Annotated in this window: 46 protein-coding genes (1 of these 46 running past the window's edge); 36 read left to right on the forward strand and 10 right to left on the reverse strand. The window is 35.5% G+C overall.

Going from position 1 to position 57,671, the window contains the following annotated elements; genetic code table 11:
• Positions 1 to 181: 181 nt before the first annotated feature.
• Both gdhA and WAX74_RS07740 read left to right on the forward strand, forming a co-directional pair.
• Positions 182 to 1,564, forward strand: a complete 1,383-nt coding sequence (gene gdhA / locus WAX74_RS07735; RefSeq protein WP_336497085.1) for an NADP-specific glutamate dehydrogenase — start codon at positions 182 to 184, stop codon at positions 1,562 to 1,564.
• Between the two features lie 549 nt (positions 1,565 to 2,113).
• Positions 2,114 to 2,599 carry a C40 family peptidase gene (locus tag WAX74_RS07740; RefSeq protein ID WP_336497086.1) on the forward strand — a complete coding sequence of 162 codons (486 nt, stop codon included), beginning with the start codon at positions 2,114 to 2,116 and terminating at the stop codon, positions 2,597 to 2,599.
• Between the two features lie 51 nt (positions 2,600 to 2,650).
• On the opposite strand, the gene WAX74_RS07745 is transcribed toward WAX74_RS07740, so the two are convergent.
• Positions 2,651 to 3,742 carry a CdaR family transcriptional regulator gene (locus WAX74_RS07745; RefSeq protein WP_336497088.1) on the reverse strand — a complete coding sequence of 364 codons (1,092 nt, stop codon included), beginning with the start codon at positions 3,740 to 3,742 and terminating at the stop codon, positions 2,651 to 2,653.
• A gap of 127 nt (positions 3,743 to 3,869) precedes the next feature.
• On the opposite strand from WAX74_RS07745, the gene WAX74_RS07750 reads away from it, so the two are divergent.
• From WAX74_RS07750 to WAX74_RS07765, 4 genes are all read left to right on the forward strand, one after another.
• Positions 3,870 to 5,000: a glycerate kinase gene (locus tag WAX74_RS07750; protein WP_336497089.1), complete on the forward strand. Its 1,131-nt coding sequence runs from the start codon at positions 3,870 to 3,872 to the stop codon at positions 4,998 to 5,000.
• 15 nt (positions 5,001 to 5,015) lie between these two features.
• Positions 5,016 to 6,359: a GntP family permease gene (locus WAX74_RS07755; protein WP_336497090.1), complete on the forward strand. Its 1,344-nt coding sequence runs from the start codon at positions 5,016 to 5,018 to the stop codon at positions 6,357 to 6,359.
• 670 nt (positions 6,360 to 7,029) lie between these two features.
• On the forward strand, positions 7,030 to 8,106 hold the full coding sequence (locus WAX74_RS07760; protein WP_336497091.1) for a branched-chain amino acid aminotransferase: 1,077 nt from the start codon (positions 7,030 to 7,032) through the stop codon (positions 8,104 to 8,106).
• Positions 8,107 to 8,149: 43 nt separating this feature from the next.
• Entirely contained in the window at positions 8,150 to 8,944 is a 795-nt protein-coding gene (locus WAX74_RS07765) for a gamma-glutamyl-gamma-aminobutyrate hydrolase family protein (RefSeq protein WP_336497092.1), read from the forward strand.
• Positions 8,945 to 8,958: 14 nt separating this feature from the next.
• On the opposite strand, the gene WAX74_RS07770 is transcribed toward WAX74_RS07765, so the two are convergent.
• On the reverse strand, positions 8,959 to 9,627 hold the full coding sequence (locus WAX74_RS07770) for a transposase (RefSeq protein WP_336497093.1): 669 nt from the start codon (positions 9,625 to 9,627) through the stop codon (positions 8,959 to 8,961).
• Positions 9,628 to 9,830: 203 nt separating this feature from the next.
• Here WAX74_RS07770 and WAX74_RS07775 point away from each other — a divergent pair, with 203 nt between their 5' ends.
• Genes WAX74_RS07775 through WAX74_RS07785 form a run of 3 tightly spaced genes read left to right on the forward strand, consistent with a single transcriptional unit; the run spans position 9,831 to position 13,136 of the window.
• Positions 9,831 to 10,595 carry a response regulator transcription factor gene (locus WAX74_RS07775; protein WP_413788935.1) on the forward strand — a complete coding sequence of 255 codons (765 nt, stop codon included), beginning with the start codon at positions 9,831 to 9,833 and terminating at the stop codon, positions 10,593 to 10,595.
• Positions 10,585 to 11,946 (forward strand): sensor histidine kinase, encoded by a 1,362-nt coding sequence (locus tag WAX74_RS07780; RefSeq protein ID WP_336497095.1) that lies wholly within the window; start codon positions 10,585 to 10,587, stop codon positions 11,944 to 11,946. Before WAX74_RS07775 ends, WAX74_RS07780 begins: the two co-directional genes overlap by 11 nt.
• 38 nt (positions 11,947 to 11,984) lie before the next feature.
• Positions 11,985 to 13,136, forward strand: a complete 1,152-nt coding sequence (locus WAX74_RS07785; RefSeq protein ID WP_336497096.1) for a hypothetical protein — start codon at positions 11,985 to 11,987, stop codon at positions 13,134 to 13,136.
• A 420-nt stretch (positions 13,137 to 13,556) separates the two neighbouring features.
• Here WAX74_RS07785 and WAX74_RS07790 read toward each other — a convergent pair whose 3' ends face one another.
• Positions 13,557 to 14,537: a proline dehydrogenase family protein gene (locus WAX74_RS07790; RefSeq protein WP_413788936.1), complete on the reverse strand. Its 981-nt coding sequence runs from the start codon at positions 14,535 to 14,537 to the stop codon at positions 13,557 to 13,559.
• Between the two features lie 281 nt (positions 14,538 to 14,818).
• Between WAX74_RS07790 and WAX74_RS07795 the strand changes: the two genes are divergently transcribed.
• Both WAX74_RS07795 and WAX74_RS07800 read left to right on the forward strand, forming a co-directional pair.
• Complete coding sequence (locus WAX74_RS07795) at positions 14,819 to 17,134, forward strand: 5'-nucleotidase C-terminal domain-containing protein (protein WP_336497097.1); 2,316 nt, start codon at positions 14,819 to 14,821, stop codon at positions 17,132 to 17,134.
• Positions 17,135 to 17,304: 170 nt separating this feature from the next.
• Complete coding sequence (locus tag WAX74_RS07800) at positions 17,305 to 18,093, forward strand: hypothetical protein (protein WP_336497098.1); 789 nt, start codon at positions 17,305 to 17,307, stop codon at positions 18,091 to 18,093.
• A 44-nt stretch (positions 18,094 to 18,137) separates the two neighbouring features.
• On the opposite strand, the gene menC is transcribed toward WAX74_RS07800, so the two are convergent.
• The 3 genes from menC to WAX74_RS07815 all read right to left on the reverse strand — a co-directional run bounded on the left by menC (position 18,138) and on the right by WAX74_RS07815 (position 20,721).
• Positions 18,138 to 19,247 (reverse strand): o-succinylbenzoate synthase, encoded by a 1,110-nt coding sequence (menC, locus tag WAX74_RS07805; protein WP_336497099.1) that lies wholly within the window; start codon positions 19,245 to 19,247, stop codon positions 18,138 to 18,140.
• Between the two features lie 95 nt (positions 19,248 to 19,342).
• The gene (locus WAX74_RS07810; RefSeq protein ID WP_336497100.1) at positions 19,343 to 20,473 is read right to left on the reverse strand and encodes a M20 peptidase aminoacylase family protein; all 1,131 of its coding nucleotides are present in this window, start codon (positions 20,471 to 20,473) and stop codon (positions 19,343 to 19,345) included.
• A gap of 110 nt (positions 20,474 to 20,583) precedes the next feature.
• Entirely contained in the window at positions 20,584 to 20,721 is a 138-nt protein-coding gene (locus tag WAX74_RS07815) for a hypothetical protein (protein WP_336497101.1), read from the reverse strand.
• Positions 20,722 to 20,950: 229 nt separating this feature from the next.
• Here WAX74_RS07815 and WAX74_RS07820 point away from each other — a divergent pair, with 229 nt between their 5' ends.
• Positions 20,951 to 21,187, forward strand: a complete 237-nt coding sequence (locus WAX74_RS07820; RefSeq protein ID WP_336497102.1) for a hypothetical protein — start codon at positions 20,951 to 20,953, stop codon at positions 21,185 to 21,187.
• Between the two features lie 248 nt (positions 21,188 to 21,435).
• Here the strand turns inward: WAX74_RS07820 and WAX74_RS07825 are convergent, their stop codons facing one another.
• Positions 21,436 to 23,430 (reverse strand): thioredoxin domain-containing protein, encoded by a 1,995-nt coding sequence (locus WAX74_RS07825; RefSeq protein ID WP_336497103.1) that lies wholly within the window; start codon positions 23,428 to 23,430, stop codon positions 21,436 to 21,438.
• A 217-nt stretch (positions 23,431 to 23,647) separates the two neighbouring features.
• On the opposite strand from WAX74_RS07825, the gene guaC reads away from it, so the two are divergent.
• Positions 23,648 to 24,631: a GMP reductase gene (guaC, locus tag WAX74_RS07830; protein ID WP_336497104.1), complete on the forward strand. Its 984-nt coding sequence runs from the start codon at positions 23,648 to 23,650 to the stop codon at positions 24,629 to 24,631.
• 115 nt (positions 24,632 to 24,746) lie between these two features.
• Positions 24,747 to 25,175, forward strand: coding sequence for a VOC family protein (locus WAX74_RS07835; RefSeq protein ID WP_336497105.1), 429 nt, complete (start codon positions 24,747 to 24,749; stop codon positions 25,173 to 25,175).
• Positions 25,176 to 25,224: 49 nt separating this feature from the next.
• On the opposite strand, the gene WAX74_RS07840 is transcribed toward WAX74_RS07835, so the two are convergent.
• The gene (locus WAX74_RS07840) at positions 25,225 to 26,580 is read right to left on the reverse strand and encodes an FAD-binding oxidoreductase (protein ID WP_336497106.1); all 1,356 of its coding nucleotides are present in this window, start codon (positions 26,578 to 26,580) and stop codon (positions 25,225 to 25,227) included.
• A gap of 104 nt (positions 26,581 to 26,684) precedes the next feature.
• On the opposite strand from WAX74_RS07840, the gene WAX74_RS07845 reads away from it, so the two are divergent.
• Genes WAX74_RS07845 through WAX74_RS07865 form a run of 5 tightly spaced genes read left to right on the forward strand, consistent with a single transcriptional unit; the run spans position 26,685 to position 31,364 of the window.
• A complete protein-coding gene (locus WAX74_RS07845) occupies positions 26,685 to 27,353 on the forward strand; it encodes a GntR family transcriptional regulator (protein WP_336497107.1) in 669 nt (222 codons plus the stop codon).
• Positions 27,350 to 28,375: a DctP family TRAP transporter solute-binding subunit gene (locus tag WAX74_RS07850; protein WP_336497108.1), complete on the forward strand. Its 1,026-nt coding sequence runs from the start codon at positions 27,350 to 27,352 to the stop codon at positions 28,373 to 28,375. The genes WAX74_RS07845 and WAX74_RS07850 overlap by 4 nt, the downstream gene beginning before the upstream one ends.
• A 26-nt stretch (positions 28,376 to 28,401) precedes the next feature.
• The gene (locus tag WAX74_RS07855) at positions 28,402 to 28,896 is read left to right on the forward strand and encodes a TRAP transporter small permease (RefSeq protein ID WP_336497109.1); all 495 of its coding nucleotides are present in this window, start codon (positions 28,402 to 28,404) and stop codon (positions 28,894 to 28,896) included.
• Positions 28,893 to 30,176 carry a TRAP transporter large permease gene (locus WAX74_RS07860; protein WP_336497110.1) on the forward strand — a complete coding sequence of 428 codons (1,284 nt, stop codon included), beginning with the start codon at positions 28,893 to 28,895 and terminating at the stop codon, positions 30,174 to 30,176. The genes WAX74_RS07855 and WAX74_RS07860 overlap by 4 nt, the downstream gene beginning before the upstream one ends.
• Before the next feature lie 27 nt (positions 30,177 to 30,203).
• Complete coding sequence (locus WAX74_RS07865) at positions 30,204 to 31,364, forward strand: aminotransferase class I/II-fold pyridoxal phosphate-dependent enzyme (RefSeq protein WP_336497111.1); 1,161 nt, start codon at positions 30,204 to 30,206, stop codon at positions 31,362 to 31,364.
• 504 nt (positions 31,365 to 31,868) lie between these two features.
• On the opposite strand, the gene WAX74_RS07870 is transcribed toward WAX74_RS07865, so the two are convergent.
• Both WAX74_RS07870 and secA read right to left on the reverse strand, forming a co-directional pair.
• Positions 31,869 to 32,777, reverse strand: a complete 909-nt coding sequence (locus WAX74_RS07870) for an LCP family glycopolymer transferase (protein ID WP_336497112.1) — start codon at positions 32,775 to 32,777, stop codon at positions 31,869 to 31,871.
• A gap of 631 nt (positions 32,778 to 33,408) precedes the next feature.
• Positions 33,409 to 35,778, reverse strand: coding sequence for a preprotein translocase subunit SecA (secA, locus tag WAX74_RS07875; RefSeq protein ID WP_336497113.1), 2,370 nt, complete (start codon positions 35,776 to 35,778; stop codon positions 33,409 to 33,411).
• Positions 35,779 to 35,942: 164 nt separating this feature from the next.
• Between secA and WAX74_RS07880 the strand changes: the two genes are divergently transcribed.
• The 17 genes from WAX74_RS07880 to WAX74_RS07960 form a co-directional block, all read left to right on the forward strand.
• Positions 35,943 to 38,270 (forward strand): hypothetical protein, encoded by a 2,328-nt coding sequence (locus WAX74_RS07880; RefSeq protein WP_336497114.1) that lies wholly within the window; start codon positions 35,943 to 35,945, stop codon positions 38,268 to 38,270.
• A 16-nt stretch (positions 38,271 to 38,286) separates the two neighbouring features.
• Positions 38,287 to 40,788 carry a phosphodiester glycosidase family protein gene (locus WAX74_RS07885; protein ID WP_336497115.1) on the forward strand — a complete coding sequence of 834 codons (2,502 nt, stop codon included), beginning with the start codon at positions 38,287 to 38,289 and terminating at the stop codon, positions 40,786 to 40,788.
• A gap of 116 nt (positions 40,789 to 40,904) precedes the next feature.
• Positions 40,905 to 41,318: a hypothetical protein gene (locus tag WAX74_RS07890; protein ID WP_336497116.1), complete on the forward strand. Its 414-nt coding sequence runs from the start codon at positions 40,905 to 40,907 to the stop codon at positions 41,316 to 41,318.
• A 261-nt stretch (positions 41,319 to 41,579) separates the two neighbouring features.
• Positions 41,580 to 42,644, forward strand: a complete 1,065-nt coding sequence (locus WAX74_RS07895) for a glycosyltransferase family 4 protein (RefSeq protein ID WP_336497117.1) — start codon at positions 41,580 to 41,582, stop codon at positions 42,642 to 42,644.
• A 213-nt stretch (positions 42,645 to 42,857) separates the two neighbouring features.
• Positions 42,858 to 43,970: a DegT/DnrJ/EryC1/StrS family aminotransferase gene (locus tag WAX74_RS07900; RefSeq protein WP_336497118.1), complete on the forward strand. Its 1,113-nt coding sequence runs from the start codon at positions 42,858 to 42,860 to the stop codon at positions 43,968 to 43,970.
• Positions 43,971 to 44,054: 84 nt separating this feature from the next.
• Complete coding sequence (locus tag WAX74_RS07905) at positions 44,055 to 44,792, forward strand: hypothetical protein (RefSeq protein WP_336497119.1); 738 nt, start codon at positions 44,055 to 44,057, stop codon at positions 44,790 to 44,792.
• The gene (locus WAX74_RS07910) at positions 44,789 to 45,802 is read left to right on the forward strand and encodes a Gfo/Idh/MocA family protein (protein WP_336497120.1); all 1,014 of its coding nucleotides are present in this window, start codon (positions 44,789 to 44,791) and stop codon (positions 45,800 to 45,802) included. Before WAX74_RS07905 ends, WAX74_RS07910 begins: the two co-directional genes overlap by 4 nt.
• A 513-nt stretch (positions 45,803 to 46,315) precedes the next feature.
• Positions 46,316 to 47,632: a nucleotide sugar dehydrogenase gene (locus WAX74_RS07915; protein WP_336497121.1), complete on the forward strand. Its 1,317-nt coding sequence runs from the start codon at positions 46,316 to 46,318 to the stop codon at positions 47,630 to 47,632.
• 12 nt (positions 47,633 to 47,644) lie between these two features.
• Entirely contained in the window at positions 47,645 to 48,376 is a 732-nt protein-coding gene (locus WAX74_RS07920) for an acyltransferase (protein WP_336497122.1), read from the forward strand.
• Entirely contained in the window at positions 48,377 to 49,792 is a 1,416-nt protein-coding gene (locus tag WAX74_RS07925) for a lipopolysaccharide biosynthesis protein (RefSeq protein ID WP_336497123.1), read from the forward strand. It abuts the gene before it with no gap.
• Positions 49,793 to 49,805: 13 nt separating this feature from the next.
• Entirely contained in the window at positions 49,806 to 51,404 is a 1,599-nt protein-coding gene (locus WAX74_RS07930; protein ID WP_336497124.1) for an asparagine synthase C-terminal domain-containing protein, read from the forward strand.
• On the forward strand, positions 51,401 to 52,465 hold the full coding sequence (gene wecB / locus WAX74_RS07935) for a non-hydrolyzing UDP-N-acetylglucosamine 2-epimerase (protein WP_336497125.1): 1,065 nt from the start codon (positions 51,401 to 51,403) through the stop codon (positions 52,463 to 52,465). Before WAX74_RS07930 ends, wecB begins: the two co-directional genes overlap by 4 nt.
• A 224-nt stretch (positions 52,466 to 52,689) precedes the next feature.
• Positions 52,690 to 53,985: an oligosaccharide repeat unit polymerase gene (locus WAX74_RS07940; RefSeq protein WP_336497126.1), complete on the forward strand. Its 1,296-nt coding sequence runs from the start codon at positions 52,690 to 52,692 to the stop codon at positions 53,983 to 53,985.
• Positions 53,982 to 55,097 carry a glycosyltransferase gene (locus WAX74_RS07945; RefSeq protein ID WP_336497127.1) on the forward strand — a complete coding sequence of 372 codons (1,116 nt, stop codon included), beginning with the start codon at positions 53,982 to 53,984 and terminating at the stop codon, positions 55,095 to 55,097. Before WAX74_RS07940 ends, WAX74_RS07945 begins: the two co-directional genes overlap by 4 nt.
• Complete coding sequence (locus WAX74_RS07950) at positions 55,094 to 56,158, forward strand: glycosyltransferase (protein ID WP_336497128.1); 1,065 nt, start codon at positions 55,094 to 55,096, stop codon at positions 56,156 to 56,158. Before WAX74_RS07945 ends, WAX74_RS07950 begins: the two co-directional genes overlap by 4 nt.
• Positions 56,159 to 56,205: 47 nt before the next feature.
• Positions 56,206 to 57,069 (forward strand): UTP--glucose-1-phosphate uridylyltransferase GalU, encoded by an 864-nt coding sequence (galU, locus tag WAX74_RS07955; RefSeq protein WP_336497129.1) that lies wholly within the window; start codon positions 56,206 to 56,208, stop codon positions 57,067 to 57,069.
• Positions 57,070 to 57,082: 13 nt separating this feature from the next.
• Positions 57,083 to 57,671, forward strand: the beginning of a protein-coding gene (locus tag WAX74_RS07960) for a glycosyltransferase family 4 protein (protein WP_336497130.1). Its footprint extends 629 nt past the window's final position; 589 of the gene's 1,218 nt are visible here — the first part of the coding sequence; it begins with the start codon at positions 57,083 to 57,085; its stop codon lies off the right edge, out of view.

A 57,671-nucleotide genomic window follows, 5' to 3' on the forward strand; every position in this document is an offset into this window, starting at 1 on the left:
GTTAGTGGGGCCAGGCACCAGTAACAACCCTGTAACATACTGGAAACTAAAACCTGGAATATACTGTAGTGGAGTAAAATGGGATGTATATTTATAATATTTTATTTATAATTACATTGAAAATATCTTAATTTTTCGAGATAATAGAAATATGTAAATGAATGACGGGAGTAGATGAGCTATGGAGATTGCTAGAGATGTAAAGGGTGAATTAAAAAGTAGAGCTAACGATTATGTGCACGAGGTATATGAATTAGTGAAGAAACGTAACCCAGATGAAAAAGAATTTTTACAGGCAGCAAGAGAAGTTTTTGATTCGCTTCGTCCTGTATTTTCGAAGCATCCGGAGTTTATATATAATGGCATTTTGGAACGAATAACAGAGCCAGATCGAGTTATTACATTCCGTGTTGCTTGGGAAGATGACACTGGGAAGGTTCAAGTAAATAGAGGTTTTCGCGTACAGTTTAACAATAGTCTTGGGCCATATAAAGGTGGAATTCGTTTTCATCCGACTGTTAATAGTAGTATCATGAAGTTTCTTGCTTTTGAGCAGACGTTTAAAAATGCATTGACAGGTCAACCTATTGGTGGAGGTAAAGGTGGTTCTGACTTTGATCCGAAGGGGAAATCCAACCGTGAGATTATGCGGTTTACCCAAAGCTTTATAACAGAGCTTAGTAAATATATTGGTGCCGATATGGATGTTCCAGCAGGGGATATTGGTGTTGGAAAAAGAGAAATTGGCTATATGTTCGGGCAATATAATCGTTTAAAAGGCGGTTACGAAGCTGGGGTTTTCACTGGTAAAGATCCAAATCATGGTGGTAGCCTTGGTAGAAAAGAAGCAACAGGATACGGCTGTGTTTATTTTGTAGAAGAAATGTTGAAAGAAAAAAGCAATAGTTTTAAAGGGAAAACCGTTATCGTCTCTGGTTCTGGAAACGTTGCTATATACGCGATGGAAAAAGCAATCGAGCTAGGTTCGAAAGTTTTAGCTTGTAGCGATTCTAACGGATATATCTATGATCCAAACGGCATTGATGTTGAAACAGTAAAACAGTTAAAAGAATTTGATAATAAAAGAATTCAAGAATATATAAAATTTCATAAGGGGGCAACTTATTCTGAAGGATGCACAGATATTTGGAAAGTTCCTTGTGATATTGCATTACCTTGTGCAACCCAAAATGAATTGGAAGAAAAAGACGCTGCCATTCTTATTGGAAATGGTGTAATAGCTGTTGGAGAAGGTGCAAATATGCCTTGTACAGAAGAAGCTGTTCTATTATTCCAAGCCAATGGTGTTTTATTTGGACCAGCCAAAGCGGCAAATGCTGGTGGCGTGGCTGTTTCTGCAATGGAAATGTCCCAAAACAGTATGAGATTGTCTTGGACAGTTGAAGAAGTGGATGAAAAGCTAAAGTTGGTAATGAGAAATATTTACGAAAGCTGTCATAATGCTGCTAACAATTTTGGTCATCCCGGTAACCTAGTGGTTGGAGCAAATATTGCAGGATTCTTGAAAGTAGCAGATGCTATGGTAGCACATGGTGTTCACTAATTAATTTAACGTTCCAGGTGATATTGACCTGGAACGTTTTTTTTATCAATATTAAAGTCTCCTCTGCTTCTAGGTAATTCCTTTCAATGTGTATGAGCTATAGAAAAAGCTTTATAGATATTATGCAGGCATGGAAATTTAAATGATTATGTGACTATTAATTTTAAAAAAAGATAAACAGATTGTTACAAAAGTATTACGGGTGCCTGGCACCAGAAATAGACCTGAAATAGTCGTGAAAGAAAACTTGAATGAACTCTGGTTATGATTTAAGGGGTGGATTGTCGGAAAAAGGTGTCTTTAGATGTGAGTATATTAAATACTTCCGCGATTTACAAATTAAAAAAGCGAAAAATAGTACTTTATATATAATTTTATCTATTTTGGAATAGATAAAGTTTAGGAGTTTCCAACTAATCTTGTAATAGATTTGTTACACAACTGTAAACTCGCAAATGTTTAGTTCGTGTTAATATGGGTATAGAGAAATTTTCAGGAAGTTTTTGTTAGAATTTTTTTCGAGTTTACATCTTTTGGAGGAACATAATTTTGACTTCTTTGTTTAAAAAAATCATCACTATCTTTAGTTTAACTGTAGTTTTAGCCGCGGGAACATTTGCAGGAAATACAGAAGCAGCAAGCTCTGTAGCATCGACACAAATCGTATCAAGTGCGAAAAGTCTAATAGGAATTAAATATCGTTATGGTGGAACAACGAAGGCAGGATTTGATTGCTCTGGTTTCATTGGTTACGTGTACAAACAACAAGGTGTTAAATTACCTAGAACAGCAGCAGGTATGTATAGTACAGGTAAAGCAGTAAAGAAAGCTAATCTTGCAGTGGGAGATTTAGTATTCTTTAACACAACGGGAAAAGGTGTCTCTCATGCGGGGATATACATAGGTAGTGGAAAATTTATTCACGCTTCTTCTTCTAAAGGTGTTAGAATCGACAAATTAAATGACCCATATTATTGGGGTAATAAATACGTTGGAGCTAAAAAAGTTGCAAACGTTTCAGTAGCGAAAAAATAATCATATAAATAGAACCGTTTCGGCGAATTATCGCTGAAACGGTTTTTTTGTCTATTTTTTTACATCAGGAGCTAAACACCACAAAGCAATTTGGAGGATGATTGCGTCTTGAAATACAGTCGGATTAAAACCAGTTAGTTTGCCTATTTTTTTGAGGCGGTATGTTAATGTGTGCCGGTGAATGGCCAAAGTATCCGCGCAAATTCCGAGTTGTTGGTTGCAATTAAAGTATTCTTGTAATGTTAGGAGTAAATTTTCGTTTAGACCACTTAATATTCGATTAGTAAATTGCTTTGCTTCTCGGGAGTCATGTTTTTTAAATAAGGAAAACACTTCAACATCCTCAAAATAGCTGACGTTTTTATTCGGGAGCCCATACGTTAGTGCAGTTTTGGCCGTTTGATAAGCAATATGAACTTCTTCGATGGAGTGTGCAACTTGTCCAACTCCTATTGGTAATACCTCATACTTTTTTAGATTAGATGCAAGTGCATCTAATTTCTTTTTTATTAATTTTTCATCCAGACCAGATATAAGAATAAAATGTTCATTTAATTGATAATGTCCGACCAAGAGAGAATCTCTTTGAAAGAAGTACTCAATTCCTTGCAATATGGTTTGATAGGATTTAGATTCGGGATTAATTTCTAACATCAAGGCGTAAAAAGGGGGTTTATTTACAAAGCCTATTTTGTTTATTCGTTCATAAATTACATTTTGAAGCGGCTGACCACTCATCAATTCTTCAAAAACCATTTCTTGCATTTTTCGTTTATATTCACGTTCCGACACGATTAATGCTTGATGAACCATCATTTCCGTCGTAAGCTGGACAAGGGTTGCAATCTCTTCGATTTCACTGGGTTCTCCAGTAATCCCTATAACCCCAACTAATTCATTTTGAAAAAATATTGGCAAATTTATTCCTGGCTTGGTTTTTGGGAATAAGTGTTTATTTTCTTCCGTAATCCACAATACCTTCTTCGTTGCCGCAACTGCTACCGCACCCTCATGAATGCTGTCTACGCGGAATTGATCGCCAGAAGCAAGAATAATTCCATTTGTTTGCATGACATTAATATTTCTATGTAGTCGCAGCATCGTTTGTTCAACAATCTGATTGGCTAGCTGTTTAGTAATCATAGAACCTCCATAAAGTATAAAAATTTCCTTGTTGTAGTACAGTATTTTTGTACTTCAAGTATAATGTAAATTTCGAAATCTGACACTATAATTTTATGTAAGCGCTTAATTAGAAGGAGTTGTTTACGTGAAAGTGGTCATAAGTCCTGATTCTTTCAAAGGTTCATTAACAGCAACGCAAGCTGCTTTTGAAATAGCTGAAGGAATTAAAGAAATTGATTCGTCCATTGAAACTGTATTACTACCTGTTGCAGATGGTGGTGAAGGTACATTGGAGCCGCTGATTATTTCTACAAATGGTAAAACCATTCATGTAGAAGTACATGATCCAATAGGTCGACTTATTCAAGTGGAGTACGGGGTTTTGGGAGACGGAGAAACTTGTGTTATTGAAATGGCAAAAGCATCCGGTTTAACGCTTTTACAAGAAAATGAAAAAAATCCGCTCATTGCTTCCACATTTGGAACAGGAGAGTTAATCCTACAAGCTTTAGATCATGGATATCGGAAATTTGTTGTAGGCCTAGGTGGAAGTGCAACAAATGATGGTGGTACTGGTATGCTTCAAGCACTAGGAATGAAGTTTCTAAATAAAGATGGATTAGAAATTAAGCCAGGAGCCGAGGGGCTTAAAGATTTAGTTGAAATTGATTTATCTGATTTTGATATAAGAATACAAGAATCTCATTTCATACTAGCTTGCGATGTCGATAATCCGTTTGTTGGCACTAATGGTGCTACCGCTATTTTTGGTCCACAAAAAGGCGTAACACCTGATTTAGTGGATAAGCTTGATCAGAATTTATTAAATCTAGCAAATAGAATTGAAGATTTAACAGGAATCTCTCTACATAGCCAACCTGGATCGGGTGCAGCTGGAGGATTGGGAGGTGCTTTTTTAGCATTTTTCCCATCTGAATTAAAACCAGGAATTGAAGTTGTCATGAATGCAATTGATTTTCTTCAACAGATCGAGGGAGCAGATATCATCATTACTGGAGAGGGAAAATCTGATCTTCAAACACTTTCTGGCAAGGCGCCGATTGGAATTGCGAATGCCGCTAAGACAAAGGATATTCCCGTAATTTTACTTTCAGGTTTTATTGAACAAGCAAGCATTTCAGCATTAAGTTCTTATTTTTACAAACTCGCAAGTGTAGCGGATGGCACTATCTCTCAAGAAGATTCTATTCAGAATGCTGCTCATTACTTGCGAATTAGAACAAAAGAGATGATGGGATCCATTTTAGGAAAATAAAAAGGGGTGGGAAAGATGTTATTTTTAGTGATTTTTCTCGGTGTTGTATTAGTTGTAGTAGCAACAGCAGTGTTCAAGCTTCATCCATTTTTAGCTTTGTTAATGAGTGCGTTCTTCGTAGGAATTGCTTCTGGGATGCCACTGCTGACTGTAGTCGAAAATGTAAATGCCGGCTTCGGTGGACTTATGACGAGTATCGGAATTGTAATTGTTGCAGGAACAATCATTGGGGTTATTTTAGAAAAATCTGGTGCGGCTTATCGTATGGCAGAAGTGGTGCTTCGTATTTTGGGGGAGAAGCGTCCACAGTTAGCAATGTCTATTATTGGTTTTATCGTTTCCATTCCGGTATTTTGTGATTCTGGTTTTATTATTCTTTCTAGCTTGAAAAAGTCTTTAGCGAAGCGTGCAAAAGTGAAAGTTGCATCGATGGCGATCGCACTTTCAACTGGTTTATTTGCGACTCATACACTAGTTCCACCAACTCCTGGACCGATAGCAGCTGCAGGAAACATAGGAGCTTCTGACTATTTAGGTACCATCATTTTAGTTGGTTTATTAGTAGCAATTCCAGCAGTGATCGTAGGTTATCTTTGGGCAATAAAAGTAGGTACGAAAATTGAAGTAGAAGCGGATAATGAAGAAGCACTGGATTATGAAGATGTAATTAAATCATTTGGCAAAATGCCTTCTACATTTAAATCGTTTCTACCAATCGTGTTACCAATTATATTAATTGGTATTGGTTCAGTAGCTGCGTTAACAGGCAGTGACTCAGGATTTACGCATTTTCTACAGTTTTTAGGAGCACCAACAGTTGCATTATTATTCGGAGTATTGGCTTCGTTTTTATTACTACCTGAAATCAATGAAAACACTTTATCAGGATGGATAGGAGAAAGTTTGAAAGAAGCGGCACCTATTTTATTAATAACTGGTGCAGGTGGATCGTTCGGAACGGTAATTAAAAACTCTGGTGTTGCTGACCAATTACAGCAGATGGATTTAGGAGCACTAGCAAACGGTGCATTATTCTTATTAGTTCCTTTCCTTATTGCAGCGGCATTAAAAACGGCACAAGGTTCTTCTACTGCGGCACTAGTTATTACATCATCTTTAATAGCGCCAATGCTTCCTACACTTGGAATTGAAGGAGCACTTCCACTAGCGTTAGTTGTTATGGCAATCGGAGCTGGAGCAATGACAGTAAGCCATGTAAACGACAGCTACTTCTGGGTCGTAACACAGTTTAGCGGAATGAAAGTAACAGATGCATACAAAGCTCAAACAATGGCAACCTTATTGCAAGGAATCACTACAATTATAGTTACAATGATTCTTTGGTTTATACTTGTCTGAAAATGACAAAATTGTTACAGGTGCCAGGCACCAGTAACAATTTTGAAACAAAAATCCCCTCCAACCTGTTAAGGGTTTTGGAGGGGATTTGGTTTTTTTAGTCGAAGTAGAGCATGTCGTCACGGTAGTTCTGTTTTAAGTCAGATTCTAAGAAGTTTAAGTAGCGTACTAAAAGTTGGGATGCTTTACCTCTAGTTAATACTTCATTCGCATGTCGCGGAATTTTGGAACAATTAAACGTTCTACTTTTGGTGTTTTATCTTTATTTAGATAGATTGTTCCTGACCCGAATCAGAAAAGGATATTATAAGTGTATTCTGAATCCATATTAGAAGAGCTAATAACGGAATTTCCACCCACAAAAGTGGTTCGTATTCTAGCACTGTTGATTTACTATTAGAAACCTTGCTAGTAACAAACGAGGTTCCTTCTGGGGTAACGAATTCATAATCAATAAATTGAGTATCCGTAGACCCCTTGAAATTGTTACATAAACATGAATTTTCTATCAATTTTAGAGCTAATTCAGGAGATTAAAAGATTTTTTTGAAAATAATGATGAAAAGGTATTTCTAATTTTCGTAAAAGTAGTATAATTGCATATAATATATTGCACACTGAAAAAAGTTGCAATTTAATAATCTTATAATTGATAGGGGAAAAGTACGTCATGAGTAATCTAAAAATTCAAATTACACCAAGTGAGAACAAAAAAGAAAAATTGTCAGCAGATCAGCTCGTTTTCGGTAGAACTTTTACAGATCATATGTTTATCGCAGATTATACTGAAGGAATAGGTTGGCATGATCATCGCATTGTCCCTTATCAGCCAATAACTCTAGATCCATCTGCAACTATTTTGCATTATGGTCAAACTGTTTTTGAAGGTATGAAAGCTTATTTATCTAAAGATGGTATTATTCGTTTATTCCGTCCAGAAGAGAACATGAAACGTATGAATCACTCATGTGACAGACTAAGCATGCCTAAAATTAATGAAGAGGATGCACTTGAAGCATTAAAGCAATTAATTGAAATAGATAAAGAATGGATTCCAAAAGAACCTGGTACTTCCTTGTACATTCGTCCATTTATGATTGCAACAGAGCCTCATTTAGGCGTTTCAGCTTCACTTACTTATAGCTTCATCATTATCATGTCACCTGTAGGTTCTTATTATAAAGAGGGTATTCACCCTGTTAAGATTCTAGTAGAAAGTGAGTATGTGCGTGCTGTTGCAGGAGGAACGGGAACTGCGAAAACTGCAGGGAACTATGCTTCAAGTTTAAAAGCACAAGAAGTTGCAGATCGTGAGGGATATTCTCAAGTTCTTTGGTTAGATGGAATTGAACGAAAATATATAGAAGAAGTAGGAAGTATGAACGTGTTCTTCAAAATTAGCGGTGAAGTAGTTACTCCTGCTTTAAATGGTAGCATTTTGGATGGTATCACACGAAAATCGATTATTCAATTGTTAAAACATTGGGGTGTTCCAGTAAACGAGCGTAAAGTATCTATGGAAGAAATTCGAGAAGCGTATCTTAACGGTAAATTAGATGAAGCTTTTGGAACAGGAACTGCAGCGGTTATTTCTCCAATCGGAGAACTTCGTTGGAAGGGTGAGCTGTTTTATGTAAATAACGGTGAAACTGGAGAAGTATCTAAAAAACTTTATGACGCATTAACTGGTATTCAAAAAGGAAATATAGAAGATCCGTTTGGCTGGGTAGTAGAAGTGAATGTATAAAATATAGTTTGCTTTCTGCGATGCATTGGACGGAGGAATAAAAATGAAACCACTAATAGGTATTTGTGCTAACTATTTATCAAATGATACTGCAGGACTGGAAGCAGGTATTGGTGCTAAACATCAAGAGTGGCAATTACTTGCAGATGACTATATTATAGCGATTGAACGCGCAGGTGGAATACCTGTTATACTGCCAATAACAGAGGATATTGAAACGTTATCTCCTCTATTAGAAAAATTGAATGGTGTATTATTCTCAGGTGGGTCGGATATAGATCCAAACTTTTATGGTGAATACCCACGTTTCGGATTAGGAATGATTGAGCCGAAACGCGATATTCATGAAGTGAGTCTTGCTCAAAAGGTTTTGATCGAAACGACATTGCCTGTCCTTGGAATTTGCCGTGGGATGCAATTATTAGCAGTGGCAACAGGGGGGACTCTTTATCAGGATTTGAAATCTCAAAAGCCTGATGGAATTAATCACTTTGTGCCAAAAGCGCTGAGACATCATGCCTTTCATCCAGTAAAGATTGAGAAAGAATCAAAGCTTTATAATATTTACCAAGTAGAAGAAATTGGCGTTAATAGTTTTCACCATCAAGCAGTAAAAGAATTAGGTAAAGGATTTAAACCAACAATGTCTGCACCTGATGGTATTATTGAAGGGATGGAATGGGAAGATCCCCGTTTTGTAGTTGCAGTGCAATGGCATCCTGAAATGATGGAAGGTCAAGTAGCCTCTATTCGCCCGATTTTCACAGCTTTCGTGGAAGCATGTAAGGCTGATAATCCTATTCTTTCTGTAGTATTGGAATCTGAAATTATAGCGTAAATAGACATCCTCTCTTATGTCAACATTAGTTGATGAAGGGGAGGATTTTTTTGTTCTAAATTTTTTCTGAAATTCTCACAATAAGTACAGTAATCGGGTTGTTGTATTTCAGGATTAGTTTCAATTAATGAAGGAAGAAAGTCTGTGTTCAAAAACGGATGCACTGTTTTTATTTGATGAAAATAGTATTTATACGAACTATAATTGTAGTCTTCCATTTTTTCTACTAATGCTCTTGTTGTAGTTATCGGATTTTGGTGAATATAGCAACTTACATTCAATAGACTAATGGGATCCGACACCATACTTGCATAATAACGAGTCTCATAAAGCTGCCCAAAATAATTATATTTTCTTTTATAAAATTCCGAGTACCGTTTATTCAATATTGCCATGACATTCGACAACGGTTCTTCAGGAGACCGAATCAATAAATGATAATGATTGTTCATTATGCAGTACGCAAGAATGCTAAAAGGATACTTTGCATAAGCGTATTCGAGCGCACGAAAAAAAAGTGCAAAATCCCCGCTATTTAAAAATATATTTTGTCGGTTATTCCCTCTCATCGTCACATGATAATAAATCTCTGGTTGCCAAATTCTTCTAATTCTGCCCAATTGATATCCACCTCCGTTATTTCCAATACCATATAACAAAACTAAAGTAAGCACAATTGTCACAATTTGCATCTTTCTGCGACAATTTAATTTTGATAGAGTTAAGTATTCAAGAATGAATTTTTGCTCACAATTTAACAACTAAAATAAAATTTTTAAACCTGTTTTAAAAAAGCGGACTTGTTACAGGAGTGTTACTGGTGCCTGGCACCAGTAACAGCACCAGTAACAACTCTGTAACATAAATGAATGGGATGTCCAATGGGATGAACGGAGTGTGGAGTTGTGTGATAAAATGGAAGAAAAGAGGGGGAGGGATTAGGGTGAAGGAGCAGATATTAATTATTGAAGATGAAGAGAATATTGCACGTGTTTTGCAATTAGAACTGGAGTTCGAAGGGTACTCAGTTGATATTGCGTATACCGGTACAGATGGGTTAATAAAATATCGAGAGAAAGAATGGGATCTAATTCTGCTCGATTTGATGTTGCCAGGATTGAATGGGTTAGATGTTCTTAGAAGAATTCGAACAACGGAATCGGATACTCCTGTCATTCTACTAACTGCTAAAAGTGATCTAGAGGATAAGGTGACGGGACTTGATCTTGGTGCGAATGATTATGTGACGAAGCCTTTTGAAATAGAGGAACTGCTAGCTCGTGTCCGCTCTGCTATCCGCTTTTCTAAAACTGCACCAGTTCTCCCTTTGAAGGATGAAAACATACATATTTTTGAGTCACTTATTTTAAATGAGAATACGAGAGAGATATCTCGAAATGGTCAATCAATTAATTTAACCCCACGTGAATATGATCTATTACTATATATGATGAAACATCCTAACCAGGTATTGACACGAGAACAGCTACTCGATGCGGTATGGGGCTTTGATTACTACGGAGATACAAATGTGGTAGACGTATACATAAGATATGTTCGAAAAAAAATCGAGGAGAATCAGAAAGCTTCTCTTATTCAAACTATTCGTGGAGTGGGTTATGTTTTGAAGGAGTCTAAGCATGAAGCTTAAAACAATAATTCATCTGTTTTCTACTTTTTTAACGCTTATTATTTTAAGTTTAATGAATATAGGTGTTTATATTATTTTTGAAAAAATGGCTTATGATACTGAATATAAGCAGCTAAATTCGGATGCAGATGAACTGATTACCGCTTTAAGCAAAATGGAAAAGGAAGAAGATGCAGCCACCATTATGCGAGCTTTTATTCCGGTAAAAGGTGCAATTCGTGTGAGTAATACGAAAGGTGAAATGCAATTATTTGTTCAAACAGTTGATGAAGTAAATAACTATGTGCCAGAATTTGAAACTGGTGAGCGATATTCGATAGGAACTTTTAAAGGGACTCCAATTCTAACGATTAGTAAACCGGTTATTTGGGTCGACGGAAAAGTGAATGAAGTGCAGACATTGAAATTATTAGATGACGTAGATAATAACTTAGAGTTTCTTAGACTCATATTAACTGGTGTTACGTTAGCAGGTATGCTCCTAATGACGATTTCCAGTATTACACTAGGAAAGATTATAACAAATCCAATTGAAAAACTAATAAATACAATGTCACAAAGTAGACTTTCTGGGAAATATCAAAAAATTGCTGTCCCGCGAAATGCTAAGGATGAAATGACGCAAATGGGCATTGCATTTAACGAAATGATGGATCAGTTGGAACAAAATTATAACAAACAGGAACAATTTGTTTCAGATGCCTCTCATGAATTGAAAACTCCTTTGACTGTTATTGAGAGTTATGCGAAACTTCTTTCTCGACATGGCTTTAGTAACACTGAAATTGCCAACGAATCTGTTCAAGCAATTATTAATGAGACAAGTAGAATGAAAGAAATGATCTCTCAAATGCTATTACTTGCAAAGAGTAATGAACAATCCATGCGGAACTTTGAAACGGTTGATGTGTTTGAACTGGTTGAAACTACCTTACATTCTATGCGGACTGCATATAATCGAAAGTTTTTATTAAAAGGGGAAGGTTCCATCTATGCAAACACCGATTTAGAGCAATTAAGACAATTGCTTTTCATTATTCTTGATAACGCTCGAAAATACAGTGAAAAAGAAATTAAAACGACTATATCCGAAAATGAAGAGGGAACTATCATTTCAATTATGGACTATGGAAATGGCATACCTAAAAAAGATTTAGAGCATATATATGATCGTTTCTACCGTGTAGATGAAGATAGGAATAGAAAAACTGGTGGAACTGGTCTTGGCATGGCAATCGCAAAAGATATTGCTACAAGAATTTCTGCAGAGCTTACAATTGAGAGTGTAGTAGGCTTTGGAACAACTATTCATATTTTTATTCCTAAAAGCCAAATTCTCATCAATTTTTAATGTTCGTGAAGTATGATGGTTTTAGGGGGGAAGCGTGAGTGAAATTTTTCAAAAGAAAAGGATTCGTACCTGTTTTTAGTGTAATTGTAGTAGCTGGAGGCATCGTAGTTTTTCTAAATATCAACGAAAATAATAAACAGTCGATATCTGAAAATGAAGTCCGCTCCCATCTTGAGCAAATGTATGATGCAGAAGTTGCGGGAGTCACGATGAAACAGGATGTTTACAAAGCTTTAATTACAAAAAGCGGTTCTGTGTATGTGGTGGAAATGAACGCAGTCACTGGAGATGTATATTCCCTTGAGGAAACAGATGAGTTTGTCGTAGAGAAAGCAAATGTCAATAAGGAAGAGTCGATAGAAGCTGCAACAGAAAAAACTCTTGTGATTTTTGAAGAACCATTATTAAAAATAGACGATACTACTAATTCTGTGGCACAGGTAGATATAGTAAAGCCACCAACGAAAATAATAATTAATGAGAAGCCTAAAAATTCTAGTAAGATATTAGAAAAAAAAGAAAAATCTATATTAGCTGAAACTATTACTCCAAAGGGTGTTTTGTCTTCTCAAATAAAAATAGAGGACAAGCCTTCTGTTGTTGTAAAGGAAGAAAAACCAATTACTGAAGTATTAAAAGAAGCTTTAAAAGATGTTTTAAAACCAGAAACTTCTAAGGCCGACGAAACAAAGGAAGAAAAACCGAAAGATGAAGTTGCAAAAACGGAACCTGTCAAAACCGAAGTAACCAAGACAGAAGTAACTAAAACCGAAGTAACTAAAACAGAAGCAAGCAAAACAGATGTGGCCAAGGAAGAGTCAGCTAAATCCGAGTCTTCTAAAACTGAAGAGACAAAATCGGGCGAAACCAAGGTTGTAGCACCGTCACAATCACCGTCACTTACAGCTCAAGCCGAAGCAAAGAAACCAGAAACCGAACAAAAGACAGAAAAACCAGCAACTATTTTGATTTCTGAAGATCAAGCAATAAAAACTGCACAACAGCAGGTGAAGGGTACAGTAGAAAGTAGCTCATTTGTAAAAACAAATGAAGGCGGCTACTATTTAATCGTAATGAAAGCAACTTTATCTGAGAGTGACTCAAAAGATACAGCCAAAGCAAAACAAACAAAAGCAACGATCCAAGTGCATTCAATTTCAGGAAAAATTCTTACGGTCACATGGGAATAAGAAATTTCTCATCAATTTCTAATAAATCTCTATGCGTATTCTCATTTAATTGGTTTACTATTAAGTTAACAAATGAATAGTAAGTAAAGTTGATGAACTTGTTTAGAAGGAGCATGTTCAGAAAACTTCAGTATAATAGGGGAAACAACAGCGATAAAACAGTTTTCTTAGAGCGAAGAAAACGAAGTAGAAGGCATAAAATTTACGGCGATTTAAATAAAATAATCCTTGAGCGATAACAAGGAAAATACCAAAACACCTCATTCTACCATTCCCCGTAGAATGAGGTGTTTTTTTATTACAGGAGTATTACTGGTGCCTGGCACCAGCAATACTCCTGTAATAATAATTATAGGTTTTCCCAATAAATAAAAAACACTGTATTGCCATTAGATTACGGCAATACAGTGTTTTCGCTTTTTAGCGTCTGTTTTTATTTCGTTTTGTGATTCTTCCAAGTGCGAACGCACCAGCTGCGATTCCAATTAACGTGTTTGTATTTTTATTGAATACTTGTTTCACTACAAGATTCATGTTTTGTGGACGTTCTGCTAAACGACGCATGAAGTATCCGTACCAATCTTGACCGAATGGAACATACGTGCAGAAGTTATATCCTTCATTTGCCAGTTCCAATTGCATATCTGTACGGAAACCGTAAAGCATTTGGAATTCGAATTTGTCGTTCGGAATATTGTTGTCTTTAATAAATTGTTTTACATGGTTAATTACATTATGATCGTGTGTTGCGATAGAAGTAAATTTACCATTCAATAGGTGCCATTCAATTAGTTCAATATAGTTTTTATCAATGTCTTCTTTTGCTTGGTATGCATATTCTTCTGGCTCTTTATATGCACCTTTAACAATTCGAAGGCGGAAGTTTTTATATTTTTGAATGTCTTCTGCCGCGCGATAGAAATACGCTTGAATAACTGTACCTACATTATCGTAATCTTTTGAAAGCTCGTCCAAGATGTCAAAAGAAGGTTGTAAGTGTTTATGTGATTCCATATCAATATTGATGAATGTTCCGTATTTATGAGCAATCGCTACTATTTCTTTTAAGTTTTCTAAAGCGAAATCATAGTCAATATCTAAGCCAAGCTGAGAAGGCTTCAATGAGATATGTGCATCTACTTTGTTCTCCTCGATTGCTTCAATAACTGCAATGATTTGGTTTTTTGCTTCTAAAGCTTCTTCTTTTTTAAATACAAATTCGCCTAAATTATCAACAGTACAAGAGATTCCGACTGCATTTAATTTTTTAATGCTCTCAATTGTTTCTTCAACGTTCGTACCAGCAACTACATGCTGTGCACCCATTTTTAAACCGTATTTTTTTGCTGCCCCATTTAATAGTTGATTTTCAGATAATGCGATAAAAAAATCTCTTAACATAATGATACTCCCATCTCTGTTTGATGCTTTATTATACCATAGAATCAAAAGAGTAATCATTAAAAGAGAAGTAGAAATTGTCTTATAAAACAAGTACTTAGGGAATTAGGAAGATTCTTGTCGAGTCTCCATTGAGTTATCATTTTTCTTTACAATATTTACTTGGAATTATCAAAATTTTAACACTTGCGATATATTGGCAATTAAGTTAATTTAGAAATAGTGGGTACATATAAATCTACTAATAGATTAATTGCTAAATCATTATTAGGAGGTAAGTTATGAAAAACAGTAAGGTCAAAAAATCAGCGGTTGCAGCGGTTATTGCAACTTCATTATTCACCGCTTCAAGTGTTACATTTGCGGCTAATTCTCTTCAAAGTGTAGTAGACAATGCAAGAAAAGACATTAAAAATGCTTCTTATTCATATGTGCTTCCCGCACAATCAGGTAAGGTAGCAGCAAGCGCTGATTTGTACAAAGCTTTAAATACTGCGAAAGTAAACTACCAAAAAGCAAGAAATGAAATCATCAAATCTAATGCTAAAAATAAATCCACTTTACTGAAAAACTTAGATGATCTGTACCAAGAACGAGTAACAAAAGGCATTGTTCCATACATTGATGCATATAACTATGCAAATAAATATTTAACTCCGATCATGAACGAAATAGAAAAGGCTGAGTCTGCTAAAGACTGGGCAAAAATTGAAAAAGAATATCACAAACTTTCAGCTCAATTAAAAACAAGAACAGCTATCCTGTATCGTTTTTCTGGGAAAGCTGCTCGCGATTTATTACTAGATCAATATAAAAAGCCAGCTGATTTGAAACGATCAGAACTAATGGTTCCTGTAACAGTTTATATGAAAGCTACTCAAGCTCAAGCACTTTTTGCGGCAGGTAAAGAAGAAGAAGCTTCGAAAGTTCTTGAATCAATTCGACCACTGTTAGAAAGATTACCAAGTGAACAAAAGCTTCCAGCAGTAAAAGAACTACTTGCATTCGTTGAAAAAGTAAATGCAGAAGTAAATCCAGGATTTACATTATCTCTTATGCATGTAAATGATACACACGCAAATACACAACAAGCACCAAAACGTTTAACAGCAATTAAAGAAGTACGAGCTGAAAAACCATCTGCACTATTAATCGATGCTGGTGATGTATTCTCTGGTACTCTTTATTTCAATGAGTTCAAAGGACAAGCTGATTTGGAACTTATGAAATTAATGGATTATGATGTGATGACTTTTGGTAATCATGAATTTGATTTAGGATCGACTCCAGAAGGACATAAAGCGCTAAGTGAATTTATTTCAAAATCCAACTTTCCATTCGTTAGTGCAAATGCTGATTTTTCAAAAGACGTAAATTTAAAAGGTTTGTTTAATGTAAACGTATCTTCTGACCCGAAAGATGGTCAAATTTACAGCGGTATTATTAAAGAAGTTGATGGACAAAAAGTTGGTTTATTCGGTCTTACAACAGCTGAAACTGCTGATATTTCTAGTCCAAAAGATGTGACATTTACGGATTATATTAAAGCAGCACAAACGATGGTAGATGAATTTGAAAAACAAGGCGTTAATAAAGTAGTAGCAGTAACTCATATTGGTTATGATGATAACCCAACATATGATAACGATTTACTTCTAGCAGCAGCTGTTAGTGGAATTGACGTAATCGTTGGTGGGCATAGCCATACAAAATTAGAAAAACCAGTAGCAGTTACCAAGGATAAAGATGGTAAAGAAAAAGATCCTACTATTATTGTCCAAGCTTCACAGTATAGTGAATTCCTAGGAACTTTGGATGTAGAATTTAATAAAGAAGGTAAAGTTGTAGGGCATGCCGGAGAATTAATTCCTATTAAAGATCAAAAAGAAGATGCAGCTGCAGCTGAATTATTGAAGACGTATAAGGCAAAAGTTGAAGAAACTAGTAAAACAGAAATAGGGGTTTTAGCTGAAACAACATTAGAAAACCCACGGACAGATGGGGATGATACGAAACCAAGTGTACGTAAAAACGAGACAGTACTTGGAAATATCATTACAGACGGAATGCTTGTAAAAGCTAAGAAGTATAATGATAAAGTAATTATGGCTCTTCAAAACGGCGGAGGAATTCGTGCTTCAATTGATGCTGGTCCGATTACAGTTGGGGAAATAATTACAGTTCTTCCTTACGGTAACACTCTAGCAACAATGGAAGTAACTGGTGCTGAACTAAAAGCTGCTTTTGAAATTAGCTTTAAATCATATCCAAAAGAAAATGGCGGCTTCTTACATGTTTCTGGAGCAAAAGTGGAATTTGACTCCTCTAAGCCTGCTGGAGAACGTGTTGTTTCTATTAAATATAAAGCTGCTGACGGTACTTTTGTAGAACTTAAAGATGATGAAAAATATGTCATAGCTACAAATGCATTCACTGCAAAAGGTGGAGATGGCTATGATGTATTCAAAAAAGCTTACGAAGAAGGCCGTGTAACAGATCTGGGTCTTTCCGATTGGGAAAATCTTCAAGAACAACTTCAATCTATGAAAACAGTTAAGAATGAAGTAGAAGGCCGTATTGTAGATGTAAAAAAATAATAAATTAATAGAATCAAATCCTCGCTCAAATTAAATAGAGTGAGGATTTTTTTATTGTTATATCAACTTTGAATGTTTAAATTATTTGTTTGAGGGTATGCAGAATGAAGGTAGAGATCTTAATACAGAAGCCAGTACTTACTTTCCAAAAGAAAGAGGAGGAATTTTGTATGAAGAAAAGCACAATGAAAGTTTCTGCAGCAACCGCACTGTTATATGCATCTTTGCTCGGAGGACCATTAGTTGGTAATGCTCAGGGAGACGATGGAAGAGATAGAGATAAGGAAAGAAATAATTCAAGTGAATGGAAACAGTTTCATCAAATGAAGGAAAAATTTAAAGATCAAGAAAGAAACAAACGACACTTCGACTATAAAAGTAGGTATAAAGATTATGACGAAAACAATATTAAAGGTGTAACTAACGTAAAAGACAGCCAAATGGACAAAACAAAAGACAATAAAAAAGAAACAATCGAACAAAAGCCAATTCCTCTAGTTACCTATGAACAAGCAAATTCCTATGGCAAAAACACCATATTACCATTAATATCAGCAATTGAAACAGCAAAAGCAACGAAAGATTGGGAGGCGCTTGAAAATTATTATCACTTACTTTCTAAAGAGCTGAGAAAAGGGACGTCCATATTTTACAAAGTGGATGGAAAACAAAATCGTGAATCTTTAATCTCAGTGTATAAGATTCCTGCGCAAGAAAAGCGTACTGAACTTGTTTTGCCAATAACTATATATATGGCTTTAGAAAACGTTAATAACACTATGGATAAAGGCGAAACAATTAACTTAAGCTATCAAATGGAAGAAGTAAGAGCATTAGTGAACAAATTAGAAGGGGTGGATAATAATCCCCTCCTAGAAGATTTAGTAGCTCAAGTAAATGCAACTGATAACAAATTAAACTTATTAGCTAAAAATACGAATAGATTAGAAGTAAATTAATCAATAAAAAGGGTTCAGATTCTAAAACATCTGACCCTTTTTTATCATGCTTTAAAATAAAATTGCTCTACTGTGAAACGATCCATCACTTCGAGATTTGGTTCATAACCAATGCCATAAGCATTTGGCACAGTAATATAGCCGTCATCTGCTACTACTTCTGGCTTGATAATATCTTGTTCCCAATACCGTGAAGAGCCTGATGTATCCCCTGGTAAAAGAAAGTTTGGCAGTGTTGTAAGTGCTATATTATGTGCACGTCCTATCCCAGCTTCGAGCATTCCGCCGCACCATACTGGTACACCTTTTTCCATGCAATAGTCATGAATTTTTTTCGCTTCAGTTAAACCACCAACGCGTCCAATTTTAATGTTAATCACTTTAGTGCTTCCAAGTTCAATTGCTTTACGTGCATCTTCCATGGAATGAATACTTTCGTCTAGACAAATTGGCGTTTTCAATTCTTTTTGAAGTTTTGCATGATCAATAATATCATCTGAGGCAAGTGGTTGCTCGATCATCATTAAATTGAAATCATCAAGCTGCTTTAATAAAGCTATATCTTTTAAAGTGTAGGCCGAGTTCGCATCAGCCATAAGTGGAACATCTGGATAAGCCTCTCGTAATGCATGAATAATTTCAATATCATTTCTTGGTTTAATTTTTACTTTTATGCGTTTATATCCATCTTTTATATAGGTTCCCACAAGTTCCACAAGTTCTTCTGTACTTTTTTGAATACCGATACTAATTCCAACTTCAATTTTTTTTGCAGTGCCACCAAGTGCTTCTGCAAGTGTTAATTTATTTCTTTTAGCATATAAATCCCAAATTGCTCCTTCAACTGCTGCTTTCGCCATATTATTTTTGCGCAGAGGAGCAAATACTTCGCTTACTTCATCTGGATGTCCAAAGTTTTTATCTAATACAAGTGGAATCAAAAAATCTCTAATTATGTGAAGATTCGTTTCGACCGTTTCTTCGTTATACCAGGGAGATGAAAAAGCTGTCGATTCACCCCAACCAGTGTTTCCGAATTCGTCCGTAACTTCTAATAATAGAAATTCTTTTACTTGCAGCGAACCAAAACTAGTAGTGAATGGTGACTTCATCGTCATGTTCATTTTTCGTATATTAATTTCTTTGATGATCATTTGATTGCTCCTTTGAAAACAATGGGCTGGTAATTTTTTATTATCGATTAATATTGTACCATTTGTTATCCGCTTATCATCTACAAAGGATTCTATCATTCGCTTCCTTTTTGGAATGTGTTGATGATTGTTCGAGCAAGTACTTCAATACCAGTGAAAATCGATTCATGCTTAAATGTCATGTTTGGGTGATGTAATCCTGGCGCTAAGTCACAACCTAGTCCGAGCATCGTCGCCTTGATGCCTGTTCTTTTTACAGGATAATAATGAAAATCTTCTCCACCAGGTGTCACAATAGGTGGTATACAAAATTCTTGTCCAATTGTACCGATAATTGCCTCTTTCATTATTTCGACTGCTGTTGCATCTACCTCTGCAGCAACAATTTCCGTCTCAACATGGTAGTCAATTGTAATTCGATGAAGAGCTGCAATAGAAAGTATAGCGTTTTCTACTTTTGCAATCAGTTCTTTCATTCCTATATTTGATTGCGCTCGCACGTCGATACTGAACTCTGCATTTCCTGGAATAATATTTCCTGATTCCCCACCGGCTTGAAATCTTGTAAGTTTTGCCGAATAAGATTCCATTGGGTCCAGGTAGATCGCTTGAATTGCATGTACAATCTGCGCTCCAACTTCAATAGCGTTTATACCAAGATGTGGTCTTGCCCCGTGTGCTTCTATTCCATGGATCTTGCCGGTCACTAGCTTTGCAGCTCCATGGATAATAGCTGGGGAGCAGTAACCATGCTCTAATTCTTGTATAGGTCTAAGGTGAACGCCATACAAATAGTCCAGATCATCAACTAAGCCCTTATGAATAAAAGAAAGGGCACCCGTACCTTTTTCTTCTGCCGGTTGAAATAATACTTTCAAAGTTCCTTGCTGAGGAACGCCTAGTTTTTTTAATAAAAGCAACGTACCAATTGCAATAGTCATATGTGCATCGTGACCACATGAATGATTTGCCTTGAATTCACCATTTACTTCCTGCCATAGAGCATCCATATCCGTTCGCAGGCCGACACATGGCTTTCCGCTACCAATAGTGACAACAAGTCCAGTAGAATCATCGAAAGTCGTTACATGAAACCCTTCTTTAACTAACAAATCAACTAAATATTTTGTAGTTTCAACTTCTTTCCAACTAACCTCCGGATTGTTATGCAGATGGTGAAATACCGATTCCACAATGGGCCTTATACCTTCTAACTCGTGATTCATATTTTATTTCCTTTCTTCTAAATTGTTCGTCTATTTACTTATCGGTGGAAAAAACCGATTATATATCTATTTAAAAAACCCCACAAATGTGGGGAACTAAGTAAAAAATTTTAATTGTCTTCTTGTACCAACTCTCGTTCATCAAGGAGATGAACTGGACTTCCTTCCGCAATCATATTAAGGGAAGCGATTAAATCTAAATTCTGTCTCATGGCCATTTCTTCCGAATCAACATAATTTGGATACAACAATTCTCCTCCTCAACTCTTTAAGACTAGTATATTTAGAAACGGGAAATTTATTTACAAATAAATGAAAATAAAATTTTGATTGATTAAACATATCCAAAAATGAATTATTAGTGCTAATAAATAGTCAAAATGCCATAGATTTAAATTACGAATAATTCTGATATTTGAAATAACTTAAATACAATATACCATAGTACATATATAGATAGGAATGGGGGTATGCCGGTTGAAAATTGAATATTTTGTAGAGGTTATGAATCAAAGTTTACGAAGAGTGGGCGAATCCGTAGAATATATGGAAATACATTCGAATATGAATAAAATGGAGCAGCATCAAATTATGCAGGCTATACTCGAATTAAGTGAACGTATTAAAATGATAGAAGCATATATGGAAAGTAGTAAGCAAATTCAGCTCGAGAATGATGGACAAGTCATTAACGACAGTGCATTCAGACTGTAGAAAACCTCGAATTTATTTTATATAGGATATGGGGTTTTCTGAAGCTTACCGCTCGCTTACCGCGGGCGAGCGGACGCTTCTCCAAACCAATAAAATGTTACCTTTTTTTATTTCCTATATTCAGAGGCAGAATAATCTTAAGGTAATAGAAATTAATGACAAGAATTCAAACTAAGAATTGAGAACAATTAGCCAATCGCCTTCTTTTCTTCAATTTAAAGGCACTAACCAAAGTGCCTTTTGGCCGTCTACGACAACTCTAGCATAATCTGTTCCAAATCAGTTAGTGGGGAGTGGCAAACGTTATTTTGACAAATCTGAACCGAAAGGGATGTATCCTCCTTTTTATGTGTCCAGACATCGTAAGGTCGATATGTTTTTTGGATGTAGTTTAATATTTCGACAGCAGGATCGCCATTTATTTTTATTTCACGGGCTTTGCCCATATAAGCCAGCTGTGCATTTAAAGTGGAAAGTACAGCTGATGGGTACTGGGTAGCATCGTCTGTAAATGCAGAAAAAATGCGCTCGACTTTATTCAGCAGCTCCATATCTTCTGTAATTTTTCCTAAACGCCAAAGCTGCATTGCTGCTGTTCCATTCCCTGAGGGTGTTGCGTTGTCTAATGCCGACTTTTCACGAATTAATAATTTTTCTGCTTCTTTATTAGTAAAATAGAAAGCCCCATTTTCTTTGTCTTCAAAATGGGAATAAAGAGTGGTTGCTAGTTTTTTTGCTTTCACTATATATTCTTCGTCTCCTGTTGCTTGATGAAATTCGATTAATGCCCAAATAAAATTACTGTAATCATCTAAGTATGCGTTGTGCTTTGCTTCGCCATCTCTATAGCGTGCAAAGAGTACATTCTCTTTTATTAAATGTTGATCGATAAACTGTAATCCTTTATCTGCAAGGTCAATAAATCTTGGTTCTGCAAAAGTAGCGCCAGCTTTTGCAAGCGCCGCAATAAGTAGTCCATTCCAAGAAGTAAGTATTTTATCATCTAGATGAGGGTATACACGAGTTTGACGTTTCTTTAACAATAGCTTGCGAGATACTTCCAGACGGTCTTCCAGCTCATCCAAAGAAATATCGTATTCCTCTACTAAGGATTTTGCATCCACATAAATTAAATTCGGAATATTTTTCCCTTCAAAGTTACCTTCCTCTGTAATATCATATGCTTTTGCAAAGAGGGTTCCTTCTTCTTCACCTAATATTTCCAATACTTCAGTTAGTGACCAAATATAATAAGTGCCTTCAGTACCTTCACTATCCGCATCAATCGCCGAATAAAAACCTCCATCGGGATGAGTCATTTCACGTTCGATAAATTCAACCGTGTTATAAACAATTTCTTTATATTGAGGAACTTCCGTAATTTGATAGGTTTCCGTATAAGCAAGGAGCAGCAATGCTTGGTCATATAACATTTTTTCAAAATGAGGAACTAGCCACAATTCATCTGTGGAATACCGAGCGAAACCGTATCCAATATGGTCGTAAATCCCACCACGTGCAATTCCGTCAAGTGTTACTTCCACCATGTTTAATGCATTCTCATCTTTATTTACATAATAATATCGCAATAAGAATAAAAGCTGTGTTGGTGAGGGAAACTTAGGAGCAGTTCCAAATCCACCATATTGTGTATCAAAATTACCAGTTAAATGTTGATATGCTTGATCAATCGTATTGGGTGGAATAGAGCTCTCTTTGGATTGAGGGCTTTCATTTAACGCAAATGTAAGTTGTTCGCCAATTTCAACAATCTGGGATTGTTCATTCTTATATATATTATAAATTTGTGGTAGAAGGTCGAGCATTCCTTGTTGTCCATATTCACTTTCTTTCGGAAAATAAGTACCTGCATGGAAAGGTTTTTGCTCTGCTGTCAAAAACACATGAAGTGGCCAACCGCCTTGACCAGTGAGCATCTGGCACACATTCATATAGATGGAATCGATATCAGGACGCTCTTCACGGTCTACTTTTATAGAAATAAAGTGCTTATTTAAAAGCTCCGCAACTTCTTGATCCTCAAAGGATTCTCTTTCCATCACATGACACCAGTGACAAGTACTATAACCAATACTCACGAATACAGGCTTGTTTTCTTGCTTTGCTTTTTCAAAAGCATCCTTTCCCCATGGATACCAATTCACTGGGTTATATGCGTGTTGCAAAAGATAAGGAGATTTCTCTTCGATCAGTCTATTTGGTTTGCTCTTATTAGTTGGCATTTGAACACCTTCTCACTTTTATATTGTATTCTTAGCTTTACATTACCCTTTATAGCAATAACTAATGCTATGAATGTTTCATCGTACTAAGGAAGAGAATTAAATGCTTTATTAATTTAAAACCTTTGACATTTACATGAAATTAATGTAAATTATCAAATGGACGAACATTTTAGTTCATCCTAATAATTAATATTCGTATTTAGGAGTGTTAAGCGTGGATAATGTATTTGATTATGAAGATATTCAATTAATTCCGGCAAAATGTGTAGTTAATAGCCGTTCAGAATGTGATACAACTGTTACTTTAGGTGGGCATACTTTTAAGTTGCCTGTCGTTCCTGCCAATATGCAGACTATTATAGACGATAAAATTGCAAATTACTTAGCAGAAAATGGTTATTTCTATATCATGCATCGTTTTGAGCCAGAAAAGCGTATTTCTTTTATTAAAGATATGCAATCACGTGGACTCATTGCATCGATTAGTGTTGGGGTCAAAGAAGAAGAATATACATTTATTGAACAATTAGCTGAAGAACAACTGGTTCCAGAGTTCATTACAATTGATATTGCCCATGGGCATTCAAATGCTGTGATCAATATGATTCAACATATAAAAAAACATATACCAGTTAGCTTTGTTATTGCTGGTAATGTTGGTACACCAGAAGCAGTAAGAGAGTTAGAAAATGCTGGTGCCGATGCAACTAAAGTAGGTATTGGACCAGGTAAAGTGTGTATTACAAAGATTAAAACAGGATTTGGTACAGGAGGTTGGCAATTAGCTGCACTTCGTTGGTGTGCAAAGGCTGCTAGTAAGCCGATCATCGCAGATGGAGGAATCCGCACACATGGGGATATCGCTAAATCTGTACGTTTTGGTGCTTCTATGGTAATGATTGGTTCTCTATTTGCTGGACACGAAGAGTCACCAGGAAAAACTATCGAAAAAGATGGAAAGCTTTGTAAGGAATATTTCGGTTCTGCTTCTGAATTCCAAAAAGGTGAAAAGAAAAACGTAGAAGGTAAAAAAATGTATGTGGAGCACAAAGGGCCATTAGAAGATACATTGAAAGAAATGGAACAAGACCTTCAATCCTCTATTTCTTATGCTGGTGGAAATAAACTAGATGCAATCCGAAATGTAGATTATGTAATTGTTAAAAACTCAATCTTTAATGGTGATAAAGTATATTAAACACTTTTTTCATAAAATTAACAAAGGTATATATTTTTTGAAACAGACAAATGCTACAATAATGTTGTCATTCATTATTAAATGAATAACATTAAAAAGTAGAGGAGTGTATCATATGGCTGTTGACGTATATCTTAATTTTAATGGAAATTGTCGCGAGGCTGCAGAGTTTTACGCAGAAGTTTTTAAAACAGAAAAGCCACAAATAATGACTTTTGGTGAAGCGCCACCAAGTCCCGATTACACACTACCAGAGGAAGCAAAAGATTTAGTTATGCATACTCGACTAAATATTAGTGGAAGTAATGTAATGTTTTCTGATGTTTTTCCTGGTTCTCCTTTTATTGAAGGTAACAATATTAGTCTTGCAGTTGTAAGTAAAGATGAAAATGAAATCAGATCAGCATTTGAAGCACTTAAAGAAGGCGGAAAAGTTGGAATGGAGCTCCAAGAAACTTTCTGGAGTAAATGCTACGGATCCGTGAAGGACAAGTTCGGTATCGAATGGCAATTGAGTCTTGAAACCGATCAAATGCCTCAATAGAATAGCAAGGACTGTACAACGTAATTTGTTGTACAGTCCTTTTTGGTTTTTATATATAAAACATTTTCCCAGGATTAAGAATGCCCTTCGGGTCAAATAATGCTTTGACCGACTTCATTAATTCAACAGCTTCCCCATGCTCGGCAACTTGGTATTTCATTTTCCCTAGACCTACCCCATGTTCACCAGTACATGTGCCACCAAGTTTGATCGCTTTCAGCGCAATTTGTGAGTTTGTATATTCTGCTTTTTCAACTTCTACAGAATTATTTGGATCATACATAACAAGCGTATGGAAGTTACCATCCCCAACGTGTCCAAATACTCCTCCTACTAGTCCGCTTTCTTCCAATAACTTACGACCAAATACAACCATTTCGGCCAATTTCGAAATAGGTACACATGAATCCGATCCCGTAGATACTTTCCCTTTAATATGCTTATATGCATATGCCATTTCATGTCGTGCTTTCCAAAGTTCTATACGTTCTTTCGAAGAATTTGCATGTTCCCAGTTTTTACAGCCAAATTCTTTCATTAGTTCTTCGACAACTGTAGCTTCTTCTTCCACGATATTCGGAGAGCCAGCAAATTCAAAGAAAAGGGAATGTGCTTCTGGAAATGTATAATTTCCGTATTCATTTACTTGTTTAATACTTTCAGCGTCCACTAGTTCCATGCGCATTATTTGAATACCACTTGATAGAACAGCTTGAGCAGCTTCTGCACATTCACCAGGAGTTTCAAATGTGCAACGTGCAGCTAAAACTTTTTCGGGAATACCATGCAATTTGACCGTAACCTTAGTTATGATACCTAGAGTTCCTTCAGAACCTGTGAAAATTCCGTTTAAATGATAACCAGAGGAGGATTTTTTCGCTTTTGAACCAGTATGTATAATACTTCCATTCGCTAGAACTACTTCTAAGTCCAATACTTGGTCCCGCATTGAGCCATAACGTACTGCTGTAGTACCACTAGCATTGGTCGCAACCATACCACCTATAGAAGCATCAGCACCTGGATCAATAGGGAAGTATAGTCCGTGTTTATTTACATACTCATTTAGCTGAAGACGTGTCATTCCAGGTTCTACCGTAATCATCAAATCTTCTGGGAAAAACTCCACTACTTTATTCATTTGATCAAAGTTTACTGAAATCCCTTTATTAATTGGAATGGCTTGGCCCTCTAAGCCAGAACCAGCACCATAAGGCGTTACTGGAACATCATATTCATTTGCTAATTGAAGTACTTTCACAACATCCTCCACATTTTCTGGGAAAAACACAAAATCTGGTTCTACCCGAGTATGGGAAGATTCATCTCCACTATGGCGATAAAGCTCCGATTCACTTTGGCTCACTTTTTGGTTTCCAAGTTTTTCAATTAAACCTTTCAACATAATTAAAAACACCTAACTTTCTAACAATTCTAAAATTTTTATTTACAAGAATAGTAGCATAATATATTATGCTTGTATACAGTATACAGGAAGGAGGGAGGCTATTGAAAAAGATACTTTCGAAAGAATCTCTTGCAGATCAAGCATTTAAGAGTATCAAGGATTCAATCATTGCCGGGAAGCTTGAACCAAAAGAAGAGTTACCAGAAGAAAAGTTAGCAATAGATTTAGGAATCAGTCGCACTCCAATACGAGAAGCATTGAAGAAGTTAGCGGCAGAAGGGCTCATACAGTTAAATAAAGCAAAGCCAGCAACTGTAGCGACTTTTTCAATAGATGATGCGCTGCATTATATGGAAATAAGAAGACTTTTAGAAATTTATAATATCAATAAAAATGCTGATAAAGTCACTGAAAAAATACTGTATGATTTACAAATCAATTTGGAAGAACAATTAAAGTCGATCAATCGTAATGATTTTCATTCATTTATTGATTTAGACAGAGAGTTCCATTTAATCCTTGCAAGTATTGGGGATAATTTGAAGTTAGGGGAGCTCATACATGATTCGAATGCTAGAGTTAATCGAGCATTTCTGATCCTTTCCAATACGTTACAAATGAGTGCTGAGAAAGCCCATCTCGAACACACGAAGATAGTAAAAGCACTTCAAAATCATCAAAAGGATTTAGCAAAACAACTTATGACAAGTCACCTAGATAATGTAGAAAAAAGATTTTTATCATATTTTACTCAGGGGGAAATAAAATGAAAAAATTATTCGCATTATTACTAATCATTGTTTTAGCACTATCCGCATGTGGAAGACCGACCGAAACAGTAACTACATCTAGTACAGGGAAGTCTGAAGGTTCATACACAATTCGAATCGCGTACTTAGTTTCTGAAGAGCAATCCTCTCATATTGCAGCTAAAACTTTTAAAGAAAAGCTTGAAAAAGAGTCTGATGGTCGGTTAAAAGTTGAGTTATATCCAAATGGACAACTATATGCATCAGACCGAGAAGCGATTGAAGCAGTTCAGCTTGGAAATATTGAAATGACCATTCCAGCCGTAGCACCTCTTGCATCATTTAATAAAAAATTTATGGTATTCGATTTACCATTTTTGTTTAATGATAATGACGCGGCATACCGAGCGTTGGATGGAGCTCTTGGAGAACAATTACTTGGAGAATTGGAGAACAATGATTTGAAGGGACTTGTTTTTGCTGAAAATGGCTTCCGTCATATGTCTAACAATAACGGTCCGATTCATGGGGTAGCGGACTTAAAAGGATTGAAATACCGTACACTTGAAAATCCAGTGCATACAGATACATTTAAAGCATTCGGTGCAAACGCATCACCATTTGCATTTGGTGAGTTATATACCGCACTTCAACAAAAAACATATGATGCAATGGAATCACCGATTTCTCTATATTACACAAACAAGTTTTATGAAGTACAAGACTACTTAACGATTACTTCACATGTTTATGCCGCAACTATTTTGTTAATGAATAATGACTTTTTCAATACATTACCTGAAGACCTTCAACAATTAGTTGTAAAGACTTCTGAAGAATATAGAACAGAACAACGTAAGCTTGCTCAAAAACAAGACGTAGATTTCTTAAACAAACTGAAAGAATCCGGAATGGAAGTGAATGAATTAACAACAGAAGAACGTGAAGAATTTAGAGCTGCAACGAAAACTGTTTACGATAAATACGTTTCAGAAATCGGTGAAGATTTAGTTAAAATGGCTGAAGATGCAAACAATCAATAATAAGGGAAAGGAATGAGGAAAGGTTTATGTTAAAGAAATTTGCGAAGTTTGAAGAAATCCTCCTTGTTTGGTCACTTGTTATTATGGTTGCCTTAATTTTTGGACAAGTAGTTGGTAGAAAAGTTTTTGAATCTGCTCCAAGTTGGACAGAGGAAATGGCGAGGTATATTCATATTTTTCAAGTTTGGATCGGCGCAAGCTATGCCGTAAAATTACGACAACATATAAGAGTGGAAGCGTTTGTTACACGCTTCCATGGAACTTTTCGTCAAGTACTAGAAACGATTTCAATTCTCATATGGTTTGTCATGGCACTTTTTTTGGCGGTATTTGGAACAGAACTAGTGTTGAGTAGTATTGAACATGGCCAACTAGCACCTGCTATGCAAATTCCAGTTTGGATTGCTTACTTAGCTATTCCACTTGGGGGTTTAGGAATGGCTATTCGATTAATTGTCCAACTAGTGGAGGTATGGAAAGGAAACTATGACAAACCAGCAGATGAGGAGATAATCGCATGACAGTAGCATTATTATTTGGTACGTTATTCATTTGCTTATTAGTCGGTGTGCCGATTGCCATCTCACTTGGGATTTCAGCTCTAGTTGCCATCTATTTTGGTTCTACATTACCCCTTGGGATTATTGCACAAAAAGCATTTACTTCTCTTGATTCATTTCCTTTATTGGCAATTCCTTTTTTCATGCTCGCGGGGGTGCTGATGAGTAAAGGTGGGGTTTCCAAACGTTTACTAGATATGGCTGCGGCAATGGTAGGTTGGGTTGTAGGTGGACTTTCTTTAGTGACTATTGTTGCTTCAATGTTTTTTGCGGCAATATCCGGTTCAGGTCCAGCAACGGTTGCGGCAATAGGTGGTTTTATGATTCCTGAAATGAAAAAGAAGAGATATGATGGCGGATTCGCGGCAGCAGTTTCTGCATCTGCGGGCTCTATTGGTGTTATTATTCCACCCTCTATTCCTTTTGTATTATATGGAGTAATAGGAAGTGTATCTGTAGGAAGTATGTTCTTAGCAGGTATTCTACCAGGAATTCTAATTGGAATTGTTCTAATGATAACAGCTTATATAATTGCGAAAAAGAGAGGGTATACTTCGGAAAAAAATGCGACTTTTTCATTTAAGGATGTATTAAAAGCTACTTTTGATGCAAAATGGGCACTGCTTATTCCGGTTATCATATTAGGTGGGATATATGGGGGATTTTTCTCTCCAACCGAAGCGGCGGTAGTAGCGGTGGTTTATTCTTTAATAGTAGGACTTTATGTATATAAAGAACTTACATGGAAAACTGTCTATGAATGTTTTCGAGAAGCAGTTGTTATTAATGCAACAACAATGATTATTATTGGACTTTCTGTTTCGTTTGCTTACTTTATGACGTTAGAACAAGTTCCAAATGATATTTCAACTTTCTTAACAGAATTATCTACTAATCCAATTGTCATTTTAATAGCGATTAATATCATACTATTAATAGTTGGTATGTTTATTGATACTATATCTGCGCTTGTGATTTTAACACCAATCTTATTGCCTATTGTAGTTGCAGTTGGCATTGATCCAATACATTTTGGCGTTATTTTAGTCGCTAACTTAGCGATTGGTTTTATCACACCGCCACTTGGTGTAAACTTATTTGTAGCCTCAAGTGTAGGAAATGTAAAGTTTGAAAAAATAGTCATGGCGGTTATTCCGTTTCTTTTCTCAATGATTATTTGTTTACTCGTCATTACATTTGTACCAAGTTTGTCTTTATGGCTACCAAGTTTTTTTAAGTAATATAAAGTGAAAGAAGGATGAAGTAGTATGTCTTTGAGCATCAATCCACGTGCTAATACACTAACAGTACCAGGAATTCGGCAGTTTTCTAATCAACTGGTTAACTTTCCGAACGCTATTAATTTAACAATTGGGCAGCCAGACTTTCCAACTCCAGTCGCAGTAAAAGAGGCGGGGATTCGAGCGATTGAACAGAACTTAACTGGATATTCTCATAATGCAGGATTACTAGAACTTAGAGAAGCGGTAAATACCTTTTTCTCGAATAAATACGGTTTCTCTTATGATCCTCAAAATGAAATTGTCATTACTAATGGAGCTAGTGAAGCAATTGACTCGATTTTCCGGACGATTTTAGAGGAGGGGGATGAGGTAATTTTACCAGCCCCAATATATTCAGGTTATGTCCCAGTAATTGAATTATGTGGTGCAAAAGTTGTCTATTTGGATACGACGGAAACGGGGTTTCAGCCATCAGCGAAAAATTTAGAGAGACTTATTACAGAAAAAACAAAAGCAATTTTGTTTAACAATCCTTCCAATCCTACTGGTGTTATAATACAAAAGGACACAATGGATGAATTAGTACAAATGCTGAAGGAAAAAGAAGTCTTTATCCTGACTGATGAAATATATAGTGAAAATACTTTCTCGGGTGAACATCATTCATTTGCTGCATATAAAGAGCTTCAACATAAACTTTTTTATATTCATGGTGTTTCGAAATCTCATTCAATGACTGGATGGCGTGTTGGATTCTTAATGGGACCAGCTACAATTATGAAACAAGTAATGTTGGTGCATGCATATAACTCAATTTGCGCTTCTTTACCTGCTCAACATGCTGCAATTGAAGCACTAACAAATTCAAAAGATACTCCAAGTGAGATGAACGTGGAATATGTGAAAAGACGTGATTATGTCTATAACCGTTTAGTTGGGATGGGATTCTCAGTAGAAAAGCCAAATGGTGCATTTTATATTTTCCCATCAATTAAAGCTTTTGGCATGAACTCATTTGATTTCGCAACGAAGTTGTTACAAGAAGGTGGAGTTGCAGTTGTTCCGGGTAGCACATTTACACCATATGGAGAAGGATATATTCGTATATCGTATGCCTATTCTATGGAAGTGCTTAAAGAAGGTTTAAATCGAGTAGAGAAATTTATTCAAACTATTCAAAAGTAATTTAGATAGGTTTTTAAGTCTATATAACTCTAAATTTATTAAGTTTAATATGTTCAAGTTACCGCTCAATTGTAGTTGATATAAATTTCAATCAAGTTACTGGTGTATAATTATTGAAAAAATAGTGGGGCTATCTAATAAGTCCCTAAAACAAAGCAGATGAAGAAAAGGGACTCGATTTTCTTCAACTGCTTTTGTATTTCCATCTAATAATGTTTATTAATGATTGGAGTGAAAGGCGGCGACTCCTGCGGGAAAGCGAGACAGTCCGGGACCCCGCACGTAGCGTATTAGATGAAGGAAGGCTAAGAGCGCCTCGTCCTGAGTCGCCGCCTTCATGACCAACATCCTGTTAGCCTGAGGAGGCTCGGCGCTCGCCCGCGGAAAGCGTCCGCCTGAAACGGAAATCTATCGCACTTATTAATAGAAGCTACGAAGAAAGAGGCTCCCTAAAAAGTCATTTTTATGACTTTCTGGATAGCCACTTATTATATAAATTAAAACTTATTCCATCTCTAAGTGCTCCCTCAACTGGTGAGAAACATTAGTCAGTTCCTGATCATCCATCAAATAATACCAAATGCCATCTATTCGAGTGCCTTCACCTTTTTCAAAAGATAAAGTTTCGATTTTATCCAGTGCATTTTTATATCCTTTTTGTATATCAATCATTTGTTCAAAGGTTATATTAGTCCGGATATTTTCCTGAATAGATGCTAAAAACTCTTTATATTTCCATAGATTATTGATGGTCGCTCCTTCTTTTATAATTGCTTGAAGTACTTGTTTTTGTCTAGATTGTCTTCCAAAATCTCCTTGAGGATCTTCCTTTCGCATGCGTACGTAGCTAAGTGCTTGCTCTCCGTCTAAATGAATGACTCCTTCTTTGAACGTATATCCTCCTTCTTGAAAAGAGCTTGGATTATCTACATTAACTCCCCCAATGATATCAACAATTTCTAAAAAACTCTCCATGTTTACTTGTAGTATATAATCAACTGGGATATTTAGAAGGTTTTCAATAGAATCCAAGGACATTTCAATTCCACCGAATGCATAGGCGTGGTTAATTTTATCAAGTTTATCTTTTCCAATAATTTCGGTGTATGTATCTCGAGGAATGCTCACCATTTTCGTTGAATTTGTCGTTGGGTTTACAGTTAAAACAATCATAGTATCCGAACGTCCCTTATCTCCTTCTCTTTCATCGACCCCAAGAAGTAGTAATGAGAAGGGTTCTTTTTTTACAAGTTCAACTTCGGTCGTTCTTAATTCGGAAACCTTTCGTATTTCTGGTTCATGTATTGTTTCAATGGTAGTTGTAACATCATTATAAATACTTGCTGCATAGACAATTCCACCTATTAAAATGCAGGAAATAATCGTGATCCAGATAATTTTCTTTTTGGCCATAGAATCCTCGTTTCTTTTATGCGTAAATGTATTGTTATTAGTATGTAATAAACAATTAAATTATTATTAAGTAGTACTTTCAGTATGGATAATCACTAAAATTGTTAAACGTAATGCAAAATTATTCCAACTAGCTCTTTCACTCAATGATTTGAAGGTGGGTATATATAGTGATAACGGGAGAAATAATGAAGACCAGCTTATATCGATTAAACAAAATGATACGGAGGATTTGAAATTTAACTTAACTGGGGCTGAAGAATGATGGGTTCATCTATGGATATGGAGAAAAAACTGTATAACAAAATAAATAAATGCTGGTAGGTGCTTTCCATGATTTCAACCCAAGAACCCCTCATAAATGGCAATCTAGAAGTAGACAAAGAAATAAGGCACTTTCTGCTCATTTTTGAACAGAAAGTGCCTTATTTTTATTCAATAAACAATTACGTTACTTAAAACATAGGTTTTTCAGTTCTCTCAGTTGGAACTGCTAGGGACTCAACAAGCTAATGGAATCGCACTTGGGACTGATGGGTAACATCTATTTTACAACTGCAGGAGATATTTGGAGATATAACAAATAAAAAAGTCAGTACCCTAAAAAATCTTCTAGGTACTGACCTTTACTTTATTCTTCTATTTTCGTAGCATTCAGTTGTAAATAATATCGAATGACATCACGGAAGAACGAGTGAAGCATTTCATTGAATAAATGAAGTGCATCGAATGAATATAGTCGATATGGATCTTCTTGCGAATAGCCTCTAATACTAATACCTTCTCTTAAATGATAAAGATTATCTAGGTGAGTAATCCAATACCTATCTAATGTTTCTAAATAGATAGGTTTAATATCGCTCCATATTCCATCATCTTTTCCTGTATTGTTTAATATGTCTAGAGCTATATTGTAAACGTCTTCTAGAGTTTTCGTAAGTTGTTCTTTATTATCAGTTTTTGAAGCTTCGAGTATTCTTTCGTCATTAGAAGTCAACATATTGATAATTTGTATCTCATCAATAATCTCTTTAAAAGAAGACGAATCAGTAGTTTCATCTAAGTTTAACTCGGGAATTTCTTCTACTAATCCGTAAAATCTTTCTTGTAAAGCATTTTCAATAAGCGACTGCATATTTTCTGCTTTTAATGCTTTTTCGCGATAGTTATACATAACCTTTTGTTGGTCGTTGTTGATGTCATCCAATTTTAATAGATGCGAGCGACTAGAGAAATGCATGCCTTCAATAACATTTTGTACATTATATACAAACTTTGTAGGATTAGGTGAAAGAATTAAGCCTGTGTTATCTGTTTTCACTTTACCTTTATACTTATCAAATTCTTCTTCATCGTAGTAATGGAAAAGCTCATCTTCAAGTGAAACGATAAACTGGGTGCTACCTGGATCACCTTGACGTCCGCCACGGCCACGAAGCTGCATGTCAATTCGGGCACTACTGTGAAGCTCCGTACCGATAATATGTAAACCACCTAACTCAGTTACACCTTCACCTAAAATAATATCTGTTCCTCGTCCGGCCATATTCGTTGCTAACATAATTTTATTCATTTGCCCCGCACTTGCAATTAGTTCCGCTTCATCTTCTACGGTTTTTGCATTTAAAATAGAATGTTCAATTCCTAATTCATATAAGTGAGTAGAATATTTTTCAGACTGCTCGATAGAAGTGGTTCCTATTAATACTGGGCGTCCAATCTTATGAAATTTTTGCGTTTCTTCTACAATTTTTTTCATTTTATCTTGAGCCGTTAAGTAAACTAGTGTGTCCATATCTATACGTTTGTTTGGTTTATTCGTTGGAATTTCAGTAACTCTCAAATTATACGTTTCCCAAAATTCATCACGAGAAGGTACGGCACTTCCTGTCATACCTGATACATGTTTATATAGTCTAAAGTAATGCTGAATCATCACAGAAGCTTGCGTATTATTTTCTTCTTTAACTGTAACCTTTTCTTTAGCTTCGATTGCCTGGTGGAGTCCATCACTAAATGTACGGCCTTCCATAATACGGCCTGTATAAGGGTCGACAATCATAATCTTATCGTCTTTCACGATATAATCTACATCTTTGCGCATGACAACTTTAGCTCGAAGGGTTTGCATGGCAATATGCATAAATTCACGGTGCTCGCTATCGTATACATTATCGATGCCAAAAGCTGCTTCTAAACGGTCTGCACCATTATCGAGCAAAACGATTTGTTTCGTTTCAGGATAATACTTATAGTCTTCATCGTCTTGGAAGGAGTCGATTACAAGATGCATAATTGGGAATAAATTTAAACTTGCATTAGACTTTCCTGCAATAATTAAAGGCGTTCTCGCTTCATCTATTAATATACTATCTACTTCATCAATTAAAGCATAAAATAATGGTCTCTGTACAAGCTGGTCTTCGCTTTGAACCATATGGTCTCTTAAATAATCAAAGCCAAATTCGGTCCCTGTCCCATAAGTAATATCACAATTGTAAGCAGCCTGCTTTTCTTCTGATTCCATACCTGAAGCATTTAGTCCAACTGTTAAACCTAAAAATTCAAACAAAGGCTTCATTTGTTCGTAATCACGACTTGCCAAATATTCGTTTGCTGTAATAATGTGAGTCCCTTTTCCAAATAGAGCCATAACATATGCAGGGAGAGTAGCAACTAATGTTTTTCCTTCTCCTGTTTGCATTTGCGCTATTTGAGACTGTGTTAAAACTGCACCACCCATTAATTGAGAGTCATAATGGCGCTTATCTAATACACGTTTGGAGGACTCTCGAACAACCGCAAATGCCTCAACTATTAATTCTTCTGGTGAAACCCCACTGTTTAATTGTTCACGAAACAGATCTGAATAATCTTTAAGTTCAGCGTCTGTTTTATTTGTAAATGAATCCTCTAAAGCATTTATTTTAGAAACTATTTTTTTGAGCTGTTTTAGTTCAATGACTTCGCCTGAAATCATTTTTTTTATAGAATGTAACATTTTCATTCTCCCTACTTTTAAATTCCAAGTCTATTATATCATGAAAAAATCATGCTAGCATTTTCTAGTTAAATTGCTAATATTTCAATTATATTACAAGAATAAGTTTTAAATGTTACCAAATGATGTTAATGTTATTATATAAAATAAGGGGGAAGAGTATTTTGAAGAAAGTTTATTTACCAATTATTGCCGCAATTATTGCAACGCCAATAGGAAATATTGCAAGTGCTGAAGCGCTTACAAACTCAAAAGAGCTAATTAAGACAGAAGAAGGAGTGGAATATACAGAAGAAATATTAGAAGTAGATAATTCAGAAGAATGGTTAGAGGATGTTATAGAGATAGAGCCAGTGGAAGAAGTAGTTGTCGAGGAAGGGTACGAAAACCTAGGTCCCTTAATTTATAAATCTTCCGCAATTTCATCAAAAATTGCAGCAAATAATGAGGGAGACTACTTTATTTATTACATCATGCACGGATCTCCAGCAGCGTTAGTAGTTGTAGACTATGAAACGAAAGAAATAGTACATACATTTACATTAGAAGATTCAAAAAGCGCCTGGGGATTAGACGTTGATGAGAATGGAAAGCTTTGGATTGGTGGATCAGTAGCGAGTGTTCTTTATAGTTATGATCCAAACACAGAAGAATTTGAAAAGCATGGTAGTATTTTTTCAAATAAAAGTGATACGTCAATTCAAGATTTAATCGTTTCTGGAAACAAGGTTTATGCTGGATCTGCTTACGGTGGGTCACTCGTTGCTTATGACACGGAGACAAAGGAGATAGAAGAGTTCGGGCAAATTCGTAAAAGAAAAGAATTTGTAAAAGCAATTGAAGCAGATGAAAAAACAAATGAAATATTTGTTTCAATCGGTTCGCCAATGGATTTATTAGTGAAAAAGCCTAAAGCAAAGAATTTCACTTCATTTTTACCAGCAAAATATATGTCTGAAAAATATGCACAAGATTTAATCTTAACAGATGATTATTTAGTTGCAAGATTATATCCAACTAATGTTGCAGTTGTATTTGATAGAAAAACTCTAAAGATAGTAGATGAGTTTGAATTAAAATCAAAAACAGTTTCAACATTGTCTCCAGATGGAAAATCACTATATTATACAAAAGCTGAGCAATTAATAAAATATGATTTTGAAACAAAAGAACATACAGAACTTGGTTTATATTTACCAAAAGGAACAGAAGCAATCAACTTGGATTTCATCTTAAAAGAATCGGAAAAGGTAATAGAAGATGAGACTAAAGAAAAAGATAAATCTCAAAAAGAAGTTATAGATGAAAAAGATTCTAATGTTCTTCCTATTAACCCATTACTGAAAAGCACTCCCACAGTAATCGATCCTACTTTAAAGCAACCTGTCATTGAAGTACCAATAACTGAAGAGCCTATCATTGAAGAACCTATCGTAGAAGAACCAGTGGAAGAAGAACCTAAGGAATGGATTTTATCTGGAATGGTTGATAATCTAGGTCAACTATTTGAATATAATCCACAGACATCTGAAATGACACATCTTCAATTTGAATTACCTGAGCAACCAGTAGAATTATATACACTAGCATCAAGCTCAGATGGGACAAAAATATTTGCCAATGGGTATATGTCAGGTGGACTTGGTGTATATGACGTAGCAACAGGCAACAAAGAATTGTACCGAAATATTAGTCAGATTGAATCAATGTTTGATATTAATAATAAGCTATATATTGGTGCATATCCACTTGCTAGATTGCTAGTTTATGATCGTTCAAAGCCTTGGGATACAGCAAATCCAAAAGAAGTTATTCGTATGAATCAATATGGACAAGAAAGAACAACTGCTGTAGCTCCTTATAAAGATGGAAAAGAAATTATATTTGGGACATTGCCAGATGCAAGTGTTGGCGGTGGGGCTTTAGCATTTTACGATACAGCTACAGAAAAAATGGAAATATATGAAAACTATATATATAACCAGAGCATTGTTTCTCTAGTAAGTAGAGGAACAGAAGTATTCGGGGGTACATCTATCCATGCAAATCAACAAGTAAATCCAAGGGGAGCAAGATTATTTTACTTTAATAGAAGTAATCCTGAAGACAAAAAGTATATTCATTTACCATTCGATTCTAGTATGATTACAAGTCTATTCGTAGATAAAGAGAATAAAGTATGGGGAATGGCAGACGGAAAACTTTTCATTTATACGGATGAATGGACAGATATAAAATACATTGAATTATTACCTTTAATCTCTGGACGGTTCCGTAATGCGCAAATCGTTGAGGGTGACGATGGCTATATTTACGGAAGTGTAGAAGGAAGACTCTTTAGAGTTACAAAAGATTTACAAGTAGAATGGTTGAAGGACAAAGGGGTCTATGGCCTTGAGAAGGACATGAATGGAAACCTATATTATTACGATGGAAGTAATCTATGGAAATACACAATTGAAAAAAATCGCGAAAAAAAACAACAAGAGTAAGGAGCATTCCAATTAAATGAAACAAAAAATGCTATACTTTTTTATTATTTTTGCTATCGTCACGGGTGCAATTTTTCAACCAAACCATGCAGAAGCACAAACTACCAAAGTCTATTGGGACGGTATTTTAATGGTTCCTGGTCAAGTAGGGAAAATTAAAGTAGTAAAACCGATCAACCTTTGGAAACGTACTTCAAATGGTTTAGAGTTTGAAAGAGTTTTAAAAGTAGGCGAACAGTATCGAGTTTACCGCTATGATAATTTATATGGCGGTCAATACGGACTTGGCGGCGGTATGTACATTACGAAAATGGCAGGCTATGTCGAGTATAAAACGCCTTCAAAAGCGAAATTAAAAGAGTTGGCAAATGCACAAGGAAATACAGTGCCAGGTTCAAATGATTCATCTCATTTATTTCCAACAGAAGCAACACCTACCCTTACAGGTGGTAAGGTTTTGAGTCAGTCTGTTACCCAACTAGCACCAGGAATTCGGAAAAAGTACTTTGATATTGATGGTGAAATTGGTGCTCAAAATGTATTTATGATTGAATATGATGGAAAAACATCTAATATCGCATTTAAAACAGAGCTTGCTAAAGATCAATTAATAGGTCTTGAAACAACTTCATCCCAAGCAAATAGTGTGGAACAAAATGATTCTTATCATGTAGTTGCGGGAGTAAACGCCGATTATTTTGATAAGCAAGGTCAACCGATAGATCTTATGATGATGGATGGTTCCATTGTTTCCACTCCACAAACAAATATAAATGAACTAGCCGTTTTAGGTATTAAAGCAGACAATAAAGCAATTATCGGTGCTCCTCAAATATCTATGAATGTTACTGTGAACGGACAATCATATGCTATTAACTCAGTTAATAGAAAGAGATTGGCAAATCATTTAGTAGTTTACACGAGAGACTTTGCAGCAACGACTAATACGAATGAGCTTGGCACAGAAGTTAGAGTGAAAGTAGAGTCAGGTAAATTAAATGGACAAGAAGTTTTAACAGGAACGGTAACTGAAAATGTTACAGGTGTAGGTAATGCTCCATTAAATAGTGGAGAAATCATTTTCTCTGGACATAACTTTGCAAGTCAGTTTTTACAAAACCTACAAGTTGGAGACAAAATTGAAATTCATACAACATTTGCTCCAACTGAATGGAATGATGTAAAAGAAGCTGTTAGTGGACGCTATCACTTAGTGAAAAACGGTACAATTCAAACGATTAATGTTGCTGGAGCTGCTCCGCGTACAGCTGTTGGTGTTAGAAAAGACGGAAGTATTTTCACAGCTGTAATTGATGGACGATCAACAGAAAGTAAAGGATTAACTTTACAAAACACTGCTAAGCTAATCAAAGATTTAGGGGCGAATTATGCAATGACCTTTGATGGTGGAGGTTCTTCAACACAAGTTACTAGAAATCTTGGAGATAGTAAAGTAACGGTAGACAACAAACCATCAGATGGTAATGAGCGAGCAGTTTCAAATTCTTTACTATTTATTAGTAACTATAAAACGAGTTCTTTATATACAATTACACCTTCATCAAATGTAGTAGAAGTATTCCAAGGTGCAGCATACACAGAATTGTCTGTTCCAGTTAAAGGAATCGATCAATACATGAACCCGGTAGCTGTAGCTGGTAACGGAAAAGTTACATCTTCCATATTGAAAACAAGTGGCGGGAAACAAGTAGTATCAGCTGCTCCAGGAACTTATTCAGGAGTAGTAACATATGACGGAAAAACAACTGACATCAAAATAAAAGTAACAAATACTTTAGATAGTATAGTTCCTTCTGTTAGTTTCTTAGAAGTTCCAAAAGGACAAACAGTTCAACTTTCTGTAAAAGGAATGAAAAATGGACAAGCAGTCTTAACAGAAGCATCAGTCTTTAACTGGACTTCAAATGTAGGAACAGTACAAGCTAATGGTAAATTTGCAGCTCAGAATAAAGATGGTGTCGGTACTATTACAGTGAAATATGGGACAAAATCTATTACTATTCCTGTAATAGTGGGAGAAGTTGCTCCAACTATATTAGAATCCTTTAATAAAGGTATTTTTAATTATGAAGCTACAGGAGACCGTGTGAAATCTGTTTCTGTTCAAGAAGCAAAGAATGATAGAGACGGTACGAAAGCTATCAAACTAGTTTATGATTTTACGAATACTTCAGGTACTTCCGGTGCATACATTAATGCAAAAACTAGATTGACTATCAGCACTCCTGCCAAAAAAATTGGTATGTGGGTTAAAGGTGATGGAAAAGGTAACTGGTTAAGAGCGCAACTAGAAGATGCTACTGGAAAAGTAATACATCTTGACTTTGATAAGAATGTAAATTGGACAGAATGGAGATTTGTAGAGGCGGTTGTTCCGACTGGCTTAACTTATCCACTAAAAATGGACCTTCCGGTTCGATACATGCAAACAGAAAATGCCAATAAATCAAATGGTGAAATAATTATTGATGATATCCAATCCATTTATAAAGACTAACTTTATATCCAATCTGGCAATCTATGATTCTATGTAAAAAGTAGTATTTATTGCCAACAAATTGGATTTGTGATAACGTAATTAGTATGATTTGTGCTAACTGTGGAGGGAAATAAATGGCTTCGGAAGAAAAAAATAAGGTGAGTAAAAATTCGCCTAGTTCATCAGTAGAAGAACAAGTACCAAGAGTAATAGGTTATTACAAACGTCAAGCATGGGCTCTAAAAGTGCTTGAAAAAATTGATCAAGAAAATGTTATTCAAGATGGTAAAAATATAATTTTAGCTTCTTCTATTATTCAATCCAAAAATGAATTGTACTTTCCAGCTTTTATTCGAATCAATACGAAAGAAAAAGGAAAAGTTGCAGGTGCTTATTTAATCTTAGAAGATGATGATAGTTTTCAATTATACCCACTTGAAAAAGCAATGGAAGAATTGGATATGGGTGAATTACTACCATTTAAGTATCGTACACTTGAGCCTATTGATGGAGATAGCTATCAAGTAAATTGGCCGGATTTCTCATAAGTATTGAAACTACGCCTAGGTAAAGAGGCGGAAAATAAGTAATTAAAAAGGTTCAGCTTTAAGTGGAGTGTATAGAAAAGACTGATTATCGCTTATAATGAAGCGAAAAGTCAGTCTTTTCTTTATTTATATTAAACTTGGTTACAACTCTATTTTTATAGTATAATCATTTACTGAGAGAAACTTTCATGTTGCTAATTCGTCTATTGGTTGAGTACAAAATAAAAATGAAACTTAAATAAAAAGACAAGGATGATATTTTTGGATATAAAATTACTTCTTGCTTTTATCGTATCTCTGGTAACGGCAATTGCTGTTACTCCACTCGTTATAAAATTGGCACATAAGATAGGAGCTGTAGATAAACCTAACAAGCGGAAGGTTCATCAAAACGTGATGCCAAGATTAGGTGGACTCGCAATATTCATTGCAGTAACAGTTGGATATTTTGTGGCAGGATTATATGAAGCAAAGATAACTGGTATTATTGTTGGTGCATTGATTATCATTGTTTTGGGAATAATAGATGACAAGTATGAAATTTCTGCAAAAATAAAATTATTAGGACAAATCCTTGCTGCTTGTGCAGTAATGGGAAGTGGTCTAACTATCGAAGTGTTAAATATTCCATTTTTAGGTGTATTTGATCTTGGGATATTTTCTTACGTCGTTACATTATTTTGGATTTTGGCAATTACAAATGCTATTAACTTAATTGATGGATTAGATGGTTTATCAGCAGGTATCTCCTCTATCGTATTTGCTAGTATTGCTTTTCTGGCATTTTCAGCAGATAAAATGTTAATATTAACTCTTTCCTTAATACTATTAGGTAGTACACTTGGGTTCTTATTTCATAATTTTCACCCAGCCAAAATATTTATGGGTGATACTGGATCCATGTTTTTAGGTTATTCTATCGCTATACTTTCTTTACTAGGATTGTACAAAAGTGTGACATTGTTTAGCTTTGTTGTACCAGTTATGATTTTAGGTGTACCTATTTTTGATACATCGTTTGCGATCATACGCAGACTTGTAAATAGAAAGCCGATATCGGTTGCAGATAAATCGCATTTGCATCATCGATTATTGGCGCTTGGTTTATCGCATCGAGATACGGTGTTAGTAATATATGGATTTGGTTTGATATTTAGTATCTCTGCTATTACATTTGAAACGTTAACGTTGAGATGGGCAATTTTTATCCTTGTCTTTATCTTAATAGCGTTTGAAATTATTGCAGAAAAAATTGGCCTTGTTAACGAAGATTATCGACCAATTATTTCTGTGTTCCGTAAGGTTGTTGGGTATAAGCGCAACTAGCTTTTTGGATGATGAGAAGCGTTTTATTGTTATATTGAGGCAGCGCGCGGGCCCACACGATTTGGGTCATGCAACCGTTGCGACAGGGATGTCGCGAACTTAGGTTGCCTCGAATGACAAGCGTTTTCAATCAGACAAAGAGAAATACCTTTAAAAGGGATTTTGTGCTTTTCACATATATATTTAATTTAATGATAGGTTGGTGTAAACGAAATGAAAGTACCGATGTTAGATTTATCTGAGCAATATGCATCATTAAAAAGTGAAGTATTAGAAGCGTTAGATAGTGTTATGAGTAGTTCTCAATTTATTCTAGGTGATAACGTGAAGAAACTAGAAGCGGATATCGCTAAGTATAGTAATGTGTCTCATGGAATAGGTTGTGGAAATGGTAGTGATGCAATACATATTGCGCTACAAGCTGCTGGAATTGGTGCTGGAGATGAAGTAATTACAACACCTTTTACATTTTTTGCAACAGGTGGAGCAATTGTAAGAGCTGGAGCAACTCCAGTCTACGCTGATATTGATCCAGTATCGTTTAATCTTGATCCAAACGAAATTGAAAAACATATTACAGATAGAACGAAAGCGATTATTCCAGTACATCTATATGGTCAAATGGCAGATATGGTGCGTATTCGTGAAATCGCAGATAAACATAATCTAATTGTAGTAGAAGATGCAGCTCAAGCGATTGGAGCTAAACAAGGAGATTATACTGTTGGGCAATTAGGAGACGCAGCTACTTACAGTTTCTTCCCGACTAAAAACCTTGGCGCTTATGGTGATGGCGGAATGGTCGTTACAAATAACGATGATATCGCTGAAAAAAGTAGAGTGATTCGAGTGCACGGTAGTAAACCAAAATACTATCATAGTGTTCTTGGGTATAATAGCCGTTTAGATGAGATACAAGCCGCAGTATTAAATGTGAAATTTCCTCATTTAGATACATGGAGCGAACAACGCAGAAAACATGCGGAATTCTATACAAGCTTACTAAACGAAAAAGTGTCAGAGCATGTTCAAACACCTGTAATCGTAGAAGGATTCTATCACGTATTCCATCAATACACAATATTGACTGAACGTCGTGATGAATTACAAGCTTATTTAAAAGAAAACGGTGTTGCAACGATGATTTATTACCCTCTACCATTGCATGTTCAACCTGTTTTTGAAAGCTTAGGATACAAAGAAGGGGATTACCCTAAAGCAGAAAAAGCTGCAAATCAAGCACTTTCTTTACCAATGTTCCCAGAATTAAAAGAGGAACAACAACAATACGTTGTAGAAAAGATTGCTGAGTTTTTTGCGAAATAATAAAACGGCGATTTGGTAGAGGGGAGCGTTAATACGTTTCCCTCTACCTGCCTATATTTAGATGTTTTTTGAAGGAGACGCGAAATGTCGGAAAATAAAAGCTATCGTTTATACGATTCATTAGAATTTTTTTGGAGAAAGAAAATTTGGTTTATTATTATTCCATTAATTGTTGCTGTTCTAGGCTATTTTGGTTCTATGTTAATACCAAAAGATGGTGATTATGTTGGGAAGAGTACTGTGTTCACTGGTTCCGTAAAACTAGAAGCTTTAACAAATCCTGATCATATCATGGCTAAATATGGTCAACATTTCTCGGGGAAATCTGAAGTGTTTGTACCAACTAGAAGTTATATTAAAGCAGAAGTTTATGGTGATAATGAAGAAACTGTAGAAAAAGAGCTTAATCAGTTTAATAAACAGCTGTTAGAAGCATTAATGACTCAACATGATAGAATTATTTCGAGTACAGAAGCATATGCTACTACCCAATCAGAACGTGTGAAAACGTTAAACACAACGATTGAAGCCTATAAAAATGCTTTGGCGAGCACTGATAATCTAACAGTAATTAACAATTACACAACTTTGTTAAGTGCCGCTGAGATGGATTTAACAAATGCTATGGCTACTGTGCAACGTGTTAAAAATGATATCATTGTATTCGAAACACCTGAACTAGCAAAGACAAATGTTGCGAAAACTAAATCGTACGGTGTAGAAGGTGCGGTTGCTGGGTTCGTTTTAGGAATACTATTGGCAATCTTTATTTTGTCTTTATGGAAATACATCTTAGAAGCAAGAGGGAGTAGAAGAGCATGATTCAATTTGCAATTGTAGGTATGGGTTTCATCGCAGATAAACATATAGCTGCTATTCGCAATACAGAAGGCGCTAACTTATTTGCCATTTGTGATACAAACCCAGAAAGACTAACGATAGATGATGAAAACGTATTGAAATATACTGATTTAGATAAAATGCTTGCGGACAACCCTCAAATTGATGTAGTGAATATATGTGTGCCATCTGGTCTTCATGCTAATTTGACAAAAATTGTTGCGAAGTATAAAAAACATATTATTACGGAAAAACCAATGGCTTTAAATTCAGGCGATGCGAAAGAAATGATGGAAGTGGCGAGACATGAGGGTGTAAAACTTGCAATTGTCCACCCTAATCGATACCGTCCGGCAATAATGGAAGTTCGTAAACTGATGGATGCTAATGGTTTTGGTAAGATAAGCCATGCAAATGCAACTGTTCGCTGGAACAGGGGACAAGAATATTACGATCAAGCTCCGTGGAGAGGAACGAAAAAATTTGACGGTGGCGTTCTAATGAATCAAGCAATACATAATTTAGACTTACTTCTTTGGTTTATGGGCCCAGTAAAATCAGTTCAGGGAATGGTTGCAACAAGATTCCGCGATATCGAAACAGAAGACGTTGCGACTGGAATTGTTGAATTTGAAAGTGGAGCACTAGGCGTAATAGAAGCTGCTACAACCATTTATCCTCAAAACCTTGAAGAATCCCTTTCCATTTTTGGAGAGACTGCTAGTGTGAAAGTTAGCGGGAAGAATGCTTTGTTTATTGAAACGTGGGATGTAGAAGGGTATAAAGAAGAGGAAGTAGAATCATTAAAGTCACGTATCCAAAACGATCCTTGGGGTAAAAAAGGACATGACTGTATTATTGAGGATATGGTTGCTGCTATAAATGAGAATCGTGAGCCCGCTGTAAGTGGTTTAGACGGGTATAATCCGGTTCGTTTAATCGAAGCTATCATTGAATCATCCGAAACAGGAAAACGTATTACTTTCTCTTAATTAATTGTCCAATTATTTATTACTGTTGATTTTGATTTTTAACAAGCGGGATTACTTATCTGTAATTGCAGATATTTGAAGCGATTAATAGATTTTACTTCAAGCACCCTTCAAGAGCAGCAGAAACACGGATGTGCGCTTTCCGCACGCTACGCATGAGCCTCCGCAGGATGAGTCGCTCCTTCGTCGCTTCCACATCCTTTACGGGGTCTCATTCTTCGCGCTCCTGCGGCATGTAAGGCGCACATCCTGAAAACACCGATTGATACAGTATCAAAAGGTTTACCCAGTATTAGCTATTCAGGAAAAATGATTGTCATACATTGCGAAAAGAGCTGAAAATTGCCATTTGATCCCGTGCAAACGCCAAAAGCCTAGATGATTAGAAAGTAGAATACATTATACTTTCTAATCTGTTAAAGAAGCGTTAGTATATTGCAAGTACCTTATAATTATGGTGCATATGAAAAAACAAGTTTTACTATACTTATTGATAATAAAGGAGAGACTATAATGTCTACATACTATGAAGAATTATTAGCAAAAATTGAAAACCATACTGCCGTGATCGGTGTTGTAGGATTAGGTTATGTTGGATTACCACTTGCGGTTGAAAAAGCAAAAGCTGGTTACAATGTAATTGGTTTTGATGTACAAGAATCTAAAGTACAACAAGTAAACGAAGGTGTTAACTATATTGGTGACGTAGTAGATAATGATTTAAAAGATATGGTTGAATCAGGTCACTTAAAAGCATCTTCTGATTATGGTTCTATCAGTTCTGTGGATGCAGTAGCTATCTGTGTTCCAACACCTTTAGATATTTATCAACAACCTGATACTTCTTATGTTGAAAGTTCTGTAAATGAAATTGCTAAATATGCTAAAAAAGGAACACTTGTTGTTCTTGAATCAACAACATACCCAGGTACTACTGAAGAAATTATTAGAAAAGCTTTAGAAGATAAAGGATTTACTGTAGGTGAAGATATTTTCATCGCGTATTCACCAGAGCGTATCGATCCAGGTAATAAAAGCTTTAATACAAAAAACACACCAAAAGTAGTTGGTGGTATTACAGAAAAATGTACGAATGTAGCAGCTGCACTTTATAGCAGTGTATTAGATGGTGATGTGCATAAAGTTTCAAGCCCTGCAATTGCTGAAATGGAAAAGATTTTTGAAAACACATTCCGTCATATTAATATTGCACTAGCAAATGAAATGGCTATTCTATGTGAAAAAATGGGAATCGACGTTTGGGAAGTTATTGATGCAGCAAAAACAAAACCATATGGCTTCATGGCGTTTTACCCAGGTCCTGGTCTAGGTGGACACTGTATTCCGATCGATCCATTCTATTTAACTTGGAAAGCTAGAGAATATAACTACCACACAAGATTGATCGAATTAGCTGGTGAAATTAATAACTCTATGCCAGACTACGTTATTACACGTGCAATGCAAATATTAAACGACGATGGTAAAGCACTACGTAACGCAAAAGTTCTTTTACTTGGTGTTGCTTACAAAAAAGATATCGACGATATGCGTGAATCTCCATCATTAAAATTAGTTGAGTTGTTATTACATCATGGTGCAGAGTTTAAAACGGTTGACCCGCATGTAGAGAAATTCAGAGTAAATGGTCAAGTTTTAGAAACAACTGAATTAACGGATGAACTTCTTGAGGCGGCAGATATTGTAGTCTTAGCAACGGATCATACTGCATTTGATTATGCAAACATCGCGAAAAAATCAAAAGTAATTTTTGATACTCGTAATGCATTCAAAGGTATTGAAACTCCAAATCGTTATATCAAACTATAAGGGGCTGCGAACATGAACTTTATACATGAAACTGCTGAACTTGGCGAAAATACAACTGTTGGTTATTTCTCTGTCATTGAAGAAGGCGCGAAAATTGGTAACAACGTTCGTGTAGGTAATCGTGTAACGATTCATGCCGGCTCAATTATTGGTGATGGTACAACAATTGATGATGGAGCAGTAGTTGGAAAACAACCAAAACCTGCTAAAACAAGCACGATGCAAATTACAAAAGAAATTCCCCCGCTACAACTTGGAAAAGAATGTACTGTTGGGGCTAATACAATTATATATAGAGGAGCAGTGATTGGTGAAAGTACACTAATCGCTGACCTTGCTACAGTAAGAGAAGATGTGCAAATCGGCTCATTCGTAATTATTGGACGTAATGTTACAGTAGAAAACTTTGTAACGATTGGTGACCGTACGAAAATTCAATCAAACTCCTATATTACAGCACACTCTACTCTGGAAGATCGAGTATTCATCGCTCCTTGTGTGACGACTACAAACGATAACTTTATGGGAAGAACGGAAGCACGGTTTGATAAAATCCGTGGTGCTATAGTAAAAAGAGGAGCTCGTGTTGGAGGAGCATCTATTATTCTACCTGGAATAACAATTGCGGAAGAAACATTTGTAGCCGCGGGTGCAATCGTTACGAAAGATACGGAAGAAAAAACAGTTATTAAAGGATTCCCTGCAAAAATCATGAAAAATGTGCCTGAGGAGGAACTTCTCTAAGTGTTTTCTCAGCTAAAACGTTTAGGAGCGGATTCGCTCCTTTACGCATTTATGAATGTAGGAACAAAACTTATCGCTTTTATACTGTTTCCTTTATATGCCCACTATTTTAATGATACGTCGCAAATAGGTTTGCTTCAGCTTGTGGATACCAATGTATCGATGCTTACTTTCTTGGTGATTTTTGGTACTGATTCTGCTTTAGCATATTATTATTTTGAATATAAAGATAAACAAACTCGTGAAAAATATGTTCGTTCCGTAATGACTTTCCGATTATCGATGGTTATCTTATTATTCGTCGTATTTTTAATTGGTGGAGATTGGCTTTCTTCAATACTATTAGACTCCAGTGGATACTCTCAATTATTCTACATTGCACTCGGAACACTTTGCTTAGACACTATAGTAACACTAGTATTAACGATTTTAAGATATGAATTTCATACTAAGAGAGTGGTAGCTACAACTGTTGGAAAGATGCTTTTGATAGCCATCGTTTCTATTCTCTTCTTAATGTTCGTTTGGACTTCACTTGAAGGTATACTATTAGCACGATTAATAAGTGTAGGAATCATAGTATTAGTATTAATAAAACCAGTAAGAGTATACTTACGCCCTTTGTTTGATTGGAGTATTTTAAAGAAAATTTTAATTTATGCCGCTCCTTTAGTTCCTGCATCTTTAGCTTTTTGGATAATCGCAAATGCAAATAATTATTTTTTAACAGCTTATGCAACAATATCTGATGTTGGGATTTACGGTACAGCTATTAAATTTGCTACATTCATTACTTTACTGACTAGTGGAATACAACTAGCTTGGAGACCATTTTCAATGTCATTAAAAGATAAAGAAAGTAGTCCAAAGTTATTTTCTACTTTGTATGCAGCTTTCTTATTGATAGGTAGTTTAGGAGTTTTATTATTAGCTACTACTATGCCGTGGATTATTATGGTTATGCCTGAAAAATTTAGAATTGCATTTCAATATGTAGCACCAATTTCTATCGCTACATTTTTAAGTTTTTATTATATGATTGTCTCAACAGGGATATTTTACACTAAACAGACGAAACATATTTCTATCGCATTTGGAATTGCAGCAGTTGTATCGTTAATATTAAATTTTATATTCGTGCCGATTTTTTCAATATGGGGTACTGTTATTTCGTATGTTGGAGCATATTGTTTAGCTTTATTTATCGTGTTCCGCAAAAGTCAAAAGCTCTACTATGTGCCATTCTCAGGATTTAAGATGGCTTGGACAATCTTTTGGTTAATTGCCGCTACACTTGGCATTGTATATATTCAAATAGAAGAATTAAATAGTTGGTTAATAGCAGGAGTATGGATTGTATTTATTATCTTAATACTACTTGTTCGAATGGATAAATATTTTGTGAAGAGAAAGTAATGGGGGAAAAGACATGTCGAAAAATTGTATAACTAACCTTAGGCATAAAGATTTTTATCCTATTAAAGGTGTGGGGTATGAAGGTTTTTTTAGAGGTTATTTCTACTATGAAAATCAATATGTCACCCATGAAAATTTTGCGAGCCTATTTAGTAATGATGATCTTATTTCCATGGAGTTTGCTCGATGGAATGGAGAATATGCTTTAATTTTTAAGAATGAAGATAAAACAACGCTTGTTACGGATATGAAACGATCTATTCCACTCTTTTATTCAACAGACAAAGAAGAAAACTGGATTGTTCAGGATTTTATCGAGCCACATGCAGGTATGAAATTGAGAAAAGAGTCTGAAGAGGAATTTCTTGTAACAGGGTTTGTCTTTAGAGATAAAACCTTATTTGAAGATTGGTATCAGGTGCCAGCAGTTTCAACTGTAACTTTGACGGACAAAGCAAAGCAAACTTATTATTATTCGTACGTGTTGGAGAAAGAGCCAGAATCCATTGATTCATTTGCAGAAGAGCTTGAACATGTGTTTCATTCATTGTTTGACGATTTGGCAAATAGATTACAAGGAAAACAAATTGTCATTCCACTAAGTGGTGGATATGATTCAAGATTAATCGCTCTTATGTTGGTGGAAAGAGGCTTGAAAGATTCTATCACTACCTTTACATATGGTAGACCCGGTAATGGAGAATCCACAATGAGTAAGCAAATTGCGGACAGTCTTGGCCTTAAGTGGAAATACTTCGCTTATGATAAAAAGATGTGGGAAGAAATGTATCAATCACCTGATTGGAAAGACTATGTTGTGTATTCTAGTAACGGAGTTTCTGTAGCGCATCTTCAAGACTTTCCAAGTACGAAGCTTTTAGTGCAAGAGGAAAATCTAAAGGATGCCGTATTTTTACCAGGACACTCATTAGATTACTTGGCTGGTGGACATTTACCATACGAATCGATTGTTAATAAAGATTTTGAAGTAAGTGAAATTCAAACATTTATTATGAATAAGCACTTCCGATTATGGGAGCTATCAGGTGAGAAAAGCTATGCTTCGACTACTATTGGTAGAGGGCTAATAAAAGATATAGAAGTTTACTCAAATTACACCAATGAGCGTGTCACTTCTATTATTGATGAGTGGAACTGGAGAGAAAGACAATCAAAGTTTATTATAAATTCTGTTAGAGTTTATGAATACTTTGGACAAGGATGGTCGCTTCCATTGTGGGATGATCGATTGATTCACTTTTTTAGCAAGATTCCTGTAGATTTAAAGTATAAAAAATATTTGTATGATTACACATTGCATAAAATGTATCCTGATTTTTATCCGTTACCGGAAAAGCCAGGTCCTGAAAATTCAATGAGAAATAAATATGGATTACTCTACCCTTTATTGCGTAAAATATATCGAACGAAAAATCTTTACCGAAAATATTTTGATGAACCGATGGAATGGTATGGGATTTATCCAACGTATAAAAAATACGTCAAATCGCTAACGTTTAAAAGAGATGGTCAAAAATACGAGCACCCATACAATATTAATTCGTTTATCGTAAAAGATATGATTCAAATGATAAAGGAGATTACAAAATGAAAGTTCTTACCATTTTAGGGGCAAGACCACAATTTATAAAAGCAGCTCCAGTTTCACGAGTGTTACGGGAAGAGGTAACTGAGCTAATTGTCCATACGGGACAACATTATGATGCAAATATGTCAGACATCTTCTTTGAAGAGTTGAACATCCCTAAACCAGACTATCATTTAGGCATTGGTTCTGGAAATCATGGAAAGCAGACTGGCGAGATGCTTGCTAAAATTGAAGAAATTATTTTAACAGAAACACCGGATTTTGTACTTGTATACGGGGATACTAACTCTACACTTGCAGGTGCACTTGCTGCGGCTAAACTCCATATTCCAATTGTACATATCGAAGCAGGGCTTAGAAGCTTTAATATGAAAATGCCAGAAGAAGTAAACCGTATATTAACTGATCATGTTTCGAGCTTACTTCTTTGCCCAACCGATACTGCTATCCAAAACTTAACAAACGAAAATATTACGAATGGCGTTTATAATATAGGTGATGTTATGTATGACGCGGTACTATACAATAAAACACTTGCGGAATCCACATCTACTATTTTAGAACGTGAACAATTACAAGCAAAAGATTATTTACTGATTACGATTCACCGAGCAGAAAATACGGATGATGTTGATCGTATGAAATCGATTTTAGATGCATTTAGTCAAATTCCAGACAATAAAGTTTGGCCGATTCATCCGCGCACGAAGAAAAAGCTAGAGGATTATGGTTTCCAATTGGATAAAATCCCTAACTTACAAGTAATTGAGCCGGTTGGTTATTTAGATATGCTTTCTTTAGAAATGAATGCGAAAAAAATTGTAACTGACTCTGGTGGAGTTCAAAAAGAAGCATATTTTGCTGAAGTACCTTGTGTTACAGTACGAGACCAAACTGAGTGGGTTGAAACACTAATAGAAGACGCGAATATCCTTACTGGTACAGATACAACTAAAATTGTGGAAGCTGTACAAAAGCAAGTGACTCCATCTTACACTCCTGTTTTTGGAGATGGAAAAACAGCTGAAAAAGTGTTAGCTTTGCTAAAGGAATATTTATCTTAATTCAGTAACTCAAGCTAAAGCCTCTGGAGGATACCATCGATTTTTTAGAAGAACTTACCGAGTGAGCTCGATAAAAATCTAGGTGTGATTACGACGAGGTGTAATTGATGAAATTAAAGTAGGTGTGAGCGTTGTTAATTTTTAGCATATGGCTCTTTACTGTGGTGGCTTCCACATACCTTTTCCATAAGGTTTCTGGAAGCCTTTCTCTTGTAAAGCCAAATATGATTTCTATAATATATTATTATTCATTCCTTATCTCCAGTTATATTGGCGGATTATTAATCGCATTAGGAATAGATGATTATTATATGATCAAAAGAATGGACCATGAGGAATATCGGATCATTGGATTTGTTTTATTGACGATATTAATGATTTTGTTCCCACTTACGCAGCTAGTTGTAGGGAGACTTTTTGGTTTTAATGCACCATTAGAATTTGAACGATACCTACATGAACCCGTTCGTACAAGTGTAGATAAGAATAAGAAAATATTTCAACTCGCATTCTCTGCTCTTGCAGCAATTTCTATTTTAGCTGTTGCTTATACATTATTAAAAACGCATTCAGTTCCTATTTTTGAGCTATTAAAGGGTAATACAGAGGATCTTGCGAAGATGCGAATAGATGCAGCAAGAGGTTTTAATGGAAATGTATATATACGAAATATCTTTGGAATTGCTTTAACGCCAATACTATCGATCATTGCATATGTATATGCAATTCAGACAAGAGAATTCTTATGGAAGACACTATTCTTTATGCTTTTCATTTCTTCTGTATTAATTACTACATATGATTTAGCAAAATCTCCCATTTTCTTTTATGTCATCATGTTGATACTTGCGAGAGTTTATTCAAAAAGCTTAGTGCTTAATTGGAAGAAGATAAGTGGGTACCTAATAGCAGGTACAGTACTGTTAGTCGTTATGTATATTGCAATTCAAGGAGTGACAGAGGTAGAAAGCTTTTTAGCTTATAATACTGGTCCAATCGGAAGAATTATTTTGGCACAAATTTCACCGTTCTTTTTGCATATAGATACATTCTCTCACTCAATATCTTTATTAGAAGCAAAAGGGCTGCCTTCTTTTATTATTGGCTTTTTTGATATGGAACAAGTTCGTTCTGGTCGAATGATGATGGAAAATGTTTTTCCAGAGAACGTGGATAAAGGAACAGGAGGAGTATTAAATACAATATTCCTTGGAGAAGCTTTTGCTACTTACGGGTATTTTGGAGTTATTGCTGCAATTATTTACGTTGCTGCAATCATACAAATTATTTATATGCTCTTTATGCGACTACGAAAAACACCAGTAGTTATCGCGTTATTTGTATATTTTACGATTAATATACCAAGAACACTTGTTGGTGGGGTTTCCGATTTCTTGTTTAATCCTATTTGGGTTATGACGACAGTCGTTTTAGCTGGATTATATATTTTAGAGCAGTACTTTATGGTTATATGGAGTTTTCTAATGAGTAAAGTGATGAAGAAAAGAGTGAAGGCATGAAGAATATAATCATTTATTATCCTTTTACAGTCGCTTCCAATCCTAAAAGTGGCTCTGCGATACGTCCAGTAGAAATGATGAAGGCTTTTGAAGTATATGCTGAAAAGTATGGACTTGAAATGATCGTTATATCTGGTACTAGTAAAGAAAGACGTGTACTTTGGAACAAGATTGTAGAAGAGAAAAAACACGAGCAAACATTGTTTTGTTATTCTGAAAATCAAACAATTCCTCTTTGGCTAACCGATCCTGGTCATAAACCACAGGATTGGAAAATTGATAAAGATGTATTTCAAACATTAAAGAAACTTAATGCCCCGATTGGCGTATTTTATCGAGATGTCTATTGGAAGTTTGACGAGCTCTATTCTTTAAAAGGTTTGAAAAAATTCGTCATGCAAACTATTTATAAAATAGAAGAAAAGTTTTACGAAAAATATGTGCATACAATCTTTTTACCAAGCGATGCGATGGGGCAATATGTAAATATACACACTGAAAAAATGGCACTTCCGCCAGGTGGACGTTATGCAAATATGCGTGTAAATACAAATGAGATTCAACAACCGTTTAAGGGAATTTATGTTGGTGGGATTAACAATGATGATTATGGATTGCCTACTCTCGTGGCGGCTTATGAGTTATTAAATAAAGACAGTATTTTAGGTGAACTAGTTATTGTTTGTCGTGAAGATGAATTTAACCAATTAAGTAAAGAAGATAAAAAAAAGATAAATAAAGATTATATTTTGTTGAAGCATGTTAGTGGGGCAGAGCTACAACAAGTATATGAAGAAGTAGATTTTGCCTTTATTCCACGAAAAAGATCGGTCTACAATGATTTTGCAGTTCCAATTAAGCTTGTGGAATATTTAACAGCAGGCCTACCAATTATCGCAACAAACTGTTCCGCACAAGAGGATTTTATCCAGTCTGGTCCTTATGGAGTTATTACAACTGACGATGCAGAAGGACTTGTAAAAGGAATGCAATCAATCAAGCCACATTTTGCAACATATAAAAGAAATATTCAACAATCATTTTTACAGAAGCATGCATGGAATGAACGTGCCGAACAAGCGGCGCATGCGCTTATAGGAGGCATAAAATGAAAATAGCATTATTAGCTCCAAGTAGATCTATTCATACGCAAAAGTGGGCTTTGTTTTATCAATCACAAGGCATAGAAGTAAAAGTATATACGTTTAAAGATCATTACTCTGATGCCAATGCTAAATTAGTACCTACTGAGATTTTACCAAAAGTATTGCCAGGTAAAGCTTCCTATTTAGCGGCAGCACCTGCTTTAAAAAAGATGCTAAATGATTGGAAACCTGATATTTTACATTCACACTTTGTATCAAGCTATGGCTTATTAGGTGCGATGGTTAATTATAAAAAGTATTTTGTTTCCGTATGGGGAAAAGATATTTTTGTGTTCCCTAAAAAAGGCAAACTAAATAAAATGCTAATCGAATTTACGTTAAGTAAAGCAACTGCGATTTGTTCTACTAGTCATGTTATGGCGAAAGAAACTAATCTATACACAAATCGTCCAGTAGAAGTAACTCCTTTTGGTGTAGATATTGAACAATTTTACCCTTCTGATGAACTTGCTGAAACAGACGAAAAAGTTATCGTTGGGACAGTTAAAGCTCTTGAAGACAAATACGGTATTGCCGATTTAGTTAGAGGCTTTGCATTGTTCCATAAGGAATTTCCGAATTCTGAGCTTATTATTACAGGTGATGGCCCACAAAGAGCTGAATATGAGCAAATTGCAAAAGATTTAGGTATCGATGAGGTTACAACCTTCACTGGTAGAGTACCGAATACCGAAGTACCTAATGTCATTCGTAAAATGTCCATTTTTGCTGTTCCTTCTACCGAGGATAGTGAAAGTTTCGGTGTAGCTGCAGTTGAAGCAATGGCTTGTGGTGTCCCGGTTGTCGTTTCCAACGTAGGCGGCTTGCCAGAAGTAGTCGTACAAGACGTAACTGGCATTGTAACCGATAAAAACAGTCCAGATCAGCTAGCCGCGGCATTTAAAAAGTTAGCTAGAAATAGTGATTTGAGAGCTGCTATGGGAAAAGCTGGAGTGGAACATGTGAAGGAGCATTATAGCTGGATCGATAATGCGCATTATATGCTTTCTTTATATAAAAAATATTGATCTGTTGTTGTTTCAATACTGACTGATAAATGAAAAGGGGAATGAACATGATTAAAAAAGCGGTTATTCCTGCAGCAGGATTTGGAACTCGTTTCCTTCCTGCAACAAAAGCATTGCCAAAAGAAATGCTACCAATTGTAGATAAACCAAATTTACAATATATTATTGAAGAAGCAATTGCTTCTGGTATTGAAGATATAATTATTGTGACAGGTCGCAATAAAAAATCGATGGAAGATCATTTTGACAAATCGATAGAATTGGAATTACTATTGAAAAAAACAGGTAAACTAGAGTTACTTGAAACAGTAGAAAACATTTCTAACTTAGTGGATATTCATTATATGCGCCAAAAAGAACCACTTGGTTTAGGACATGCTATTCTTTGCACGAAAAAGTTTATCGGTAATGAACCATTTGCTGTATTACTTCCTGATGACATTATTGATGCAGAAGTTCCTGCATTAAAACAAATGATTAATAAGTATGAACAGGTAGAAAGCAGTATTCTTGGTGTTAATGAAGTGCCTACAGAAGACGTCAATAAATACGGAATTGTAGATTATAGTGAAGCAGAAAATGATTTATTTTCAGTGAAACGATTAGTGGAAAAACCTTCTATCGAAAATGCTCCATCCAACCAAGCAATTGTAGGACGTTATATTTTAACACCTGGTATTTTTGATGAGTTGGAAAAAGTACAACCAGATGCTAAGGGTGAAATTCAGTTAACCGATGCAATTGATTCCTTACTAAAAAAAGAATCTATTTACTCTTACATATTCGAAGGAAAACGATATGACGTTGGAGACAAATTCGGTTTTTTACAAGCAACTTTTGACTTTGCATTGAAGCGTGACGATTTAAAAGAACCGTTACTTGCTTATTTGAAGAATAAATTGAAAGAATAAAACGGTGATATCTATGCGTATTGTATATTTGTGTCAACACTTTCCACCTGAAACAGGTGCTCCGCAAATCCGTGTATATGAGGTAAGTAAAGAACTGCTAGCTCAAGGGCATGATATTCAAGTAGTTACTGCTTTTCCGCATCATCCACACGGTATAATTCCGGATGAATATAAAGGAAAAAAATATGAATTTGAAAAATGGGACGGTATTCCGGTTCACCGTACATGGATTTATCCATCTAAAAAGGGAACATTTTGGAAGCGTTTAGTTTCTTATTTTTCATTTACATTTAGCTCTTTTTACGGTTTAATGAAAGCTGGAAAAGTAGATGTCATTATAGTAAACTCACCTCCCATCTTTTTAGGCTTGACTGGTTTATTGAGTGCGAAACTAAAAGGTGCGAAGTTTGTATTTAATGTGGCGGATGTTTGGCCAGAATCTGCTGTGAAGCTAGGACTGGTTAAAAACAAGTTTTTTATTAAACTTGCTGAAATTTTAGAATCCTTTCTTTACAAACATTCCTGGAAAATTGCAACTGCAACAGATGGAATAAAATCCTATATTATTAATCATTCACAACCGGCGGATAAAGTGTTTGTAT

The sequence above is a fragment of the Psychrobacillus mangrovi genome (assembly GCF_037104765.1).
GTDB lineage: Bacteria > Bacillota > Bacilli > Bacillales_A > Planococcaceae > Psychrobacillus > Psychrobacillus mangrovi.

Coding starts and splice junctions, on each gene's coding strand:
- gdhA (WP_336497085.1), top strand. CDS start 182: ATGGAGATTGCTAGAGATGTAAAGGGTGAATTAAAAAGTAGAGCTAAC.
- WAX74_RS07745 (WP_336497088.1), bottom strand. CDS start 3,742: ATGATTACTAAACAGCTAGCCAATCAGATTGTTGAACAAACGATGCTG.
- WAX74_RS07755 (WP_336497090.1), top strand. CDS start 5,016: ATGTTATTTTTAGTGATTTTTCTCGGTGTTGTATTAGTTGTAGTAGCA.
- WAX74_RS07760 (WP_336497091.1), top strand. CDS start 7,030: ATGAGTAATCTAAAAATTCAAATTACACCAAGTGAGAACAAAAAAGAA.
- WAX74_RS07765 (WP_336497092.1), top strand. CDS start 8,150: ATGAAACCACTAATAGGTATTTGTGCTAACTATTTATCAAATGATACT.
- WAX74_RS07775 (WP_413788935.1), top strand. CDS start 9,831: ATGAACGGAGTGTGGAGTTGTGTGATAAAATGGAAGAAAAGAGGGGGA.
- WAX74_RS07780 (WP_336497095.1), top strand. CDS start 10,585: ATGAAGCTTAAAACAATAATTCATCTGTTTTCTACTTTTTTAACGCTT.
- WAX74_RS07790 (WP_413788936.1), bottom strand. CDS start 14,537: ATGTTAAGAGATTTTTTTATCGCATTATCTGAAAATCAACTATTAAAT.
- WAX74_RS07795 (WP_336497097.1), top strand. CDS start 14,819: ATGAAAAACAGTAAGGTCAAAAAATCAGCGGTTGCAGCGGTTATTGCA.
- WAX74_RS07800 (WP_336497098.1), top strand. CDS start 17,305: ATGAAGAAAAGCACAATGAAAGTTTCTGCAGCAACCGCACTGTTATAT.
- menC (WP_336497099.1), bottom strand. CDS start 19,247: ATGATCATCAAAGAAATTAATATACGAAAAATGAACATGACGATGAAG.
- WAX74_RS07810 (WP_336497100.1), bottom strand. CDS start 20,473: ATGAATCACGAGTTAGAAGGTATAAGGCCCATTGTGGAATCGGTATTT.
- WAX74_RS07825 (WP_336497103.1), bottom strand. CDS start 23,430: ATGCCAACTAATAAGAGCAAACCAAATAGACTGATCGAAGAGAAATCT.
- WAX74_RS07835 (WP_336497105.1), top strand. CDS start 24,747: ATGGCTGTTGACGTATATCTTAATTTTAATGGAAATTGTCGCGAGGCT.
- WAX74_RS07840 (WP_336497106.1), bottom strand. CDS start 26,580: ATGTTGAAAGGTTTAATTGAAAAACTTGGAAACCAAAAAGTGAGCCAA.
- WAX74_RS07850 (WP_336497108.1), top strand. CDS start 27,350: ATGAAAAAATTATTCGCATTATTACTAATCATTGTTTTAGCACTATCC.
- WAX74_RS07855 (WP_336497109.1), top strand. CDS start 28,402: ATGTTAAAGAAATTTGCGAAGTTTGAAGAAATCCTCCTTGTTTGGTCA.
- WAX74_RS07860 (WP_336497110.1), top strand. CDS start 28,893: ATGACAGTAGCATTATTATTTGGTACGTTATTCATTTGCTTATTAGTC.
- WAX74_RS07865 (WP_336497111.1), top strand. CDS start 30,204: ATGTCTTTGAGCATCAATCCACGTGCTAATACACTAACAGTACCAGGA.
- WAX74_RS07870 (WP_336497112.1), bottom strand. CDS start 32,777: ATGGCCAAAAAGAAAATTATCTGGATCACGATTATTTCCTGCATTTTA.
- secA (WP_336497113.1), bottom strand. CDS start 35,778: ATGTTACATTCTATAAAAAAAATGATTTCAGGCGAAGTCATTGAACTA.
- WAX74_RS07885 (WP_336497115.1), top strand. CDS start 38,287: ATGAAACAAAAAATGCTATACTTTTTTATTATTTTTGCTATCGTCACG.
- WAX74_RS07890 (WP_336497116.1), top strand. CDS start 40,905: ATGGCTTCGGAAGAAAAAAATAAGGTGAGTAAAAATTCGCCTAGTTCA.
- WAX74_RS07900 (WP_336497118.1), top strand. CDS start 42,858: ATGAAAGTACCGATGTTAGATTTATCTGAGCAATATGCATCATTAAAA.
- WAX74_RS07905 (WP_336497119.1), top strand. CDS start 44,055: ATGTCGGAAAATAAAAGCTATCGTTTATACGATTCATTAGAATTTTTT.
- WAX74_RS07910 (WP_336497120.1), top strand. CDS start 44,789: ATGATTCAATTTGCAATTGTAGGTATGGGTTTCATCGCAGATAAACAT.
- WAX74_RS07915 (WP_336497121.1), top strand. CDS start 46,316: ATGTCTACATACTATGAAGAATTATTAGCAAAAATTGAAAACCATACT.
- WAX74_RS07920 (WP_336497122.1), top strand. CDS start 47,645: ATGAACTTTATACATGAAACTGCTGAACTTGGCGAAAATACAACTGTT.
- WAX74_RS07930 (WP_336497124.1), top strand. CDS start 49,806: ATGTCGAAAAATTGTATAACTAACCTTAGGCATAAAGATTTTTATCCT.
- wecB (WP_336497125.1), top strand. CDS start 51,401: ATGAAAGTTCTTACCATTTTAGGGGCAAGACCACAATTTATAAAAGCA.
- WAX74_RS07940 (WP_336497126.1), top strand. CDS start 52,690: ATGATTTCTATAATATATTATTATTCATTCCTTATCTCCAGTTATATT.
- WAX74_RS07945 (WP_336497127.1), top strand. CDS start 53,982: ATGAAGAATATAATCATTTATTATCCTTTTACAGTCGCTTCCAATCCT.
- WAX74_RS07950 (WP_336497128.1), top strand. CDS start 55,094: ATGAAAATAGCATTATTAGCTCCAAGTAGATCTATTCATACGCAAAAG.
- galU (WP_336497129.1), top strand. CDS start 56,206: ATGATTAAAAAAGCGGTTATTCCTGCAGCAGGATTTGGAACTCGTTTC.